Origin of the sequence: Promicromonospora sp. NPDC052451, from assembly GCF_044547525.1 — a bacterium.
Taxonomy (GTDB): domain Bacteria; phylum Actinomycetota; class Actinomycetes; order Actinomycetales; family Cellulomonadaceae; genus Promicromonospora.
Window position 1 is genome coordinate 1 of the sequence record NZ_JBIUAP010000010.1, and the last position, 54,677, is coordinate 54,677.

The following is a 54,677-nucleotide window of genomic DNA, read 5'->3' on the forward strand; positions in this document are numbered from 1 at the left end:
GCGCGGCCGCCGCGCCCCGCCCGCGCCCCCCCCCCCCCTGCAACCGCTCCCCCATGATCTTCCGCCGCGGCCCCCCCCCCCCCCCCCACCGCGCCCCCCCCCCCCCCCCCCCCCGGTTCTGTCCCCGGTTCTACTTCGGGTCGGTGTCCGCGTCGGTGTCCGGCGGCGGGGCCAGCGACGCCACCGTGGAGAAGAACTGGCTCGCCGTCACCAGGCCGCAGGACACCGTCTGCGCGAGCTGCTCCTCCGTGGCGCCGTGCTCGAAGTCGACCGACACCTCGGCGTACAGCGCGAGCCCGCCGCCCTCCTCGCGGGTGTAGACCTTGGGCCAGATGCGCTCTCGGTTCCAGTCGTTCGCCGCCTGCAGCACGGCCAGTCGCGCGGCGGGCGGCAGGGCGCCGGCCCAGCGGCCGCGCACCTGCAGGATCTCGTCGTGCTCGCCCAGCAGCAGGAACCAGAACCGGTTGCCGTCCCAGGTGCCGGTCACGTCGCCGTCGTCGTCGATGCGGAACCGGTAGCCGCGGCGCGAGAGGTCGTCGCCGACGCGCTGCGTGGTCAGCGGGCGCGGCTTGTCCACCTGGACGCCCGCGAGGGTACGGGTCTGCACGCCCTGGCCGCGCCGGGCGGCCGGGGGACGGGGGTTCAGCAGGCGGGCGAGCCAGCGAGCGGCGCCACCACTGTTGCGGGCCGGGCTCATGGCGCCGACCTCAGCGGGTCGGGGAACGTCTCGTCGAGGTGCTCGAAGAACATCGAACCCGTCGTCAGCCCGCACTGCAGGAGCTGGTCGAGCTGGTCCTCGGTGACACCGTGCTCCAGGTCGACGGTGACCTCGGTGTAGACCAGCACGGCCCCGTTGTCCCGGACCCGCACGTACGTCTTGGGCCAGATGCGCTCGGCGTTCCACTCGTTGCACAGCTCGAGGATCTCCTCGAGCCGCTCGATGGTCAGGTCCCGGTGCCACTGCCCGCGGACCTGGAGCACCTCGGAGCTCTCACCCACCATCAGGAAGTAGAAGAGCCAGCCGTGCCAGAGCCCGCCGACGTCACCCTCCGAGTCCACGAAGTAGCTGAACCCGTTGTCGCCCAGCCACTCCACGACACGGTCGCGCGTCAGGGGGCGGGGGATGGCGGACGGGTCGTCCAACCCTCCCGTCAGCTCGCGCAGCAGCACGCCTTCCACCTGCGCCCGCAGCTCGTCGTCGTCAAGTTCCCTGGGCTCGGGCTGGTGCGGGCCGGTGGCCGCGCGGTCGCCGTCGCCCGCCGTGTTCCGGCGTCGTGACCCGAAGAACCTCACCTGACCACAGTACCCGCCAGAGGCCTCCTCCCGCTGCGGGGTTCGTGGGGAAAGGGGGTGGAATCGGCCGGACCACGTCGCGCACCCGTCCCGCACGGCCGTGGAGGCGGCCCGGTGCTACGTTCACAGGTCGTGCACGCCGTCATCCTGCCTGCGACCCCGCTGCTCGTCGCCGGCCTCGTCCCGGGCCTGAGCCCCAACCCGCTCGCGGCGGTACGCGCCGCTGTGGCCGGGGCACTGGCCGAGCTCACCTCGGACGGCCTGCTGCCGCTCGTCGTGGCGCACGGTCCAGCGCTCCGGCGGGGGCGGATGCGGCCCTCCCTGGCGGGTTCCGGCATCGGCGACCGCTGGCTGCCGCCGGGTCCGGGCGGCGCCTCCCGGGCCGACGACGCGCTCCCGCCGGCGGGTACCGGAGCCTCGGTGGCGCTGCTGGCGCTGCGCGACGTGCTGGGCGCCGACGTCGCCGTGGAGACGCTGGAGGTGCCCGCGGCGGCCGACGCGCCGGACGGCGGGACCGCCGAGGCCCTGCGCACGGCCCCCGGCCTGGTCGTCGCGGGAGGGACGGTGCCCGGCGGCACGGCGGGCCGCGCGGCGCCCGGTGGGGGAGCGCCGGGCGACCCGGCGGCGCTCACCCCCGGGCTGCGTACCGCCCTGCGCCTGGCCGGCGCCGACACGTGGACGCCGGCCGTCCGACGCTTCCCGCAGGCGCACGACCACCTGCCGTCCGCGTACGTGCTGACCACCTTCTCGTGACCGCCGTGTCGACCAGCCTCGCGTGAGCACCCTCGCGTGAGCACCGCCTCGCGACCTCGCTGTCGTGACCGGCCGCTGCCGACCGTAGGGTGGCGCCGTGATAGTCGTCGCCGTCGTGGGTCCCACCGCCACCGGGAAGTCGGACCTCGCCCTCGACCTCGCCGAGGCCCTGAGCACCGACCGGGTACCCGCCGAGATCGTCAACGCGGACGCCTACCAGCTCTACCGCGGCATGGACGTCGGCACGGCAAAGGTGCCCCCGGAACAGCGGCGCGGGATCGCCCACCACCAGCTCGACGTGCTGGACCCGGCGCAGGACGCCTCCGTCGCCCGGTACCAGGAGGCGGCACGCGCCGACCTGGACGCGATCGCCGGACGGGGCGCGCGCGCCGTCGTGGTCGGCGGATCGGGGCTGTACGTGCGGGCGCTGCTCGACACGATGGACTTCCCAGGCACCGACGCCGAGGTGCGGGCGCGCCTGGAGGCGCGCGCGGAGGCGGAGGGCCGCCGCACCCTGCATGCCGAGCTGGCCCGGCTGGACCCGCAGGCCGCCGAGAGCATCGGGCCGCACAACACCCGCCGCATCGTGCGGGCGCTGGAGGTCATCGAGATCACCGGCCGCCCCTACACCGCGAACCTGCCGCGGCAGGAGTACGTGCGACCCGCGGTGCAGATCGGGCTGGACTGCTCGCGCGAGGTCCTCGACGCCCGGGTCGCGAGCCGTGTGGAGCGCATGTGGGACGCCGGCCTGGTGGACGAGGTACGCGCCCTGGCCGGCCCGGAGCAGGGCGGCACCGGGCCCGGCCTCGGCGTCACGGCCGCACGCGCCGTCGGGTACGCCGAGGTCCTGGCCTGGTGGCGCGGCGAGTCCACCGAGGCCGAGGCCCGCGAGGCGGTCACCGCCAACACCCGGCGGCTGGCCCGCAAGCAGATGGGCTGGTTCGGGCGCGACCCGCGCGTGCACTGGCTGGACGCCGCCTCGCCCCGCCTCCTGGACGAGGCGCTCGCGATCGTGGCCGACGCCGACGCCGGCACCCTGCCGGGGCCGGTTACGGGCAGCGAGCCCGTGCGCCGTAGCCTGGGCTCATGACGCAGCCCGCGACCAGCCCCGCGCCCTCTGCCCCGACGCCCGGCACGCTCGCCTTCACCAAGGGTCACGGCACCCGGAACGACTTCGTGCTGATCGCGGACGTCGAGGGATCGACCGACCTGAGCCCGGACGACGTCCGGCGCCTGGCCGACCGGCGCGGCGGCATCGGCGGCGACGGCGTCATCCGCCTGGCCCCGACGTCGGCCCTGGCCCGTGCGGGCGAGGAGGCCGCCCAGGCCGCCCTCGCGCAGGACCCGACGGCCGAGTGGTTCATGGACTACCGCAACGCCGACGGCTCCGTGGCCGAGATGTGCGGCAACGGCGTGCGCGTCTTCGCGGCGTTCGCCGAGCAGCAGGGCGTCGCGGACCTGACGGCCGGCCCCCTCAGCGTCGGGACGCGCGCGGGCGTCAAGCGCGTGACCAAGGAGGCGAACGGCTGGTACGCCGTCGACATGGGCCCCTGGTTCCTGCCCGGCGGCGAGTCCGCGGCGGCCGACGGGTACGACGCCGCCGTGGCGGTGCGCGGCTGGAGCGCCCCGCGCCCCGCCCTGAGCGTCGACCTCGGCAACCCGCACACCGTGGTCGCCCTCGCGAGCGTGGACGAGCTCGCCGCGCTCGAGCTCTTCCTCGCGCCCGAGGTGGCGCCCGTGCCGCCGCACGGCACCAACGTCGAGCTCGTGGTGCCGCTCGGCGAGGAGGAGGGGCCGGACGGCGTCGTCGGGCGCCTGCGCATGCGGGTGCATGAGCGCGGGGTGGGCGAGACGCCGTCGTGCGGCACGGGTGCCTGCGCCGCGGCGCTCGCGGTGCGGACCTGGCAGGGCGGGTCCTCGGGTGCCGGTGCGCCCGACACGTGGATCGTCGAGGTGCCGGGCGGTGAGGTGCGGGTGCGGCTGCTGCCGGGGGGCAACGTCGAGCTCGCGGGGCCCGCCGAGCTGGTCTACTCGGGGCGGGTCTCGCTCTGACGTCGGGCGCTGGTGGATAGCTGAGAGGGCTGCTTCACCAGTACGGTCACCCTCCGAGCAGCCTCAGCCCGTCACCCGCAGCACCCGGAAGCCCTTGGACGACGCCGTCCGCTCCACCGGGAGCCCCAGCGTCTCCGTGATCCAGCGGGCCAGGGAGTCCGAGCCCAGGTTCTTCTGCACCACGAGCCACGCCGCCGCGCCCGGGCCGAGCCGGGGCAGCCAGCGCGTCATGAGCTCGTGCAGCACCTGCTTGCCCACGCGGATGGGTGGGTTGGACCAGCAGGCGGCGAACCGCACGTCGTCGGGGACGTCGTCGGGCAGGACGGCCCGCACGTTGGTCAGCCCGAGTCGCTGTGCGTTGCGCCGCACCAGGTCGAGCGCGCGCTCGTTGACGTCGACGGCCCACACCGTGGCCCCAGGTGCCTCCAGCGCCAGCGTGATCGTGATCGGGCCCCAGCCGCAGCCGAGGTCGAGCAGGTCGCCTGCGGCCGGGGGCGCGGGCACGTGCTCCAGCAGCACGGCCGTGCCCTTGTCCACGCCGCCGGGGGAGAAGACACCGGACGCCACCTCGACCTCCAGCTCGCGCCCGGCGAGGCGGACGGTGCGGGTGCGGCGCTCGTCGTCCGAGGCGGGCTGTGCGGTGAAGTAGTGGTCGCTGGACACCGCGCAATCGTAGGCGCTTGCCGGTGGGCGCGAGCGGTGCCAGCCTGCGGGCATGGAGATCGCCGAGGCCACCGTCGACCGGTGGGACGACGTGCAGGCGGTGTTCGGCACGCGCGGCGGGGCGCACCACTGCCAGTGCCAGCGCATCCGGCTGGGCGACCGCGCCTGGTGGTACATGCCCGTCGAGGAACGCACCCACCAGCTCCGCGAGCAGCTCGACGGAGGCCCGGACGCCCCGACGTCCGGCGCCCTGCTCGGATACGTCGACGGCGAGCCGGCGGGCTGGGTCGCGGTGGCGCCCCGCACCCAGTTCGTCCGCTACCGCGGCAGCCAGGTCCCGTGGGCGGGACGGCACGAGGACAAGGACGACGCCGGGGTCTGGGCGGTCACGTGCTTCGCCGTCCGCGCCGGTATGCGCGGGCGGGGCCTGATGTACCCGCTGGCGGCCGCCGCCGTCGAGCACGCGCGCGAGCGCGGCGCCCGGGCCGTGGAGGGGTACCCGATCGTGCCGCAGCCCGGGCAGCAGGTCTCCTGGGGTGAGGTCAACGTCGGGACGCCGGGTCCGTTCGCGAGGGCCGGGCTGGCCGAGGTGAGCCGGCCGACGAAGCGCCGCCGGGTGATGCGGCTCGACCTCTGACCGGCCCTGTTCGCGCAGAGCGGTGCACGAGGCCCGGAAAGACATGGCCGCGGGACTTTCGGGCGTGGGATCCTTGTTGTACGAGTGCAAGAACCATCGAGAGTTAGGTAGTACATGACCCACACCCCGACAGAGCCCGAGCTCCCCGCAGAGGAGACGCCCGAACTCCGCGAGTCCCAGGCAGACGCCCAGGCGATCGCGAACGATGTCGTGGCACGGGTTCTCGCTCGGGCGGGGACCGCACGTGCCGACGGCGACACGGTGCACACCGTGGCCGACGGCGACCAGCTGGACCTCGAGGAGCGCACCGCGCTGCGCCGCGTGGCCGGCCTGTCGACCGAGCTCGAGGACGTCACCGAGGTCGAGTACCGGCAGCTGCGCCTGGAGAAGGTGGTGCTCGTCGGCCTGTTCTCGGGTGGCGAGCACGCGGCCCGAGACGCGGAGATCTCGCTGCGCGAGCTCGCGGCGCTGGCCGAGACGGCCGGCTCCCAGGTGCTGGACGGCCTGCTGCAGCGCCGGCAGAAGCCCGACCCCGGCACGTACCTCGGTTCCGGCAAGGCCCTGGAGCTGGCGCAGGTCGTCCTCGCGACCGGCGCGGACACCGTGATCGTCGACAGCGAGCTCGCCCCGTCCCAACGCCGTGCGCTGGAGGACGTGGTCAAGGTCAAGGTCGTCGACCGCACCGCGCTGATCCTGGACATCTTCGCCCAGCACGCCAAGTCCCGAGAGGGCAAGGCCCAGGTCGAGCTCGCGCAGCTCGAGTACCTCCTGCCGCGCCTGCGCGGCTGGGGCGAGTCGATGTCCCGCCAGGCCGGTGGCCAGGTGGGCGGCGCGGGCGCCGGCATGGGCTCGCGTGGTCCCGGTGAGACCAAGATCGAGCTGGACCGGCGGCGCATCCGTGACCGGATGGCCAAGCTGCGGCGCGAGATCGCCGCGATGAAGCCGGCCCGCGAGACCAAGCGGCTGAGCCGCAAGCGCAACGCGATCCCCGCGGTGGCGATCGCCGGCTACACCAACGCCGGCAAGTCGTCCCTGCTGAACGCGCTGACCGGTGCCGGTGTGCTGGTGCAGAACGCGCTGTTCGCGACGCTGGACCCGACAGTCCGGCGCACCCGGACCGAGGACGGCCGCGTCTACACGTTCACCGACACCGTCGGGTTCGTGCGGCACCTGCCGCACCAGCTGGTGGAGGCGTTCCGGTCCACGCTGGAGGAGGTCGGCGACGCCGACATCCTGCTGCACGTGGTCGACGCGTCCCACCCGGACCCCGAGGGGCAGATCGCGGCCGTCCGCGAGGTGCTGTCCGAGATCCCGGCGTTCGAGGACGTCCACGAGATCGTGGTGCTGAACAAGGCGGACGTCGCCGACCCGACGGTCGTCGGCCGCATCCAGCGCCGCGAGCGGCACACCGCCGTCGTCTCCGCGCACTCCGGTGAGGGCATCGCCGAGCTGCGCGCGCGGATCGCGGCCGAGCTGCCGCGCCCGGGCGTCCAGGTCGACCTGGTGGTCCCGTACGACCGGGGCGACCTGGTGCACCGCGTGCACGAGCACGGTGACATCGAGCTCACCGAGCACGTGGCGGCGGGGACGCACCTGCGCGGCCGTGTGGACGAGCAGCTCGCCACGGAGCTGCGGCAGGTCGCCGTCCTGTCCTGACCCGCCCCACGTCTCGGACGCCCAGGTCGCCCACGGTGACCTGGGCGTCCGACGTCTTCGACGACATGGTCACGCAAGTCGCTTGCGCAGTTCTGCAAGTCACGCAAGCGGTTTGCGTTGATCGCGGCTAGGATCGACGCATGTCGAGACGGTTGTCGGATGTGGCGAAGAAGGTCGGCGTGAGCGAGGCGACGGTCAGTCGCGTGCTCAACGGCAAGCCCGGGGTGTCCCAGGGCACCCGGGACGCCGTGCTCACGGCGCTGGACGTGCTGGGGTACGAACGGCCCACCAAGCTGCGGGGGAGCCGCGGCAAGCTGGTGGGGCTGGTGCTGCCCGAGCTCGTGAACCCGATCTTCCCCGCGTTCGCCGAGGTGATCGGCGGTGCGCTGGCCCAGCAGGGGTACACCCCCGTGCTGTGCACCCGTACCGCGGGCGGCATCACGGAGGCCGAGTACATCGACCTGCTCCTGGCGCAGCAGGTCTCGGGCGTCATCTTCGCGGGCGGGTTCTACGCCGAGCGACAGGCCGACCACGCCCACTACCGCCGCCTGGAGGAGCTCGGCCTGCCCGTGGTGCTCATCAACGCGGCCATCGAGGACCTCGCGTTCCCGAGCGTGGCGTGCGACGACCTGGTCGCCGTCGAGCAGGCGCTGGGCCACGTGGTCTCGCTGGGGCACGAGCGGATCGCGCTGCTCCTGGGCCCTGCGGACCACGTGCCGTCGGAGCGCAAGCTGGCGGCGGCCCGGCGGTTCGCGCAGCGCCACGGCCTGGAGCTGGACCCGGACCTGGTGGCCCACTCGCAGTACTCCCTGGAGAGCGGCCAGGCCGCGGCGAACCGGCTCGTGGAGCGGGGCGCCACCGCCATCGTCTGCGCGAGCGACCCGCTGGCGCTGGGTGCCATCCGGGCGGTGCGCCGCGTGGGGCTGTCCTGCCCGGCGGACGTCTCCGTGGTCGGCTTCGACGACTCCGCGCTGATGAACTCCACCGACCCTGCGCTGACCACGGTGCGGCAGCCGATCGAGCCCATGGGCCGGGCCGCTGTCGACCTGCTGGCGGCGTTGGTGGACGGCAGCGACGTGCCGCGGGACGAGCTGCTCTTCGAGCCGGAGCTCGTCGTCCGGGCGTCGACGGCGGCCGCGCACGAGCGGGCGAAGTCTGTCGCAAAACGATAAACCTTCTGTCGAGTTCTTGCGCGGTCGTTGTCACGTGATTTACGGTTCACGGCATGACGACGACGTCCGGCGCGCCCGAACCGCGCGCAGCAGCAGGCGACTGGTGGCGCAGCGCCGTGATCTACCAGATCTACCCCCGCAGCTTCGCCGACGGGAACGGTGACGGCACCGGGGACCTCGCCGGTGTCCGCTCCCGGCTCGGGTACCTGCGCGACCTGGGCGTGGACGCCGTCTGGTACACGCCCTGGTACGCCTCCCCGCTGGCCGACGGCGGGTACGACGTGCGCGACTACCGGACGATCGACCCGGCCTTCGGCACGCTCCAGGACGCCGAGGCGCTGATCGCCGAGGCCCGCGAGCTGGGCATCCGGACCATCGTCGACGTGGTGCCCAACCACGTCTCCGCCGAGCACGAGTGGTTCCGTGCGGCGCTGGCGGCGGCCCCCGGCTCGCCGGAGCGCGAGAGGTTCTGGTTCCACGACGGCAAGGGACCCGGCGGGGACCAGATGCCGACCCGCTGGGTCTCGAGCTTCCAGGGCGACACCTGGACCCGCACGACCAACCCCGACGGCACGCCCGGCCAGTGGTACCTGCACCTGTTCACCCCCGAGCAGCCCGACGTGAACTGGAACCACCCCGACGTGCGGCAGGAGCACGAGGACGTGCTGCGGTTCTGGTTCGACCGCGGCGCGGCCGGCATCCGCATCGACTCGGCGGCGCTCATCGTCAAGGACCCGGCACTGCCCGAGGTGCCCGCCACGCCCGGCCCGGGGGAGCACCCGCACCTGGACCGCGACGAGATCCACGACGTCTACCGCGGCTGGCGCCGCGTCGCCGACGAGTACGCGGAGCCTCGCGTGCTGGTGGGCGAGGTGTGGCTCGCGGACCACGAGCGCTTCGCGCAGTACCTGCGCCCGGACGAGATGCACACGGCGTTCAACTTCGACTTCATGGCCCGCCCCTGGGACGCGAAGGAGCTGCGGGAGTCGATCCGGACCACCCTGGAGGCGCACGCGCCCGTCGGGGCGCCCGCCACGTGGGTGCTGTCCAACCACGACGTCACCCGGCCCGTGACCCGGTACGGCCGCGAGGACTCGTCCTTCGACTTCGCCGCCAAGCGCTTCGGCACGCCGTCCGACCTGGACCTCGGTACCCGCCGGGCACGGGCGGCCGCGCTGCTGGTCGCCGCGCTGCCGGGCGCCCTGTACGTCTACCAGGGCGACGAGCTCGGGCTGCCCGAGGCGGACGTGCCGCGCGAGCTGATCCAGGACCCGATGCACTTCCGGTCCGAGGGCGTGGACCCGGGCCGGGACGGCTGCCGCGTACCGCTGCCGTGGACCCGCACGGGCCCCAGCCTCGGGTTCGGCCCCGACGGCGGAGCCGCGCCGTGGCTGCCCCAGCCCGGCGACTGGGCCGGCCGGTCCGTCGAGGCGCAGGCCGGCGACCCCGGCTCGATGCTCTCCCTCTACCGCCGGGCGCTGCACCTGCGGCGCGACCTCCCGGCGCTGCACACCGAGCCTCTCGCCTGGCTCGACCTCGGCGACGACGTGCTCGCCTTCACGCGCGGCGCCGGCTTCGCCTGCGTCGTCAACCTCGGGGCGGATCCCGTCCCGCTGCCCGACGGCGCGACGGTGCTGCTGTCGAGCGGCCCGGCGGACGGCGTCGTCGGGCCGGACGTCGCCGTCTGGCTGCGCCCGGCGCCCTGAACCCGTTCCTTCCCCAGACCCCCCTTCCCCGACGTGCCGCGTCCCCTGCGGCACCAGACCAAGGAGTGACAATGAAGTCAGCACGAAAGCGCGCGGCGTTCGCCCTCGGCGTCCTGTCCGTGGCCGGCACCCTCACGGCCTGCGGGTCGCAGTCCGAGGCATCGGACGACCCGACGGGCCCGGTGACCATCGAGGTCTCCATCGACGCCGGCCTGGAGCAGGCGGCCATCGACGCGTTCGACGAGCGCATCGCCCAGTTCGAGGAGGCCAACCCGGACATCCAGGTGGAGACCAAGGAGTTCACCTGGTCGGGCACCACGTTCGCGGCCGAGCTCGCGGGCGGCACCCTGCCGGACGTCTTCCCGATCCCGTTCACCGACGGTCGAGCCCTCATCGAGGCGGGTCAGATCGCCGACGTCAGCGACCTGGTGGCCGAGCTGCCGTACGCGGACCAGTTCAACCCCACCATCGCCGCGGCCGGCCAGGACGCCGACGGCGGCATGTGGGCGGTGCCGATCGCCGCCTACAACCAGGGCCTGCACTACAACCGCCGGCTCTTCGAGGAGGCCGGGCTCGACCCCGACAACCCGCCCACCACGTGGGACGAGGTGCGGGAGGCCGCCAAGAAGATCGCGGACGAGACCGGCCAGGCCGGCTACGCCCACATGACGCAGAGCAACACCGGCGGCTGGATCCTCACCACCGAGACGTACGCGCTCGGCGGCCGCGTGGTCGAGGGGGAGGGCGACGAGGCCACGGCCACCGTGGACAACGACGCCACCGTCGCGGCCCTGGAGATGCTGCGGGACATGCGCTGGGAGGACAACTCCATGGGGTCGTCGTTCCTGTACGACTGGAGCACCATCAACCAGGACTTCGCCGCGGGCAAGATCGGCATGTACGTCTCGGGCGGCGCCAACTACCCCAACCTGTTCACGCAGAACCAGATGGACCCCGAGGAGTACGGCGTCACCGTGCTGCCCCTGGAGGGCGACGATGCCGGCACGCTCGGCGGCGGCACGCTCGCCGCGGTGAGCTCCGCGGCGTCCGAGGCCGAGCAGGCCGCGGCCGTGAAGTGGATCGACTTCTACTACATCTCCAAGCTGACCGACCAGGACGCCGCCGTGGCCGAGGCCGAGGTGGCCGCCGAGACCGACCAGCCCGTCGGTGCCCCCGCCCTGCCGATCTTCGACCGCGAGACCTACGAGGAGCAGCAGAGCTGGATCAAGGACCTGGTCAACGTGCCCCTGGAGAACTTCGCGCCCATGACGGAGCAGATGTTCGACCAGCCGGTCATCCCGGAGCCCGCCGTCGCGACCCAGGAGGTCTACGCGGCGCTCGACCCGGTGGTCCAGGCGGTGCTCACCGACGAGAACGCGGACATCGACGCGCTGCTCGCCGACGCCCAGGTGCAGGTCCAGAACCTGCTCGACCGCGCCTGAGACTGCGACGACCCAGATGACCACCCTGTCCAGCCCTCTGCGGGCGACGACGGCGGACACCCCGCCGTCGTCGCCCCGGCCCGGCCGGCGCGTCCGCCGCACGCCCCGGGACTGGCTGCGCGACGGCGGCCTGAGCACCCTGGTCATCGCCCTGCCGATGATCCTCGTGTTCGGCGTCTTCTCCTGGTTCCCGATCGGCCGCGCGCTGGTCATGAGCTTCCAGCAGACCAACCTCGTCACCGCGCCCGAGTTCGTGGGCCTGGAGAACTTCGTGTTCGTGCTCTCCGACCCGCTGCTGGGCAAGGCCGTGGCCAACACGCTCTGGTTCGCGCTGCTCGCGCTCGTGTTCGGCTACCCGGTGCCCCTGGCCGCCGCGGTGCTGATGAGCGAGGTCCGGCGGATGCGCGGCCTGTACTCGGCGCTGGCCTACCTGCCCGTGGTGGTGCCGCCCGTGGTGGCCGTGCTGCTGTGGAAGTTCTTCTACGACGCCTCGCCCACCGGGGTGTTCAACACCGTCGCGGGCTGGTTCGGCCTCGGGCCCTACCCGTGGCTGCAGGACGCCGGGACGGCCATGCCGTCGCTGGTCCTGGAGGCCACCTGGGCGGCCGCCGGAGGCACCGTCATCATCTACCTCGCCGCGCTGGTCGGCGTGCGCACCGAGCTCTACGAGGCGGCCGAGGTGGACGGCGCCGGCGTGTGGCGCAAGGTCTGGCACGTCACGCTGCCGCAGCTGCGCGGCGTCCTGTTCATCACGCTGATCCTCCAGGTGATCGGCACGTCCCAGGTGTTCCTGGAGCCGTTCCTGTTCACCGGCGGCGGTCCCAACAACGCCACCCTCACCGTCCTCATGCTGATCTACGACTACGCGTTCGGCAGCAGCCTCGGCGGCAACTACGGCGCTGCGACCGCCCTGAGCCTCATGCTCGCGGCCGTCCTGGCCGTGCTGTCGGCGGTCTACTTCCGCGTGACCCGACCCTGGAGCTCCTGAGATGGCAGTCGAGACCGAACGCGGCATCATCTCCGCCCACGACCGGCGACGGCCGAGCGTGCGGGCCACCCTCGGCGTGCTGCAGGGCGGCCTGCTGGCAGCGCTGCTGGTCGTGGGGCTCGGACCCATCCTGTGGCTCGCCAAGGCTGCCGTCACCCCCACGCAGGACACGCTGCGCGACCCGCTCGGGCTCTTCCCGAACGGGATCGACTGGGCCAACCTCGCCACCGCGTGGACCCGGGCCGAGATCGACCACTACTTCGCCAACACGCTGATCCTGGCGGTGGGGGCCTGGTTCTTCCAGCTCCTGGTGGCCACCACGGGTGGCTACGTCCTGTCGGTGCTGCGCCCGCGCTACGGCAACGTCATCCTGGGGCTCGTCCTGGCCACCCTGTTCGTGCCGTCCGTGGTGCTGCTCGTGCCGCTGTACCTGACCATCCTCGACGTGCCGCTCGTGCACGTCAGCCTGCTCAACACGTTCTGGGCGGTCTGGCTGCCCATGGGGGCCAGCGCGTTCAACGTGCTGCTGGTCAAACGGTTCTTCGACGGCCTGCCGCGTGAGGTCTTCGAGGCCGCCCGCGTGGACGGCGCCGGGCCGTTCCGGCTGCTGTGGAGCATCGTGCTGCCGATGTCGCGGCCCATCCTCGGCGTGGTCTCGGTGTTCGCCGTCATCGCGGCGTGGAAGGACTACCTCTGGCCCCTGCTCGTGCTGCCCGACCCGGGCAACCAGCCGCTGTCCGTGCGGCTGCCCGCCATCGCGCCCTACCTGGAGCTCGACGTGTTCCTGGCGGCGCTCGCGATCTCGACGGTGCTGCCCGTCGCGCTGTTCCTGGCGTTCCAGCGGCTGTTCCTCAGCGGTGCCGGGCTGGGGGGCGCCGTGAAGGGGTGAGCCTGTGGACGAGGCGGGGTGGATGTCACCGCCCCCGCCTAGGATCGAGTGCGTGACCAGCCTTCCCGACGCACCCGCCGACAGTACCGCCACGCAGGACGTGCCCGACGTCGAGGAGCTCCTCGATCTCGCGGTCGGGGAGCTCGGCGGCGGGCGCAGAGAAGGGCAGCACCGCATGGCGGTCGCGGTCGGCGAGGCGATCGAGAAGGGTGAGCACCTGCTGGTCCAGGCGGGTACCGGAACGGGCAAGTCGCTCGGCTACCTGGTGCCCGCCGTACGGCACGCCGTGGCGGCGCAGAGCAAGGTCATCGTCTCCACGGCCACCCTCGCGCTCCAGCGGCAGGTCATCACGCGTGACCTGCCGCTCGTGGCGAAAGCGGTGGCACCGCTGCTGCCGCGCGAGCCGCGCATCGCGCTGCTCAAGGGGTGGCACAACTACCTGTGCGTGCACAAGGTGGGCGGCGGCTACCCCGCCGACGAGCCGACGCTGTTCGACCTGCCGGGCGGGGAGGAGCATCCCCGGGCGGAGGACGCACCGGGCGGTCAGGCACCCCGTGGCCGGCGCCGGGACGACGGCGCCACGCTCGCCGACCACGTGCGGCGCCTGCACGAGTGGGCGGGCGAGACCGACACCGGCGACCGCGACGACCTCGTGCCCGGCGTGCCGGACCGGGCCTGGCGCCAGGTGTCCGTCACGGCCATGGAGTGCCTGGGCGGCAAGTGCCCCATGCTCGCCGAGTGCTTTCCCGACAAGGCGCGCGCCGCGGCCCGGGAGGCGGACGTGGTGGTCACCAACCACGCGATGCTCGGCATCGCGGCCACCGGCAGCCCGGGAGTGCTCCCGGAGCACGACGTGGTCGTGGTCGACGAGGCGCACGAGCTCACCGACCGCGTCACCTCGTCCGCCACGGTGGACCTGTCCATGGCGTCGGTCGAGAACGCGGCGCGGCTCGCCCGCCGCAACGCCGGGACCAGCACCGAGGCCCTGGACAAGGCCGCACAGGATCTCGGCACGCTCCTGGTGACGGCACCCGCCGAACGCTTCCCCCAGGGTCTGCCGGACGACCTGCGCACGGCGGTGGCCGCGGTGCGCGACGCCGCGCGCGAGGTGCTGAGCGCCCTCAAACCGGACGCCGCGGGCGCCAAGGGCAAGGACGCCGGCCAGCCCGATCCCGGCCTGAAGATGGCGCAGGGCGCCATGCTCCAGCTGTTCGAGACGGCCGAGCGGATGGCCGCCCAGGACACGACGTCCGACGTCCTGTGGTGCTCGCGCCCGGACAACGGCTGGGGCGGCTTCGGCGACAACGTGACCCGCCTGCACGCTGCCCCGCTGCACGTGGCGGGCCTGATCCGTACCCACCTGCTGGGGGAGTCGACCGGCGTGTTCACGTCGGCCACCCTGGCCCTGGGCGGCACGTTCGACGCGGTGGCCGGCACGCTCGGGCTCAAGGGCGAGGACGCGCCGCCGTGGCACGGGTTCGATGCGGGCAGCCCGTTCGACTACCCGCGGCAGGGCATCCTGTACATCGCCCGGCACCTGCCGGCGCCGGGCCGGGAACCCACCACGGAGGCGCAGCTCGACGAGATCGCGGAGCTCATCACGGCGGCGGGGGGTCGCACGCTCGGTCTGTTCTCGTCGCGGCGCGCGGCGAACGCGGCGGCGGAGGCGATGCGGGAGCGGCTCGACGTGCCGATCCTGGCGCAGGGGGACGACCAGCTGCCCACGCTGGTGCGCGAGTTCGCGCAGGACCCGGCGACGTGCCTGTTCGGCACGCTGTCCCTGTGGCAGGGCGTCGACGTGCCGGGCCCGTCGTGCCAGCTCGTGCTCATCGACCGCATCCCGTTCCCGCGCCCCGACGACCCGGTCAAGGCGGCCCGCGCCCGCGCCGTGGAGCAGGCGGGCGGCAACGGGTTCATGGCGGTCTCGGCCCAGCATGCGGCGCTGCTGCTCGCGCAGGGTGCGGGGCGCCTCGTACGGAGCACGGAGGACCGGGGCGTGGTGGCGGTGCTCGACCCGCGGCTCGCCACCGCGCGCTACGCGTCGTTCCTCACCCGGTCGATGCCCGGGTTCTGGCCCACGACCGATCCGGCGCTCGTCCGCGCCGCGCTGGCCAGGCTGGACACCTAACCTAGGCGCATGGCAGCCATCTCGGACGTCCCAGCCGACCGAACCCCCGCAGCCCGGACCACGAAGCTCGCGATCGTCGGGGCGGGGGCGGTCGGCTCCACACTGGCCTTCGCCGCGCTCACCCGTGGCTCGGCGCGCACCATCGCGCTGCACGACGTGAACCGGGCCAAGGTCGAGGCCGAGGTGCTCGACCTGCGGCACGGGCTCATGTTCACCTCCCAGGCCCACGTGATCGGCTCGGACGACGTGGCCGTCTGCGCGGACGCGGACGTCGTGGTCGTCACGGCCGGGGCGAAGCAGAAGCCGGGGCAGACCCGGCTCGACCTCGCCGAGGGAACGATCGGCCTGATGCGCCAGATCCTGCCGCCACTGGTGGAGGTCGCGCCCGACGCGACCTACCTGATGGTGACCAACCCCGTGGACGTGGTCACGTACGCGGCACTCCAGATCTCGGGACTGCCCCGCGAGCAGATGTTCGGCAGCGGCACCGTGCTCGACTCGTCGCGGCTGCGGGCGGGGCTCGCCGAACGCTGCGGGGTGGCGGTCGCCAACGTGCACGCGTACATCGCGGGGGAGCACGGAGACTCGGAGATCGCGCTGTGGAGCTCCGCCTCGATCGGCGGGGTACCGCTGCTGGAGTGGGAGCCCCTGGCCGGCCACCCGCCGCTGGACGCCGCGGTGCGGGCCGAGGTGCACCGTGAGGTCGTGGACTCGGCCTACCGGATCATCGCGGGCAAGGGTGCCACCAACTACGCCGTCGGCCTCGCAGCCACCCGGATCATCGAGGCGGTGCTCAAGGACGAGGGCCGGATCATGCCGGTGTCGTCCCTGCTGGACGACTACCACGGGATCGGCGACGTGTGCCTGTCGGTTCCCTCGCTCGTGGACCGCCGCGGGGTCGCGGGCACGGTGCGCGTGCCGCTGTCGGACGAGGAGCTGACGGGACTGCGGGCGTCCGCCGAGAGCGTGCGCGGGGTGCTGCGGCGCTTCGGGTTCTGAGCCTGGCCGCGCACCGCCGGTGATGGCGGAGCGCCCGCCCGCGACCCGGTGGCTTCGACCGCGGGGGTCGAACCGGTCGGATCGCGGACGGGCGCTCTGCGCTCCGCCGCGGGCGCCTAGAGGCTGCGCAGCACCGCGACGACGCGGCCCAGGATCTGCGCCTCGTCACCCGGGATGGGCTCGTAGGCCGGGTTCTGCGGCAGCAGGAACACGTGGCCGCCGGCCTGCTTGAACGTCTTGACCGTGGCCTCACCGTCGATCATGGCGGCGACGATCTCGCCCTGCTCGGCCACGTTCTGCCGACGCACCACGACCCAGTCCCCGTCGCAGATCGCGGCGTCGACCATCGAGTCGCCCGCGACCTTGAGGAGGAACAGCTCACCGTCGCCCACGAGCTGGCGGGGGAGCGGGAAGACGTCCTCGACGACCTGCTCGGCGAGGATCGGGCCACCGGCCGCGATGCGGCCGACGAGCGGCACGTACGACGGCGGCGGGGTGCCGGCGTCGTCCGGCACCGAGCTGCCCCAGTGGATCTGGCCGCTGCGCCGCGGCTCGGGCCAGTGGATCTCCCCGCGCGAGGGCTTGTCCACCTGCTCGGCGAGCGGCTCGACGAGCTCCATGGCGCGCGGCCGGTTGGGGTCGCGGCGCAGGAAGCCCTTCTTCTCCAGCATCTGGAGCTGGTGCTTGACGCTGGACGGGCTCGCGAGGCCGACGGCCTCACCGATCTCACGCATCGACGGCGGGTAGCCGCGCGTCTCGAAGGACTGCCGGATCGTGTCGAGCACGAGGCGCTGGCGCTCGGTGAGGCGGTCTGTCGGCGAGATCGCGTGCACGTCGGCGACCGCCTCGTCGCCCGGCGCGTCCAGCGTGGCGACGCCGGAGAGCGCCGTGTCGACGGCTCTCGTGTCGCTGGTCTCGTCCCGTCCCGTCATACCCGTGCCCCTCCCGTTCCGACAAATGTTCTCCTCTGCGGGACCCACTCTAGGTCACAAAGCGGCTCGGCTCAAACGAATGTTCGAGCGTGTCTCGACACGGCCGGTGTCTCGTGCTACACAATGGTACGTGCGTTCGACGAACGCGTGTATGGCGGACAGAGGTTCGACTCGCTCTTCGAGGAGGGGCCATGGGGGACGTGATCCCGTTGCGGCAGTACACCCCGGCGTACACCGAGACCTACGCGCCGGTGCGGCCGATCGGGCCGGTCGTGGTCCGGCCCCACGCGCAGGCGCCGTCGCGCACGGTCGCGGAGCGGCTCGGCCTGGCCGGGCTGCGGATCACGCGGCGCGGCCGCGTGGTGCTCGTGCTGCTGGCCATGCTGCTCGTGGCGCCGATGGCCACCTGGGGTGCCACGGCGGTGGCCAGCGCGCCGGGTGAACCCGTCGAGGTGCGGGTGCACGCGGTCCAGCCGGGGGAGACCCTCTGGGGATACGCGCAGGAGGTGGTCCGGCCGGGCGAGGACGTCCGGGACGCGGTGGCTCGGCTCCAGGAGCTGAACGAGATGTCGTCCGGTAGCGTCCGGGTGGGTCAGCTCCTTCTTCTTCCCGAGGAGTGACCCGGGGACACGGTTCGCCGTCAAATGTTGCGGCGATGTTGCATGGCGGTGGTTTGCCCGCTTACGGTCGGGGCGCGACCGGAGGTCTCCGGTCCGTGGTCGACCACGCAGGAGTGAGCATGCACTGCCCGTTCTGTCGCCACGCTGACTCGCGCGTGGTGGACTCACGGACCGCCGACGACGGCCTGTCGATCAGGCGCCGGCGGCAGTGCCCGAACTGCAACCGGCGGTTCACGACGGTCGAGACCGCCAGCCTGTCGGTGGTGAAGCGGTCGGGGGCCACCGAGCCCTTCAGCCGCGACAAGGTGGCGGCGGGCGTGCGCAAGGCCTGCCAGGGCCGTCCCGTCAGCGACGACGACCTCGCGATCCTGGCCCAGCGCGTCGAGGAGACCCTGCGGAGCAACGGCAGCGCGGAGATCGACGCCTACGAGGTGGGCCTCGCCATCCTCGGGCCGCTGCGCGAGCTCGACGAGGTGGCGTACCTCCGGTTCGCGAGCGTCTACCAGTCCTTCGACTCGCTGGAGGACTTCGAGAGCGCCATCACGTCGCTGCGCGCCGAGCGCGCGGAACGGACGGCCGCGCAGGCCTGAGCCGGCTGCGGCCTGCGTCGTGAAATGCGCTGGCACCTGGGCTGGGTGTGGTGCAGGCTGGGGCCGGACGACGGACCCGATCGAGGGACCCCCGAAACTCAAGGAGGTGATCGGTGTGACGGACGAGAAGCCCACTGCCGACCAGGCGCAGGAGCCCACGACCCCGACCGCGCCGAGCTCGGACGCGAAGGCGCGCTTCAAGGAAGCGCTCGACCGCAAGAACGCGGCCCGGCAGCGTACGTCGGCGGGTGACGTGAACACAGGCGCGGTGCACGGGTCGGAGACGACCGGTCCCGTGCAGAAGATGTTCCGGCGCAAGAGCGGCTGAGACGAGGTGGCGGGGGCCGCTGATCTGGTCAACGACCAGGTCGGCGGCCTTTGTCGTACCCGGGCAGGACCGCGCGGACGACGATGCAACGGAGACGTCACGGAAGCCGTCGCGTGGGGGCTGACGGCTGTCCACGAGTGCCGGCCGAGGCGTGGTCGGTGCCGCCGCCGGACCCGGCCGCCGACGTGCCGGGCGCACCTCGGTCGCCAGGCTCTCGCCCGGCCTCCCGGGCAGCCTCGTGCGTCGTGCCGGGAACGAAGAGCGACCCTGCGACGCCTGCGGTGAGCGACGCGAAGGTGACGGCCATCAGCACCCCGGCCAGCACGTAGAGGGCAGCGACCACCGCGACCGGGCTGTGTTCGTCGATGAACGGAGACGGGGCAAAGGTCCAGAGGATCGCGACCGACCATGCGCCGGCATTCACGGGAACCCAGCGGAGTGTGCCTGGTCGTGCCGGCACCAGCCACTGCGCGGCAGGGATGGCGACGAGCAGCACGACCCCGCCGAACCCGAGAGCGATCAACGTGACCGGTTCGCCGAGGTCGACGCCGACCGTGCTCGGCGTCATCCCGAGCAACCACGCGAGTGCCGCCGCAAGTGCCGTGGCGCCGATCCATCGCCCTGCGGCAGGGCGCCGCGCGCGCATCCCGAGGTACTGCCCGCTCGCGAGCGCTGCACCCTCCAGGGCCCCACCGACCATCGCGAGAGCCAGCCTGCCCGCACCGTCGATCCCGGCGACGGTGCCGAGGATCGCCAGGGATGCGGCGAGCGTGAAACCGACGCCTTCGCCCACGGAGACCGCCAGGATCCACCGGTGGCGATAGTGTCGATCCGGCCGGCGTCGGTTCGCGCCGACGGCATTGCGCGCGCTGCCGTGCATGACCACCCTCCTACTGCCCGGCACCAGCACACCAGCCGGCCGGCCCCGGGTGGCAGAGCCGATCGTCCGGCCGATCCACTGCCTTGGTCCGTCCTGTTCGGGACGAAGGTCGGGCGAGCCAGGGTCGCCCACCCTGCCCGCACGGGCCGGCCTGGCCGAGAGGCTGCGGAACGTGCGCAGCCCGACCCCACGGCCGCCGGCGTGACGACGGTCGAGCTGCCCGCGCCGGCGCTCGCTACCCTCCTGTCGGTGGCACCCGTGCCGCTGATCTTCCTGTTCCCACGACGATTCCCGGTGGCGGGCGTGACCGCCGCCGGGACGAAGGAGTGACCGCCGAGATGGCTGTGGAGAGACACGGGCTCGTCGTCGACGTCGTCCCGGAGAAGCGCGAGGAGTACCTGCGCCTGCACGCCGCCGTGTGGCCGCAGGTCGAGGCGACGCTCCAGGCCTGCAACGTGCACAACTACACGATCTTCGTGCTGGAGAACACGCTGTTCGCCTACTACGAGTACACCGGTGAGGACCACGAGGCGGACATGGCCCGGATCGCGCAGGACCCGGTGACCCAGGAGTGGTGGACGCACACCGACCCGTGCCAGACGCCGTTCGGCACCGGTGCGGCCCCCGGCGACCGGTGGCGGGAGATGCAGGAGGTGTGGCACCTGCCATGACGCGCCACCTCGTCGGTGCCCACCTGCACCTGTGGCCCTCTGGCGGGACCTGGCGGCGCGGGGTCTCGCCGACGAGCGGGCCCTCGGCGCCCGAGCCGGCGGTGCGCCGGCCGGGAGCTCAGCCCGTGAGGCCGTGCCGGTGGGCGTAGGCGACGGCGTGCACCCGGTCGCGCAGGCCGAGCTTGGTCAGGATGCGTGAGACGTGCGTCTTGACGGTCTCCTCGCCGACGTAGAGCCGGGCAGCGATCTCCGCGTTGCTGTGCGCGGCGGCCACCAGGTGCAGCACCTCGCGCTCGCGCGGCGTCAGCCGTGCCACCTCGGGTGGCACCTGCGCCGGAGCGATGCCGGCGGCGAACCGGGCGATGAGGCGCTGGGTGACGGACGGGTCGATCAGGGCGTCCCCGCGGGAGGCGACACGGATCGCGGAGATCAGCTCCTCCGGGGGGAGGCTCTTGAGCAGGAAGCCGCTCGCGCCGGCGGTCAGCGCCCGGTACACGTACTCGTCGCTGTCATGAGTGGTCAGCACCAGCACCTTGGTGCGGTTCGCGGGGTCGGCCACGATCAGCCTCGTGGCGTCCAGCCCGTCCAGCTTCGGCATCCGGATGTCCAGCACGGCGACGTCGGGCCGGATGCGGGCGATCTCGGCGACCGCCGCCCGGCCGTCGGCGGCCTCGCCCACGCACTCCAGGTCGGGCTGGGTCTCGATGATGGCCCGCATGCCCGAGCGCAGCATGGCGTGGTCGTCGGCGAGGAACACTCGCAGGGCGGCGGCAGTCACGTCCGTCCCGCCTCCAGGCCGGCGCCGGCCCGGGGCTGCGGCCCCGGGTCCTCGGTCAGGGGGAAGACCGCCGTGGTGCGCCAGGTCGTGCCGTCGGGCCGCAGCCCGTGCTCGGCGCGGCCGCCGAACACGCCGACGCGCTGGCGGATCCCGGCCAGGCCCCGTCCGGAACCGGAGCCCGCAGGGCGGGCGTCGGCCCCCACCCGGTTGTCGGCGACGACCGCGAGCCCGGCGTCACCGTAGGTCAGGGTCACCTCGACCCCGGAGGCGTCGCCGTGCCGGAGCGCGTTCGTCAGCATCTCCTGCACCACCCGGTACAGGGCCACGTCGAGCGACTGCGGGATCTCGCGGGGCGACCCCAGGACGTGCAGCGCGGCCGGCATCCCGGCCTTGCGGACCCCGTCGAACAGCTCCTCCAGGTTGTCCAGGCCCGGCTGGCGGGCGCCGTCGGGCAGCGTGCCGTGCAGCACGTCCAGCAGGTGGCGCAGGTCGACCATCGCCGCCCTGCTCGAGGTCTCCACGGACCGCAGCCCCTCCAGCGCCGTCGGGACCGCGCCCGACGCGCCGGCCGTCGCCGCGCTCAACCGCAGACGTACCGCCCCGGCGTGCATCGAGATCGCGGACACGTGGTGCACGATCACGTCGTGCAGGTCGCGGGCGATCGCGCTGCGCTCCTCCGCGACCGCCGCCCGCACCGCCTCCTGGGCGTCCCGACGCTCGCGCTCCTCCTGCTGCTCCAGCGTGGCCAGGTAGGCACGCCGGGCCGAGGTGTAGCGGCCGACGAGCCACGGCAGCACGGCCACCTTGATCAGCTCGACGACGGACGCCGCGTCCACGGAGCTCCCGGTGAGCAGCCCCGTGGCGACGGTGCAGGAGGCCAGCGCCAGCAGCGCCCCGACGGCGGGCAGGCCACGCAGCCAGGCACCGGCCCGGTAGCCGGCGACCAGCATGCCGCCGTCGTCCCCGGGGTTCACGCCCGAGGCCATGGTCGCGACCACCCAGAACACCGAGTGCAGGGCCGCGACCCACCCCGAGTACCGGGCGGGCGTCGCGAGGGTCGCGTCCACGAGGAGCACGGCGACGATCAGCACGACGCCACCGCCGCCGCCCAGGCCGCCGTTCAGCAGCGTGTCCGCGCCGTCGACGACCATGCACAGGCCCGCGACGACCCAGGTCTGCCACTGCAGCGACTCACGTGTGGTGCGCATGGTCCTCCCTCCCCGGCAGCGATCATCCCCCATGGCGGCGCGCGTGACGTCCCCCCGTCCGGTGGCCCCGGGTCCCTCCTGCGGGGGACGAGAACTACCGGCCGGGGGGACGAACGGGCGCCCCGGTGATCCCTAGGTTCCACCTCGTGAAGAAGACCGCGAAGAAGGCTCTGCGGACGCTCGCCAGGATGTTGTCGGCGGCCCTGCCGGTGACGGTGCTCGCGACCGTCCTCGTGACGGGGACCGGTACCGCCCCGGCACAGGCGGACGGCGGGAACGTCGGGTCCGACCTCCAGGTCGCCCAGTCCCTGGGCGAGCGCGACCTGACGGTGATCGTCCGGCGTGCGGCGGCCCCGCCGGCTCCGCTGCGCGTCGACGTCGTCACCCACGCAGGTTCGCCCGCGGGCGTGCTGGACCTCGCCGTGACCATCGCGGGCGAGACCCCGAGCACGGCACGGGTCGAGCTGGGCCCGGAACCCGGGGTGTACGGCGGGACGCTGCGCGTCGATCGGGCAGGGCCGTGGGAGCTGAGCATCGACGACGGTGAGCAGGTCGCCACCATCCCGTTCGTGGTCCCGGCGGTGGTCGCGCCACCGTGGGAGGACGCCGTCTACGGCGGCTTCATCGCAGCCGGCGCCCTGCTCCTGGCGGCGCTCGTGCTGGCGCTGGCCGGCCGCCCCGGTGCCGCCCTGGTCCCGGCCGGCGGCATGGTGGCGGCGCTCGCGGTCGGCGTCACCGGCGCGCTGCTCGCGCCGACGATTCCCCTGCCGCCCGCGGTGGGCACCCACCTGGACCCGACCGCCGAGAACGTCGCCGACCCGTACGCGCCGGTACGCGTCACGGACCTCTCCCGCCCACCGGTGAACGTGGTGCCCGGCATCGACGGGGACGACCTGGTGCTCCACGTGACCGACGGGTCCACCGGCCGCCCCGTGGACGACCTGCTGGTGCACGACAGCGCGTTCATCCACCTCGTGCTGGTCTCGCCGTCTGGCGACCTGCGGCACGTGCACCCGGTCCGGGTCGCACCCGGGGAGTACCGCGTCAGGTACGACGACGCGGAGGCGGGGGTGCACGCGGTCGCCGCGGAGCTGGCCCGGCGCGGCGGGGGAGTACAGCTCGCCCGCGGGTCGGTCACCGTCGAGGGCGACGGGCCGGACACGGAGGCACCGGTCCGGCACCGTGGCGACGGGCGTACCGGACCGGCTGCCGGCCTCGCGCAGGACGTCGCGGCGGCCGGTGAACCGAGCACGTTCACCGCGGACTTCGGCACGGCGACGCTCCAGCCGTGGCTGGGGATGGTCGGGCACATGATCGTCGTGGGCCCGCTCGGCGACGGACCCGCCGGTACGAACCCCGCGGTCGCCGCCCCGGTCTGGGCGCACGTGCACGCGATGGTCCCGCCCACGCCCGGGGTCCCGGTCATGCCGGACGAGAGCGTGGCCGCCTACGGCCCCGAGGTCCGGTTCACCTATACCTTCCCGCAGCCCGGCCGCTACCGGGTGTGGGTCCAGGCCGAGCAGGACTACTCGGTCCTCACCGTCCCGGCGGTCGTCGACGTGCCGGCAACGAATGGAGCGCAGCGATGAGAAGAGCAGCCGTCTGGACCGCGCTGGTGGCCGTCGTGGCAGGAACCGCGCTGCTGCTGTGGCCGCACGCGCCACGGGTGGAGACCTACTCCGTGAGCACCGGCCGGCACACCGTCGAGCTGACGGTGGACGACCCCCGCACCGGGACGAACACGCTCGAGCTGACCGCAGCCCGCAGCGACGGCAGCCCCGTCACCGCCGACACCCTCACGGTCGACCTGGTCATGCCCACCATGGGCCACGCCGCACCGCCGGTGACCGCGTCCAGTACCGGACCCGGCCGCTTCAGCGCGTCGGACGCGACCTTCTCCATGGGCGGCAGCTGGGAGATCACGGTCCGCCTGCCCGGCCAGGACCGCGCCGTCTTCTCCGTCCCCGTGCGCTGAACCCGTCCCGCCCGGGTCGCCGGGCGGGCCTGAAATCGCTCGACCAACCCCTACGACCAAGCCCTACGACCAACGGAAAGGCTGATCACGATGGACCTGACAGCACCCTCGGCGGTGGCCCCCCGCGCGGGGACCGTCCCACGCGGCCTCGCCCCCGCGGGCGTCGTCCTGACCGGGACGCTGCTCTCCCTGTTCGGCGCGAGCTGGGACCTGGAGTGGCACAACGACGTCGGACCCGACACCTTCTTCACCCTGTCCCACCTGCTCATGTACGCCGGCAGCGCCGTGGCCGGCCTCGGCAGCCTGGTCGTGGTGCTGCGCACCACGGCGCGGCAGCGCGCCGGCCTGCCGATCGACCCGGTCGTCGGCGGTGGCGCGGTCGGCGTGTTCGGCAGGACGTTCTCCGCACCGGCCGGATACCTGGTCGCCGGCTGCGGCGCGGCCTCGTTCCTGCTGTACGGGCTGTGGGACCAGTGGTGGCACGGCATCTACGGGTTCGACGCCGAGATCGGCTCCCCGCCGCACGTCGGCCTCCTGCTGTCCATCAGCGTGACCCTCACCGGGGCGCTGATGATCTTCGCCTCCGCCCGCCGGCAGACCTGGGGCGTGGTGGGGACGATCCTGGCCGCGGGCGCGCTGTTCGCGTTCAGCATGATCACCGCCTACGCCACCAAGGAGCTGCCGACCGGTGCGGTCAACGCGTTCGACGTGGTCACCGCGTTCCTGGCCGTGGTGGTCGTCATGACCGGCTCGTTCGTCCTGGACCGCCGGGGCGCCGCGTTCGCCGTCACGGCGGTGGTCGCCGTCCTCCAGGCGATCCTGTGGCCGTACTCCGAGTCGGCCACCGTCTGGTACGCCCGGGTCGAGGGCCTGCCGATGCGCGACTACCTCGACCCCTCGCCCCTGCACGCGTCGATGATCCCGTTCGTGCTGCTCGCCGTGGGCGCGATCATCGAGGCCGCGCGCGGACGTGCACCGGCCTGGCTCGCCGGCCTGGTGGGCGGGGCGATCATCGGGGCCTGCGCTCCCGTGCAGAGCGCCTGGCTGGCTCACCAGCCCCTGCCCGGTCTCACCGTGGTCGCGGCGACAGCCGTGGCCGCGGCCGCCGCGGGCGCCGTCGGCGGCTTTCTGAGCCTCCGCTTCGGCACAATGCTGTCGCGCCTGGCCCCCGGTGCCGGGCACCCCGTGAGCGGATCGGCGAACGGCTCCACCACCCCGGAGGTCAACCATGCGTAAGGTCACTGCGACACTGCTGAGCGCGCTCGCGATGCTGCCGGCCCTGGCCGTGCCGGCCGCGGCCTACCCGCCCGTCGACATCGTCCACACCGAGCAGGTGGAGGCAGGACCGTACGACCTCACGGTCGGCTTCAGCACCTGGCCCCTGCGTGCCATGCAGTCCCTGGACTTCTCCTTCGCGCCCGCCGGCGGCCTGCAGGGCATGTCCGGTGAGCTCACCGTGATCGACCCGGACGGTGCGGCCGAGACCGAGCCGCTCGCCCGGCACCCGCGCGACCAGGACCTGTGGGGACTGGACGTCGAGTCCCTGAACGCGCCGGGCGACTGGACCTTCCGGTTCACCGTGGACGGCCCGCAGGGGCCGGCCACGGGCGAGCTCACCGGCCTGGAGGTGCTGGAACAGCCCGGCCCGCCGCTCGGCCTGAGCTGGTCGGTCAGCACGCTCCCGCTGCTCGGGCTCGTCGCGCTGGTCGTGGTCGCCTGGCGCCGGACCCGGCCGGGCGCACGGCAGGGGGACACCCCGGCGACGGAGGCGGCGTCCGCGAGGGACGCGCAGCCGTAGGACCGGTTCGACGGGGCCGGTGGTGCAGGACGCCGCACCACCGGCCCCCGTCCGTCGACGAGGGCCGCGGGCCGGACCGCCTCAGACCCGCGGAGCGAGTCCCCGCACGGCCAGCGTGAACAACCGTCCGGCGGCCGCTTCCTGGTCGGCACGGTGCTCCGTGGCCAGGACCACGCCCACGGCCAACGTGATCAGGTCCGCGACGTGGACCCCGGCGTCGACCGCGCCGTCGCGCACCGCACGCTGCAGCAGGGGGCCGCCCGCGTTCTCCAGTGCCGCGGTGCAGCTGTTCTCGGTGAGCGAGCGGGGCTCGTCCTCCTCGTAGGTCAGCGCGGCCGCCAGGCCACGGGCGGACACGCAGTAGGCCACGACGTCGGCCAGCCAGTCCAGCAGGGCCTGCCCGCCGTCCTCCCGGTCGGCGAGGTCGTGCGCACGGGCCACCAGAGCCTCGACGCGCTCCCGGGAGACGGCCTCAACGAGGGCCTGGCGGGTCGGGAAGTGCCGACGCACGGTGGCCGAGCCCACGCCTGCGATGCGCGCGATCTGCTCCAGCGAGGCGCCGGCACCATGGGCCGCGACCTCCTGCTCGGCCACGGCCAGGATCCGTGCGTGGTTACGCCGCGCATCGGCGCGCCGGCGCTCGGGCATCGGGGCATCTCCTTGCTCAAGTGGCGGGGGACGCCATATCGTAGCGCCGCATAAGTGGCGGGCCCCGCCACTTACGACGAGCACACGAGGAGCACCCATGCCCACGACACCCCGGCCCACCGTCCCCACGCCCCAGGACGCCGCACCGGTCCTGGTCACCGGTGCCACCGGCAAGCAGGGCGGCGCGACCGCTCGCGCGCTCCTGTCCGCCGGGGTCCCGGTGCGTGCCCTGGTCCGGGACGCGACCACGGACCGGGCCAGGGCCGTCCAGGCCCTGGGGGCGGAGCTGGTCACCGGCGACCTGGCCGACCGTGATTCCGTGGTCCGTGCCGCCACGGGCGCCCGCGCCGTCTTCTCCGTGCAGATGCCCCCCTCCACCCCGGACGGGTTTGACTTCGCCGCCGAGGTCGCCCAGGGCACCCACCTCGTCGAGGGCGCGCTGGCCGCCGGGGTGCAGCAGTTCGTGCACACCTCCGTCGCCGGCGCGGGCGTGCACACGCAGGTTCCCGGCTGGGCGCCCGGCCGCTGGGCGGTGGAACCCTCCCTGAACGCCAAGGCCGCGGTCCAGGACCGGGTGCGCTCGGCCGGTTTCGCGCACTGGACCCTGCTCAAGCCAGGCACCTTCATGGACAACTTCCACCCCTCGGCCGCCTATATGTTCCCGCGCGGCATCGACGGCGGTCTGATCGGTGTCCTGAAGCCGGCCACCCGGCTCTCCCTGGTCGCCGTCCAGGACATCGGAGCGGCCGCAGCGGCGGCCGTCCTCGCACCGGACCGGTTCGACGGCGTGGAGCTGGAGCTGGCCAGCGACTACCTGTCCATGACGCAGGTCGCCGAGACGCTCTCGCGCGTGCTGGGCACACCGCTGTCCGCCCCGGACATGACGGAGGAGGAGGCCCTCGCGGCGGGGATGCCCGCCATGGGCGCGTCGCTGGAGTGGCTGAACGTGGCCGGGCAGCCGGGCCGCCCCGAGTACGCGCGCGACCTCGGCATCCCGCTCACCAGCTTCGAGCAGTGGGCGCACGAGCACCTGCGTGGCTGACCTGGCCGTCGCTCGGGCGTGCGGCCAGGCGTCCGCGACGGCCGGCACGCTCGAGGCCCTTGACCGTGTCCCTGGCACATGGTCTGTACTGCCGCCATGGTGATCGACTGGCCGGCCTTCCTGCCGGTCTCGCTGAGCAGCTCCGTGATCCCCGGAGCCAACCGTCATGACCGCGCTCACCCGTGCTCACCCGCGGTCACCCCGAGGGTGACAAGGGGTGCATGGTGACGAGCACCGGACGGGCCGACGGCGACGGATCTCTGGCGGGAGCCTCGCGGCGTTCCCCCTGGTTCTGGGTCCCCCTCGTGCTCCTGGTCGCGGCGGCGGTGGTGCTCGGCTGGTTGAACAAGACGCCGTGGTGGGGCTGGGGTCTGGTCGCGATGCTTCTGACCGCCCTGGTGCTGACCGCCGCCTGGTGGTTGCGGCGTGGCGCTCTGCTGCGGGTAGGGGCGTGGTTGGTGGCGGCCGCTCTGGTGTGCGGCACGGCCGTGCTCGCGCACCCCGGGCCGCAGTACCGGGCTGCCGGTGGCGCGGAGCGCGAGGCGACGGGGCCTGTTGCGACGCGTGAGGGTCCGGTGACGGGTGTGCGCAACGACGTCGGCTCGGTCGAGATCTTCGCGGGCGTGCCGTACGCGCGGCCTCCGGTCGGGGATCTGCGGTGGCGGGCGCCGCAGCCGGCCGAGCCGCGGACGGGCGTGCTGGTCGCCGACCGGTTCCCGGCGGCGCCGGTCCAGGCCACCACGACGTTCGCCTCCAGGGCGCTGTCCCAGGTCCTCGACATCCCCCTGGAGGACACGTTCCTCAACCCGTTCCCGGTCAGCGAGGACAGTCTCTACCTGAACGTCTGGCGTCCCACGCGGCCGGCCTCGGCCCAGCTGCCCGTGCTCGTCTACGTCCCGGGCGGGGGCTTCGCCACCGGGTCGGGTGCCCTGCCCCTGTACGACGGCGAGGCGCTGGCCTCCAGCGGCGAGGCGATCGTGATCACGATCAACTACCGCCTGGGCGTCCTCGGCTTCCTCTCGCACCCGGACCTGGCCGCCGAGTCGGGCTACGGGGCGTCGGGCAACTACGGCATCCTGGACCAGGTCGCCGCCCTGGACTGGGTGCGGCAGAACATCGCGGCCTTCGGTGGTGACCCGGACCGGGTCACGGTCGCCGGGGAGTCGGCGGGCGGGGAGAGCGTGTGCATCCTCGGGGCCACGCCCCTGGCCGAGGGCCTCGTCGACGGCATCATCGGCAGCAGCGGTGCGTGCATGGGCACCGAGGGTGACACCGAGGACGGCGACCAGAGCGACTCCCGGGCGGTCGCGGAGGACGCTGGTGAGCAGCTGCTCCAGGAGCTCGGCGTGGAGACGGTCGGTGAGCTGCGCGACCTGCCCGTCGACCGGGTCGTCGAGGCCGCCGCGGCCGTGGGCCCGCACTGGCGGCCGTCGGTCGACGGGCACGTGCTCGACCGCAGCCCCGCGGAGATCTATGCGGCAGGGGACCAGCTCGACGTGCCGACCATGGTGGGCAGCAACGCCGACGAGGACTCGTTGATCGGGGCCTTCCCTCCGGAACCCATGACTCCCGGGGAGTACCGGGCGTCGGCACGGGAGGACCACGGCGAGGAGGCGGAGGCCTTCCTGGACCTGTATCCCGGGCAGACCGAGGAGCAGGTGCTCGACTCGCTGCTGCAGGCTCAGGCCGACCGGGTCTTCACCCGTGCGATGTATCGCTGGGCGCGGTTGCAGACCCTGACGGGTCGGGCGCCCGCCTACCTGTACTTCTTCACGCACACCCCGCCGGACGAGGGCCTCCAGGAGTACGGGGCCTACCACGGCGCGGAGGTGATGTACGCCTTCGACAACCTGGGCGCGGACGGTGACGCCGACTACGGCACGGCCGACCGCGTGCTGCGCGACCAGCTCAGCGGCTACTGGCTCAACTTCGTCCGGACCGGGGATCCCAACGGGCCGGGCCTGCCCGCGTGGTCCACGGTCGGCCAGAGGCCGGGACAGGTCATGGAGATCGGCGTGCCCACCGGTATGACCGCTCGCCCACGGCCCGAGGCGGTCGACTACTGGATGCGCTACGAAGGGCCGATCGCATGACCAGCACGCAGGTGCCTCCCGCCCTGAAGCCGGCCGTCTTCGAGCGGGTGGTGGTCTACCCGGTCTTCGCCGCCTGCGGCGTCACCGGCGCAGCCTTGCCGACCGGCTCCCGCGACCGCACGGGCACCCCGGCGCCGGCCTCCGGGGGCCTTCCCGGCGGCGTCGGTCCGCGGTGACCTCCCGGGCTGCCGGCGTCGGTAGTCGGTAGCCGGCGGACGAGACCTACGTAGCCGGATCGGTGGCAGCACGGATGTGCGCCCGGGCGTGCCCCGGCAGGATCCCGTGAGCGTGCTGGTCCCGGAGCCCAGCGGCGTACGTGCTTCTCCGGGTTCCGCTACGGACATCGCGCGCAGGCGGGCTTCGAGCCGGACGGTGACCCGTCCGTCCGGGTCGTGGCCTCCTCGGGCAAGCGGTCCTACGAGATCCAGCTCTGGGCGGACGGCCCGTACGACGACGTCGCGGTCACCTACGGCCCCGACGGCACGGTCATCGACATGAGCGGCGGTGCCAAGGGGTCCCAGGCGGCCGCCTGGGAGACCACGCACGGCTGACCGGCCCCTGAGCCCCCTCGAACCCGGCTCCGGCCCGCCCCGGCGGTCCGGAGCCGACGCATGCCTGTTGACAGACGACGACGCACCCGCGTACAACTGATAAATCGATTGTTCACTGGCAATGTCGCCGCGAGGCGACCAGAACGGCTGGCCCATGACCTCTTTTCCCTCCGGGTTCTTCGACCCGCTCCCACGGATCCTCGTGGCCGACGACTTCGACCACGGCATGAGCGGGTGGCTCGACCTGCGCCCGAACTTCGTGGCCCCCGGGTTCCGCGAGCACTCGCACGACATCGACCTGATCCACTGGGGCCCGACGATGCTCAGCTCCGCCACCTTCGCCTTCGGCGGCACGCACGGCTCCGCGAGCGGCACCTACTCCCTGAAGATCTCCAGCCGCGCCGCCGCGGCCCCGGTCGACCAGCCCCCGGCCGCCGGGTCGATGGGCCTGGCGATCAAGCGCCTCGCCGTTCCGGGTGACGCCCGCAGGCTCCGGATCGAGGCCCTGCTCGCGTACAAGGTGGAGCAGGACCGTCCCGGCCTGGGCGTGAACGACCTGCGCGCATTCGGCATGTTCGTGGACCTGCAGGACGACGAGCACCGCTACATGCCCGGCGTCCGCTACGTGAACGCCGTCGGGGGCGAGCCGGTGCGCCGCTGGCAGTTCTACAGCCCCACCGACGTCACCGACGAGGAGTGGAGCTACGGCGCCGACGGCTGGCACAAGGCGGGCGTCGACCCGCAGTGGTTCGGGGAGCGCGGTCCTGACGGGTCCACGGTCGCTACGACCTGGTTCGAGGACGGCGAGCAGCACCTCATCTACAACGAGTCGGACGACAAGCTGAACTGGACCCCGTTCTCGCTGACCGTCGACCTCGTGAACCGCTCCTACGAGGAGTTCCGGGTGGGCGGGCGGAGCTTCCGCTTCCCGGACGGCGCCCACCCCACGCTGGCCCCCGCGTACAACGACATCGAGGGCCTGCTCAACCCGGTGTTCTTCGTCGAGGCCGACACCGACCGGCGCGTCTCGCTGTTCCTCGACTCCGTGCTCGTCTCGGTCGAGCGGGGGGAGTCGGCGTGAAGACCTTCTACACCTCCGTGGTCGAGCTGCGGCAGCCCTTCGACCACCTGATCGAGACCCACCCGTACGAGTGCGGCTGGGCCGACGAGGCCATCTTCTTCGTCGAGCTGCACGACCCCGAGCCGGGAACCTTCGTCGAGCTGCGCGTGCAGATCAGCCCCGACGGCATCCGCTGGGTCGACGAGGGCACCGTCCTCGCGACCACCAGCACCACGTTCGCCCGCGTCAGCCACTTCGGAGGGTTCCTCCGCCTGGCCGGGACCGCGCGGCAGGCCGACGGCGGGGCGGCGTCCGCCACCGTGTCGGTGCGCCTCGCCCTGAAAGGTTAGAAAGGAAACGATGACGTTCCGGATCAACAAGGCCACCGTCGGTGCCACCGTGGGCACCGCACTGGAGTGGTACGACTTCTCCCTCTACGGCACCGCCAGCGCGCTGGTGTTCCCCGCCGTGTTCTTCCCGTCCCAGGACCCGGTGCTCGCGACCCTCGCGTCGTTCGCCACGTTCGCGGTCGGGTTCTTCGCCCGGCCCGTCGGTGGGCTCATCATCGGCCACCTCGGCGACCGGTACGGCCGCCGCCAGATGCTCTTCGTCACCCTCGTGCTCATGGGCGTCTCCTCGACCCTGATCGGCCTGGTCCCCAGCCACGCGAGCATCGGCGTGGCCGCGCCCGTGCTGCTCGTCGTGCTCCGCGTGGTGCAGGGCTTCGGCGCGGGCGGCGAGTACGCCGGCGCGACGCTGCTCGCCGCCGAGCACTCCCACGACGGCGCCCGCGGGCTCAACGCCGCGATCCCCGGCGCGGGCAACGCCGTCGGCGCGCTGCTGGCGACCGGGGTGCTGACCCTGCTCAGCACCACGCTCTCCGAGGCCGCCTTCCTGTCCTGGGGCTGGCGCGTCGCGTTCCTGCTCAGCATCGCCGTGAGCGTCACCGGCATCGTCATCCGGCTGCGGGTCGCCGAGAGCCCGGAGTACGTGCGCACCAAGGAGCAGGGCCACGTGCCCCGGGTGGCCCTCGGCGAGCTGTTCCGCACGGCCGGGCGCAAGATCCCGTTCGCGATGCTCGCGAGCATCGGCCCCAACGTCGCCAGCTACCTGCCGTCCGTCTACGCACTGACGTACCTGACCGCCACCGTGGGCGCACCCGCGTGGATCGGCCTGACGGGCATCCTGATCGGCAACCTGCTCAAGCTCGTGACCATCCCGTTGGCCGGGTGGATCTCCGACCGGGTCGGCCGGCGACCGGTGTTCCTCGCCGGCGCGCTCGGCGCGGTGGTGCTCGTCTACCCGTTCTTCTTCCTGCTCGACACGGGCACCCCGGTGCTGGTCTGGATCGCCCTGGTGCTGCTCTTCACGTTCTGCAACGACGCGATGCTGGCGGCTCAGTCCGGATTCATGTCGGAGCTGTTCGACGTGCGGCACCGCTACACCGGCGTGACGTTCAGCCGTGAGATCACCGGCGCGCTCGTGGGCGGCACCCTGCCGTTCGTCGCCGCCTGGCTCACGGCGGCGGCCGGCGGCGGCTCGTGGCTGGTGGCGCTGTACTGCGCCGTGCTGTGCGCGCTCGCGGCGCTCGGCATGTTCCTGCTGCCCGAGACGCGCGTCGCCGCGGGCCGGGGCGACGGCGCGCGGTCCGTGCGCGCCTGATCACGCCTGACCGGCGGGGGAGCGGCGGCCGGTTGGCCGCCGCTCCGTCCCGCCCGGCACACTGGGCACATGGACACCCCGGTGCAGCGGACGACGGCAGGACCACGCAGCGGCCCCGTCCGGCTGGCCGACGTCGCCGAGGCCGCGCGGGTGTCCCGCGCGCTGGCGTCGCGCGTGCTCAACGGCGACCCTGCCGCGCGGGCCGCCCCCGAGACCAAGGCCCGCATCGTCGAGGCCGCGGCGCGTCTGGGCTACGTCCCCAACGTGGCGGCGAGGAGCCTGCGCGGCAACCGCACCGGGCTCCTCGGCCTGGTCGTCCACGACCTGTCCAGCCCCATCTACCTGGAGCTGATGCGCGGGGCACGCGAGGAGGCCGCCCGCCACAGCTACTTCCTGGTGCTGGGCGACGTCGACGAGCTCCTCGCGGACGACGACGCCTACCGCATCCTCATCAGCGGACGCCGCGTCGACGGCATCGTCATGCAGGGTGGCCACGGCGAGCTCGACCGGCGGGTCGGGGACATCGCGCGGGCGCTGCCCACCGTCGTCGTCAACGCCCCGACGGACGTCGAGCACGAGGGTGCGACGCAGGTCTACCCCGACGAGGTGGCCGCCACCCGCCTGCTCACCGAGCACCTCGTCGGGCTGGGCCACCGGCGCATCGGCCTTGTCTCGGGCCCCCGGCAGTCCATGACCAACCGGCTGCGCGAGGAGGGCATCGTCACGGCGCTGGCCGCGGCGGGCCTGGAGCTCCGCGAGGAGGACCGGGCCCACGGCGAGTGGTCGGCCGACGGTGGCCGCGCCGGCGTCGGCGAGCTCGTGGCGCGCTGGGGCACGGCGGCCGACCGGCCGTCGGCCCTGATCGCCGGGAACTCGCTGGTGGGCATCGGCATGCTCGGCGCGCTCGCGGGGCACGGCCTGGTGGTGCCCCGCGACCTGTCGGTCGCGGCCGTGCACGACACGTGGATCAACGAGCACCTCGCGCCGTCGCTCACCGCCGTCAGCCTGCCGCTGCACGAGGTGGGGACCGTCGCGGTGCGGACCCTGCTCGCCGGGTCGCACGGCGGCCGGCACGTCCTGTCGGACCCGCCGCCCGTGCTGCACGCGCGTGCGTCGACGGGGCCGCCGGGGTGAATTTAGCAGTTGCTGAATCCGCGCGGCTGCGCGGAGGGGACCGGTCACCCGGCCCGCGACCGCCCTGCGGTCAGCGCCAGTCCTCGTCGATCGACAGGACGCTGAAGATGTCGCGGCTCGGCTCGCGCCGGATGGGCGGGGCGCCGTCGAGCCAGCGCCGGACCGCTGCCTGGGCGATCGTCTCGTCGGTCGTGATGCCCGTCTCGCCGAAGTGGCCGTCGACCCAGGGCGTCCAGGACCAGAGCTGGACCAGGTCGTCACCGAGGTCCTCCATCATGAGGCGGTGGCTGTCGTCGGCGACGAGCATGGCGCCGACGAACCGGTCGAAGTTGTCGACCGTGACCAGGTCGACCAGGCCGGAGTCGATCTGCTCGGCCGCGGCGGTGCGCAGGATCTCCTTGGCGGATGGCATGGGCACTCCTTGGTTCTGGTAGGTGCGTGATACCGGTGGCGGGAGCGTCATACGGCGATCCCGCGGGAGACGTAGCCGTCGATGAAGGTGCGTTGCATCATCAGGAAGAGCACGACGACGGGCAGCGCCATGAGCAGCCCTGCCGCGCTGACCAGGGACCAGTCGGTGGTGAATCCCTGCTGGAACGAGTAGAGGGACAGCGCGACCGGCTGGAGGTCGCGGTCCTGGATGAACGTCACGGCGAGCATGAACTCGTTGTAGGCCTGCAGCCCCGCCACGAGAGCCGCGGTCAGCACCGCGGGCCGGATCGTCGGCAGCACGATGCGGGCGAAGACGCCCACCTCCCCGGCGCCGTCCAGCCGCGCCGCCTCCTCGTACTCGCGGGGCATGCCCACGAGGAACGCCCGCACCAGGAGGGTGGCGAACGGGCTGTACACGGCCCAGTAGATGATGATCAGGCCGATGGGCTGGTTGTAGAGCCCCAGCATGGACCACCAGCTCACCAGGGGGACCAGGAAGAGTTGGATGGGCAGCGACGAGGACACCAGCAGCCAGAGGATCCAGGCCCCGCCGCCGGGCAGGTCCAGCCGGGTCATCGCGTAGGCCGCGGTGGTGGCGATGACCGCGACGCCGGCCGCGGTGGCGACCGCGATGACCAGGCTGTTCAGGAGCGCGCCGCCCATGTGCGCCTGCTCCCAGGCGACGGCGAAGTTGCTCCAGCTCCAGGTCTGCGGCGGTCCGAGCGGGTTGCTGTCGATCTCGCGCGAGGACTTGAGCGCGTTGGACGCCAGCACGAGCAGCGGGCCCAGCGCGTACACGCCGAGCAGGCCCAGGATGAGCCAGGTGACCGGCTGGGCAGGACGCCGCCGGGCCGCCGGGACGCGGCCGTCGAGGGTGGGAGCGGTGTGCACTAGATGTCCCATCGCAGTCGTCGGCGCAGGGCGAGGTAGCCCAGCACGGTCGCGGCGCTGATGACCGACAGCAGCATGGCGACGGCGGAGGCGTACCCGTGGCGCTGGTTCTCGAACGCCTCGCGGTACAGCACCGTGCTGAGCACGTCCGTCGAGCCGGCGGGGCCGCCCTGGGTCAGGACGTAGACGTAGTCGAAGACCAGGAACGACCAGATGATCGTCATGAGGCCGAGGAAGACCAGGGTGGGGCGGATCATGGGCAGCGTGATGTGCCAGAACTCGCGCACCGGCCCGGCGCCGTCGAGCCGCACGGCCTCGTAGAGGGCCGGGTCCACGGACTGCATCGAGGCCAGGAAGATCACCAGCAGGAAGCCCCACCACTGCCAGGTGTTGACGAACGCGACCGAGCCGAGCGCGAGCGACGGGTTGCCCAGGAAGTTCACGTCGGCCAGCAGGTCGGAGACGAACGGGATGCCCAGCGTCGACAGGGCCGCACCGACGCCGCCGTCCGGGTCCAGGAGCTGGCGCCAGACGGCCGCGGAGACCACCGTCGCCAGCACGTAGGGGATGAAGTACAGGACCCGGAAGAAGGCCTGGTTGCGCCGCAGCCGCGACAGCAGGAACGCGCCGACGAGGCCCATCGACATCGGGACCACGAGGAAGAAGAGGGTCCACAGGAGGTTGTGCACCAGCGCGTCACGGACGACTCCGGAGCCGAGCATCTCGGCGTAGTTGGCCAGGCCCACGAACCCGGGGGTGCTCAGCCCGTCCCAGTCGGTGAACGAGTAGTAGACCGACGCCAGTCCCGGTCCGGTGATGACCAGGAGGTTGACGATCAGCAGCGGTGCGACGAACACCCAGGCCAGGAGCCGGCGCTGCCGCCTGGCCCCGAGCGGCCGGCCCCGGAGGGCCGGCCGCGCACCACGACGCACCGGGTCCGCCGCCAGCGCGGTCCCGGTGGTCGCGGTCCTGGGGGTCACCGGTCAGCCTCGGCTCTGGGGGGTGAAGGGCACGAGGGTGGTACCGGCGTCGAACTCCTGGTCGAAGACGTCCTGCATGCCGGCCAGGTACTCCTGGGCCGTGCTGTCCCCGGTCACCACCTTGTCGAACTCGGTGATGAGGTAGGAGTCGGTCTTGGGCGGGAAGAAGGTCCAGGTGGCGTAGCCGACGTTCGTCGACTCGGGGATCTGGCTGTAGAGGTCCACGGTCCGCTCGTCGACCTCGTCGGGGAACTGGTCGGCGGTCATCGCCAGCGGCGGCGGATTCTCGCCCGTGCGTGCCGTGTACTCCAGCGCCCGGTCGACGTCGCCCGCCACGTAGTCGAGGAAGGCGGCCGCGGCGTCGGGGTCGGCCGCGTCGGCGCTGACCGAGAGCTGCGTGCCGATCGCCAGCGGGAACACGCCCGGCTCGACGTCGTCGCTCAGCGACGGCAGCGGGGCCCAGGCCCACTGCGACGGGTCCTCGAACACCTCGGTCAGCGAGTTGAACGACCACGTGCCGCTCAGGTACATGGCGGTGGTGCCGTTGGCCAGCCCGGTCACGTTCGCCGTGTCGTCGGTCGTGAAGTAGGACTCCGCGCCGCCGGCGAGCCAGCCCTTGTCGATCCACTCCTGGATCAGCTCGATCGCCGCGACGAACTCCGGGTCGGTGAACGAGGCCTCACCGGTGAGCACGTCGTGGATCTTCTCGGGGCCGACGGCGGCGTTGAGGACGGCCGTGACCAGCCACTCGCTCATGCCCTGGTAGCCGGCGTTGCCGCCGCCGAGCGGCACCATCCCCGCCTCGTCGGCCTCCTGGGCGATCTGCTCGAACTCGGCCAGGGTGGTCGGCGGGGTCCAGCCGTGCTCCTCGAACACGGCCGCGTTGTAGTACAGCACCATGGAGCCGTAGCTGGCCGGGACCGACGTCACCGCGTCGTCGACCGTGCTGAGCTCGTACGCCCAGGGCAGGAACGCGTCCTGCCAGCCGTACTCCTGCGCGTACTCGTCGAGGTCGATGGTCCGGTCCGCCCGGGCGAAGTCCGAGGCGGCCGACGGGCCGTCCGCGTAGACGATGTCGGGCGCCTCGCCGGCCGCCACGGCGGTGTCGGTGAGCTTGCCGAGGGTGGTCAGCTCCTTGACCTCCATGTCGACCTGGGCGTCGCCCTCGGCGTTGAACCCGTCGACGAAGATCTCCTGGAAGGCCTCCTCCGTGCTGGGCGCGTAGAACGCGCCCCAGTAGGAGACCGTTCCGCCGGCGGCGTCACCGCCGCCGCTCACGCAGCCGGCCAGGGCGACCGAGACCGCGGCGGCGAGGCCGACGGGAACCAGTGCGTGCTTCGTGATTCTCACAGTGATGTTCTCTCTCGCGAGGAGGGATGGTGCCGGGCGGGAGGTGCGGGGCGTCAGGTCGAGTCGCGGACGACGAGGCGGTTGGACAGGGCCACGGCGCGCGTCACGTCCGTGACGTCGCCGTCGAGCCGCTCCAGCAGCAGGCGCGCGCAGGCGCGCCCGATCTCCCGGGCGGGGTTCTCGATCGTGGTCAGGGGCGGGTCGACCAGGGACGCCGCCTCGATGTCGTCGTACCCGGTCAGGGCGAGGTCCTCGGGGACCCGGAGCTTCATGGAGCGGGTCACGTCCAGGACCCCGAGCGCGATCAGGTCGTTGGCCGCCACGATCGCGTCCGGGCGGTCCGCGCGGTCTGCGCGGTCAAGGAGCGCCGTGGCGCCGTCGCGGCCGCCCTGGCGCGTGTAACGGGTGCACACCACGTCGGCGCCCAGCACCGGGAAGCCGGCCGCGCGCAGCGCCTCCTGGTATCCCTGGAGGCGTTGCCGGGTCGGGGTCACGCCCTCGTCACCGCCGAGGAAGGCGATCCGGGTGCGGCCCCGGGAGATGAGGTGCTCGGTGACCTTCCGGGCGCCCTCGACGTCGTCGGTGTGCACGTAGTCGCCGCCGCCCGGAGGGGCCTGGCCGAGGGTGACGAACGGGATGCCGGCGTCGTGCACCTCGGCCAGCCCGGCCGAGGGCAGGCCGAACGGCGCGGCGACCATCGCGTCCACGCGGCGGGTCAGGAGCCGGTGGATGGTCGTGGCCGAGCGGTCCAGGCCGCTGGCGTCGGTGATGGTGAGCAGGAGGTCGCGGGGCACGAGCACGTCCTGCATGCCTGCCGCGACCAGGGGGTAGAACGGGTTCTCCAGGGTCGGCACGATCAGCGCGACCGTCCCGGTGCGCCCGCCGCGCAGCTGCGCGGCGCCGGGGTGGGCGCGGTAGCCGAGGCGTGTGATCGCCGCCTCCACCCGGGCCCTCGTCGCCGCGGAGACCGGGCGGTTGCCGGTGACGACCTGCGAGACCGTGGACATGCTGACGCCCGCGGCCTCCGCCACCTCACGTATCCCGACCATGCCCGCTCCTCGCCCGCCTCTCGTTCTCCCGAGAACGCAAAAGGTTTTGGAGTAGCATGCTCCAGGTTCACCCTGTGAGGCAAGACACAAGCGCAAAAAGATGCGCAAACATAGCGATGCCACGCATGCTCTGCGTGCTGGTTCCACGCAAAACGTTACGTTTCCAGGCGTCGCAGCCGGGGAGCGGGAGCCGAAAGACGGAGGAGCATGAACGACGATCGTGCGCGCGGAGCGCTGCTCGGCCTGGCGATCGGCGACGCGATGGGCGCGCCGACCGAGGGCATGACCCTCACCGCGATCCGCGAGCGGTGGGGACGGGTGCGCGGCTTCGTCGACCCCGAGGCCGCCGGGACCGACGACACGGAGTACGCCGTGCTGTGCGCCCGCGGCGTGCTGCGGGCGGGCGCCGGGCTGACCTCCCGGGACGTGGCCGACACCTGGCTGGAGGCCCTGCGCGAGCAGCGCACCGGGTTCAACCGGGCGGGCTTCAGCGAGATGATCGCCCTCGCCAACCTCCACGCGGGCATGGAGCCGCCCGCCAGCGGGCAGCGCAACGCCGAGACCTGGAGCGACGGCGCCGCCATGCGGGTCGCCCCGATCGGCGTCTTCGCCGCGGGCGATCCCGTGCTCGCCGCACGCATGGCGCGGGCCGACGCCGAGGTCAGCCACTCGCGCGACGGCGTCTACTGCGCGCAGGCGATCGCCGCGGGCGTCGCCGTGGCGATGGTCGCGGACAGCGTGGACCCCGTGCTGGACGCCATGCTCGCCGCGCTGCCCGCCGACTCCTGGTCGGCCCGCACGGCCCGCCGCGCCCTGGACATCGCCGGGCGCGCCGGCGCGCCGGAGCAGGCCGAGGAGGACCTGTTCGAGGCGATCCCGCTGCGGCACTACATGTGGGCCGACGTCGCGCCCGAGGCCGTCGCGCTGTGCATCGGCCTGCTGCGGGCCACCGACGGGACGCCGGCCGTCATCGAGTCCGGCGTCAACATCGGCCGCGACTCGGACACCATCGCCGCGATGGCCGGCGCGGTGGCCGGCGCCCTGCACGGGGCGAGCGCGTTCGACCCCGGGCACGTCGCCCAGGTGCGGACCGTGACCGGCCAGTGCATCCAGGCCACGGCCGGCACCGACCTCGTCGACCTCGCGGACGCGCTCGTCGCCCGCGCGACCACGGAGGAGCGAGCATGACCGACCGCCTCGACCGCGCCGTCGGCGCCGTGCACGGCCTCGCGCTGGGCGACGCCCTCGGCGCGCCCGCCGGCGAGCACCGCACCGTCCGCGACCCCTGGGTGCGGCAGATGCTGCGCAAGGGCGCCCTGGAGCTGGACGAGTCCCGCGTGCTGCGCCCCGTGGTGCCGTTCGTGCTCTCCGCGATCGGGGCGCCCGCCCTCGTGGCCACCGACGACGCCGAGACGTTCGCGGTGGCCGCCCGGGTGCTCCTGGAGGCGCCCGGCCGGGACGTGGGCAGCCTCTTCGACACGTGGCGCGGCCTGCTCGACACGCCGGACACGTGGACGTCCGCCGCGCAGCGCTCGGCCCTGATCAACGCCGCCACCGGGCTGCGCCCGCCGCACACCGGCTCCGACAACCCGGCCTTCTACGACGACAGCGCCCTGCCCGGCGCGCTGGCCGTGGCGATCGCGGCACCAGACCCCGCCGCCGCGGCGGAGCTCGCGCGCACCTACGCCACCATCACCCACGACGGCACGAGCGTGCACGCCGCTGCCGCGTACGCCCGGATCCTCGGGCACCTGCTCGACGGAACGCCGCTGCGCCCGGCCCTGGAGGCCGGCACCGAGGACCTCGCGGCCGACGGCTGGCTGGCCGACGGCGTGCGCGACGCGCTGCGGATCGCCGACGAGGCGCGCTCGCCGTTCGCGGCCGTGCCCGTCCTGGTGGCCCGGTTCGCGCCGCGCACCTACAGCCACCCCGGCACGGTCGCGGAGACGCTGCCGCTGGCCCTGGCCGTCACCGTGCTGGCCGCGGGCGACCACGAGACGGCGCTGCCGCTGGCCCTGTCGGTCACGCGGCACCAGGACAGCCTGCCCGCCCTGGTCGGCGCGCTGTGCGGGGCCGCGGGCAGCGCACCGGCCGCGGACGACGTCGACGTGCTGCAGGGGGTCACCGTGCCCGCCGTCGCCGGGCGGTCCCTGGCGGAGCTGGCGGGGGCCCTGGTCGCGAGCCGGGCGTAGCGGGGCGGGGCCGGGCGTTGCAGGGCTGGACGTTGCAGGGCCGGGCGTAGCGGGGCCCGGGTGGCGAGCGCGTCGCCACCCGGGCCCGCGCCGCTCAGCGGGCGGCCGTCCCGTGCGCGTGCACCACCAGCACCGGGCAGGGCGCGGCCCGGAGCACCGCGTCCGGCACGCTGCGCAGCACGCGGCCCAGGAAGGGCTGGTGCCGCCGGCCGCCGACGACCACCAGGTCGTCGGGTGCCACGTCGTGGAGCAGCGCGTCCACGACATCCCCGCGCCGGACGACGATCGAGCACGAGACCCGCGGGTACTTCTGCGACCAGGTGTCCACCCGGTCGGCCAGGTCGGCCTGCGCGGCCTCGTGCCACGAGGCCGCCACGGGGTCCATGTCGAGCAGCGCCGAGCCGAGCGGGTCGGTGCCCGTCACGTGCAGCACCTCGAGCGGGCAGCCGCGGGCGTCGGCCTCGGCGAACGCGGTGCCCAGGACGTCGGGCTCGTCGTCGCGTGCCACGCCCACGCGGATCCGCCGCGGGGTGTCCGCCGTCGCGCCGGCGGGCACCACGGCGACCACGCCGGGCGCCGTCGCCGCCAGCGCGGAGGACGTGGAACCCAGCAGCACCCGGTCGAACGTACCGAGCCCGCGGCGTCCCACCACGACGAGGTCGCAGGTCTCGGACCGCTCGCTCAGCACACCGGCGGCGTTGCCGGGCAGGACGACCAGCTCGACGTCCCGACCGCCGGGGCGGCGGTCGCCGAGCCGCGCACGGGCGGCCTCTGCGGCCCGGTGGGCCTCGTCGCGGATCTCGCCGATCAGGTCGCCGATCCCCGGGTCGGGCGTGATCGGCAGGGAGTAGGTGGCCACGACGGTCAGCCGGGCGGCGTGCAGGTCGGCGGCGCGGGCCGCCCAGTCCAGGGCCGTCAGGCTCTCCTTCGACCCGTCCACCCCGACGACGACACCCCGGTACCAGGTGGTGCTCATGATCGTCCTCCTTCGCTCCTCACCAGGACACCAGCGCGCCGGTGGCGCTCGGCAGAGCCGCGCGACCCGGGACGGCGGGACGAAGGTCCTCCGTACACGCCGGCACCCCTGACGCGCCGGGGCGTGCCAGGGGTGCCGGGGGTGCCCGGGGTACCGCGCCTCACGGCTGCCGGTGGTGCTCCTGCTCGAGCTGGGTGGCGAGGACGGCGGCCTGCGCCCGGCGTTCCAGGCCCAGCTTGGCGAAGATGCTGGAGACGTAGTTCTTGATCGTCTTCTCGGCGAGGAAGAGCTCGGCACCGATCTGCCGGTTGGTCAGCCCGTGCCCGATCAGGGTCAGGATGCGCCGCTCCTGCTCGGTCAGGCCGGCGAGCGGGTCCGGCTCGTGCCGGGCGTCCGTGCGGATCCGCTCCATGACCTGCGCCGCGGCGCGCGGGTCCAGCGTCGACCCGCCCGCGGCGACCGTGCGGATCGCGTCCACCAGCTCGGTACCGCGCACCTGCTTGAGCACGTACCCGGCCGCGCCGGCGAGGATCGCGTCGTAGAGCGCCTCGTCGTCCGAGAACGACGTGAGCATGAGGCAGGCCAGCGACGGCATCCGGGACCGCAGCTCGCGGCACACGGTGACGCCGTCGCCGTCGGGCAGCCGCACGTCCAGGACCACGACGTCGGGGTCGAGCGCGGGGACGCGGGCGAGCGCCTCGCGGGCGGTCCCGGCCTCGCCGACCACCGTCAGCCCCGGCTCGGCCTCCAGGAGGTCGGCCACGCCGCGGCGCACCACCTCGTGGTCGTCGACGAGGAACACCCGAACGTCCATGCGTCCTACCGTAGCCGTGGTGCCCGTCCGGGTCACGACCGGGACGGGCACCACGGGGTGCGACGTCATCGCAGGGCGGGGAATCGCTTGACCAGCGACCGCTCGGACCACCAGCGGCCGAGGCCTGCGGTGTCGCCGGCCAGGAACGCGGCCAGCCCGATGAGCAGCACCGCGTCGAGCAGGTGGTAGTCCACGAAGGGGTTGACGTCGATCGGCAGCGACGCCATCCACATCAGCAGCATGAGCACCGCGCCGGTGCCGGCGGCGATCCGCATGCCGATGCCGAGGGCGAGAGCCAGGCCGATGCCCAGCAGCCCCAGCATGAACAGCCAGTCGACGACCGGGTTGCCGGCCATCGGGTTGAAGAAGCCGGCGAACGTCCCCTCGATGCTGCCGAGGAAGCCCTCGGTGGGGGAGCCGCCGTTGATCCAGGCCCGGTCGGTCGGGGTCGACAGACCCCAGCCGAAGAGCTTGTCGCCGAAAGCCCAGAGGAACTCGAACGCGAGCAGCAGCCGGACGCCCGCGAAGGCGTATCGGGCGACCGACTCGCCGGTGACGTGCGTGGCGGCGGCCTGCTCGCGTGCGACCGGTCCGTGCGCCGACGATGCGGGATGGCTGATGGAGCTCATGACATCCTCCTGGAGGGTGCGCCGGACCTGTTCCGGCGTCCTGGCACCACGATCCCGCCGCGGCGAGCCCGCCCGGCAGGGTCCCCTGCCCCCGGCGTGCGGGACCTTGGTCCCGAGGTGGTGATGCCCTCTGACCTGGGGTGGGGGCTCTGCCCGCGGCGTGCGGGGTGCCGGGTCAGCCCGCCGGGGCGGCCGGCGCCGGGCCCGCCGGGACGGGCTCCTCGAACACCAGCAGCGTGTGGGTGTTCAGGATGCCGTCCATGCCCTGGATCTGGTCGAGGATCAGGTGCCGCAGGTCGGCGTTGTCGCGGGCGCGCACGAGCAGGATGAGGTCGAACTCGCCGCCGACCAGGCCGATGTGCTCGATGCCGCGCAGGGCCCGCAGCCCCTCGCGGACCGAGCGCCACTCGGCCTGCTTGAGGTTGACCGTCACGTACGCCGAGGTGCCCAGCCCGGACAGCACCGGGTCGATGTCCGCGCGGTACCCGCGGATCACCCCGGTGGTCTCCAGCCGCTGCACCCGGGCATAGGCGTTGGCGCGCGAGATGTGCAGGCGCTCGGCCAGCGCGCGCATCGACATGCGGCCGTCCTGGCGCAGCTCGTCCACGATGCGCCGGTCGACGTCGTCGAGGCCCGTTGCCACTTGTCTCGTGGTCACGCTCCACGTCCTTCCTGTGCTGGACGTTTGGATCGCATTACCGGCTGGACGCCGGACACTCTCTCGGATCTCCGCCGTTGGTAGATTCCAGATAGAGGCTTGACCAGTATATCTACATGACGAGTGACGTAGATCGCATGCTGCCGTCGACGGTGCCGGTCATGCTCATCGACCCGGACGGCCGGCCGACGTCGGCCGGGCCGCTGCCGCCCGCCGAGGACCTGCTACGCGGGTACGCGAGCATGGTCACCGCCCGCCGCTTCAACGAGCAGGCCTCGGCGCTCGTGCGCCAGGGGCGGCTGGCCGTCTACCCCTCCTCCTTCGGGCAGGAGGCCTGCCAGGTCGCCGCGGCCCAGGTGCTCACCGACGCCGACTGGCTCTTCCCCACCTACCGGGACACCGCGGCCGTCACCGTCCGCGGCGTCGACCCCGTCGAGGCGCTGGTGCTGCTCAAGGGGGACTGGCACTCGGGGTACGACCCGTACGAGCGCCACGTCGCCCCGCTCACGACGCCCCTGGCCACCCAGCTCCCGCACGCCGTGGGCGTGGCGCACGCCGCGCGGCTGCGCGGGGAGCCGACGGTCGTCCTGGCGCTGTGCGGCGACGGCGCGACCAGCGAGGGCGACTTCCACGAGGCGCTGAACTTCGCCGCGGTGTTCCGCGCCCCGGTCGTCTTCCTGGTGCAGAACAACCGGTACGCGATCTCGGTGCCGCTGTCCCGGCAGACGGCCGCGCCGTCGCTCGCGCACAAGGGCGTGGGCTACGGCGTGCCGGGCGAGCAGGTGGACGGCAACGACCTGGCCGCCCTCCTGGACGTGCTGTCCGGTGCGGTGGCGCGGGCGCGCTCCGGCGGCGGCCCGCAGCTCGTCGAGGCGCACACCTATCGCATGCAGGCCCACACCAACGCCGACGACGCGACGCGCTACCGCAGCGACGACGAGGTCGCCGGCTGGGTGGCCAGGGACCCGCTCACGAGGCTGGAGACCTACCTGCGTGCCCAGGGCGTGCTGGACGACGGTCGCGCCGCCGGGATCGCCGCGGACGCCGAGGAGGTCGCCCGCCGCACGCGGGACGGGATCAACCAGGACGTCGAGCCCGACCCCGAGGACCTGTTCCGCCACGTCTACTCCCGGCCCACCCCGCAGCTCGTCGAGCAGCTCGCGATGGTCCGGGACGAGCTGGCGCGCGACGAGCCCGCCGGCACCCCGGACCGGCAGGAGGCAGCCCGATGACCACCACGACCGTGGCGCCCGGGACGCTCAGCACGGCGCAGGCGATCAACCGCGCCCTGCACGACGCCCTGGCCGAGGACCCGTCGGTGCTCGTGCTCGGCGAGGACGTCGGCCCGCTCGGCGGCGTCTTCCGCGTGACCGACGGGCTCACCGCCGCGTTCGGCGAGGACCGGTGCTTCGACACCCCGCTGGCCGAGGCGGGGATCGCGGGGTTCGCCGTCGGCCTCGCGATGAACGGCATGCGCCCCGTGATCGAGATGCAGTTCGACGCGTTCGCCTACCCGGCCTTCGAGCAGGTCGTCAGCCACATCGCGAAGATGCGGAACCGGACCCGGGGCCGGGTCGAGCTGCCGCTCGTGATGCGGGTCCCGTACGCGGGCGGCATCGGCGGCGTCGAGCACCACTGCGACTCCTCGGAGGCCTACTACGCGCACACGCCAGGGCTGCACGTGGTCGCGCCGTCGACCCCGGGCGACGCCTACGCGCTGCTGCGCGAGGCGATCGCCTCGCGCGACCCGGTGGTCTTCCTCGAACCGAAGAAGCTCTACTGGGCCAAGGGCGAGGTGGGCGGGGAGCACGTGCCGGGCATCGGCACGGCGGTGGTGCGGCGCGCGGGCACGGACGCCACGCTCATCGCCTACGGGCCGGCGGTCCCCGTCGCGCTCGCGGCCGCCGAGGCGGCCGCGCAGGACGGCCGCAGCCTCCAGGTCGTCGACCTGCGCTCCCTCGTCCCGTACGACGACGCGACCGTGTGCGCCGCCGTGGAGTCGACCGGGCGTGCGGTCGTCGTCGCCGAGGCCGCCGGGTTCGCCGGGTTCGCCGCCGAGGTGGCCGCCCGGGTGAGCGAGCGCTGCTTCCACTCGCTGGCCGCGCCGGTGCGCCGCGTCACCGGTCTGGACATCCCATTCCCGCCGCCGAAGCTGGAGCACCTCCAGCTCCCGTCGGTCGACCGGGTCCTGGACGCCGTGGACGACCTCCAGTGGGAGGACGCATGACCACCGCCGCGACGGAGCAGACGTTCCTGCTGCCCGACCTCGGCGAGGGGCTGACCGAGGCGTCGGTGGTGCAGTGGCTCGTGGCCGAGGGCGACGACGTCGCCGTCGACCAGCCCGTGGCCGAGGTCGAGACCGCGAAGTCTGTGGTCGAGGTGCCCAGCCCGTACGCCGGCCGGGTGGGCCGGCTGCACGCCGCGGAGGGCGAGACGGTGGACGTGGGGCGGCCGCTGATCACGATCGTGGCGGGCGGCGGGTCCGGGGCCCGGGCAGGGGCGGCCGGCGAGCGGGAGGGGGAGGCGTACCGCGAGGAGGAGCGGGCCGGGTCCGGCAACGTGCTCATCGGGTACGGCACCTCGGTCCCCGCCGGGCCGGGGCGGCGGCGCCGTCCGCGCGGTGCTGCGCCGTCCGTCGCCGAGCGCCCCGTGAAGGTGATCTCGCCGATCGTCCGGCGCCTCGCCCGGGAGGCGGGCCTGGACCTGAGGAGCGTCCGGCCCACGGGGGCGGGCGGTGTGGTCACCCGGTCCGACGTGCGCGCCGCGGTCGCCGGTGCGCAGCCGGCGTCTGCTGTGGCCTCGGGTGTGGCCGCGGGCGCGACCACGGGCAGTGCGGTCGTGGTGGGTGCGGGTGCGGCCTCGGGTGTGGTCGGTGTCGGTGTCGGTGTCGGTGTCGGTGTCGGTGTCGGTGTCGGTGCGGGTGGGGGTGCGGGTGCCGGTGTCGGTGCGGGTGCGGGTGCGGATGCGAGTGGGGGCACGGGTCTGGTCGGTGCGAGTGTGAGTGCGAGCGCGGGTGCGGGCACGCGTGGCGCGCGGCGGGTCCCGCTCAGCGGGTTCCAGAAGGCGGCGTCGGCGGTGCTGTCGCGCAGCCGGGCGGAGATCCCGGAGGCGACCGTCTGGGTCGACGTCGACGCCACCGCGCTCTGCGAGCTGCGCGAGGCTGCCCGCACGCCCGACGACCCGGGGCCGGGGCTGCTCGCCTACCTCGCGCGGTTCGTCGTCGCCGGGCTCCAGGAGTACCCCGTGCTCAACGCGCGGCTCGACGTCGAACGCGCCGAGCTGGTGGTCCCGGACACGGTCAACCTCGGTATCGCCGTCCAGGGTGAGCACGGGCTCGTGGCCCCGGCGGTGCTCGGCGCCGACCGGATGACGACCGCCGGGCTGGATGCGGCCGTCCGCGACCTGGTGGAACGTGCCCGCGCGGGGCGGGCGACGGCCGAGGAGCTGACGGCCGGCACGTTCACGCTGAACAACTACGGGAGTCTCGGCGTCGACGGCAGCGCGGCGATCATCAACCACCCCCAGGTGGCGATCCTCGGCTTCGGGCGGGTCATGGACCGGCCGTGGGTGGTCGACGGGCAGGTCGTGCCGCGCAAGATCACCCAGATGTCCTTCGTCTTCGACCACCGCGTGTGCGACGGCGCGACGGCGGCGGGCTTCATGCGATCCGTCGCCGGGGCGATCGAGAACCCGGTGCCGGCGATCGTGCGGCTCTGAGAGCGGGCCCGGCGGCGTCTCCGACGGGACGAGGGAGGTTGTCCACAGATCCTCCGATGCCCGAGCGGATCGTACGAACGTTCCATAGGATGGTGTGTGTAGGAGGGTATGGAGGCGGAACGGTGGGGTGGGGTGACGGTCCATGGGGCAGGCGGCGAACGGCATGGCTTCTGGTGACCTGCCGCCCGTGCGGTCGATCGAGGAGGCGCTGACCCGGATCGAGGCGGTGATGGATGACCTGGCCGAGCTGGTCGGCCCGGACCACCTGGACGGGTGGAACGCTCCGGGCGTCGCCCGGCTGGTGGAGGCGCACGCCCGGATCCGTCGCGCGGCGGGCCGCCTGGACGGTGTGCGGTACACCCTGTTGCCGCGGATCGAGGACGAGGGGTCGTGGCGCTCCGGCGGGACGGCCCGGACGTTCACGTCCTGGTTGCGGGTGCGGGAGGGAGTCTCCGCGTCCACGGCGCGCAAGGACGTGACGATGGCGCGCCGGCTGGCGACCGCGCTGCCTGCGACGCGTGAGCGGCTGGTCGCCGGGACCCTGGGGGCCGACCATGCCCGGGTGATGGCCGAGGTCGCACCGACGAGCGAGTCCCGCACGGACGCGCTCGGCTGGCTGGTCGACACCCGGACCGGCCGGACCACGACACCCGAGCAGTTCGTGCAGACGGTGCCCGTGGACTTCCCTGACCCGGCCCAGGACTCGGACGGGACCCGGACCCGTGACCTGGTCACGGCGGTGCTGGAGCGCGCGGTCGCGGAGGGGACGCTGGTGACCGGCGAGGGGCTGGTGCTCCGGGAGGCGGCAGCGCTCAACGCTGACCAGTTCCGGGTCGTGGCGCGCCGGTTCGCCACGGTGACGGACCCGGACGCCGACGACGCCGATGACGACAAGGCGGCGCAGGGCGAGTTCCTGGACCTGTCCAAGACCTTCGGCGGGTACCACGTGGCGGGGTTCCTGACGGACGAGCACGGCCTGCTCGTCTCGACCGTGGTGAACGCGATGATCGGGGCGCCCGCCGCGGAGGACTCTCGTACGCCCTCGCAGCGGCGTGCGCAGGGGCTGGCGGACGCGGCTCGACTCGTGCTGGACGCCGACCAGGCGTCGCCCGGGGCCGCGATCCCACCGCACCTGAACGTCACGGTCTCCTGGACCGAGCTGCTCACCCAGGTCGGCCGGACCCGTGACGGGCTGTGCCTGACCTGCGGGCAGGGCATCCCCGCACGCGGAACCCGAGCAGGCACGATGCCGACCGTGCCCGGGCTGCTGTCGGCGGGCGGTGCGGTGTTCACCGAGACCGGCGGTCGTGCGCCACGGGCGCTGCTGCGGCGGCTGGCCTGCGACAGCGCGATCACCAGGATCGTGTTCGGGCCGGACGGGGCGGTGCTGGACGTCGGGCGTGCCCGGCGCACCGTGACCGGGCAGATGCGGCGCGCCGTCATCGCCAGGGACCGGCACTGCGTGTATCCGGGATGCGATCAACCGCCGTCGCGGTGCGAGGTCCACCATGCGGTGCGGCACTGGGCAGACGGCGGCGACACCGCCGTGGCCAACAGCGCCTTGCTGTGCTGGTTCCACCATCAGCTCGTCGACGCGCGGGGCATCACGATGCACTGGACGGGCAGACCCGCTGCGGATGCCGGAACAGGAGGCCTGGTCGAGACCGGATGGGACTTCGTCGACGCCCGCGGGCACCGCATCCGTCTGCCCGAAGCGGTCGAAGCCTTCCCACCACCGCGGGCCGACTCGACAGCCGACCCGCCGACCGCGGAAGCCGCGTGATCGACGGGTGACGGCGGGCCGGTCACGGAAGCCTGCTCGATGTGCTGCTGCTCGATGTGCCGCTGCGTGGTGTGGTGTCGTGGGATGCCTCGTCGTGGGGTGCCTCGTCGTGCGGTGCCTCGTCGTGCAGGCGCGGCCCGAGGCCGTCGAAGAGCACGCTGGAGACCGTGGCGGCGAGGGCGCTCGCGGGCAGCGGGCCGTCGGGGCGGTACCAGTCGACGAGGGAGTTGACCGTGCCGAAGACGAGCCGGCTGATCACCTCGGGTTCGACGTCGGCGCGCAGGTCGCCCTCGGCGGCTGCCTGCCGGACGAGCGCGGCGAGGCGCTCGTCGATGTGCCGGCGCCGCGCGATCGCCGACCGCTCCAGGTCGCTGTTGCCCCGCACGCGCAGCAGCAGCGTCACGGCAGGCAGGTGGTCGGCGAGGATGCGGACGGCCGCCTCGACGGTGGCCCGCAGGCGTACGGAGCTGCGTTCGCCGTCGGTCGCGGTCGCTGCTGCCTCGACGGCGGCGGCGAGCTCCTCCAGGGCCTCGTCCAGTGCCGCCGCGAGCAGCGCCTCCTTGCTCGCGTAGTGGTGGTACACGGCCGACTTGGTGACGCCGAGCTCGGCGGCCAGGTCGCTGATCGAGGTGGCGTCGTACCCGCGCTGGTTGAAGAGCTCGATCGCCGTGCGCAGCACCGTCGCCCGGTCGTGGCCCGGGCGTCCCCGCGGGCGGCGGGCGGGGGCGTCCGTCGGCGTGGCGTCCGTGGTCATCGGGTCATCGTCCCAGACGGAGCGGATCGTCGGCCCGGCGTCCCTGTCCCCGCCACACCCACGTGGGGAGGAACGGCGGGACGGCCGGGCGAACGGTCCGATCAGGCGCCGGTCGTGTCCTGGCCGGTCGTGTTCTTGCCGGTCTTCGCGACGAGCGTCAGCACGTCGTACGCCGCGACCTGCTCGCCGTCCTGGTTGGTCACGTCGGCCTCCCAGCGCACCTCGCCGTAGTCGGCCGACGTGCGGGGGGTGATCTGCTTGACCGTGAGGGCCACCCGGATGGTGTCGCCCACGTGCACCGGCGTGAGGAAGCGCAGGTTGTCGACGCCGAAGTTGGCCAGCACCGGCCCCGGGGCCGGGTCCACGAAGAGACCCGCGGCCAGCGACACCACGAGGTAGCCGTGCGCGACGATGCCGCCGAAGAAGGGGTTCGCGGCGGCGGCCGCGGGGTCGGTGTGCGCGTAGAAGGTGTCGCCCGTGAACTCCGCGAAGTGGTCGATGTCGTCCTGCGTGACCGTCCGGGTCGCCGTCTCGATCGTGTCGCCGACGCGCAGCTCGGCCAGCGACTTGCGGAACGGGTGCACGCTGCCGACCACCCGCCGGGAGCCGGTGGTCCAGCGGCCGGTGGCCGCGGTGAGCATGTCGGGGGAGCCCTGCACGGCCGTGCGCTGCATGTGGTGCAGCACGCCGCGCACCCCGCCCAGCTCCTCGCCGCCGCCGGCGCGTCCGGGGCCGCCGTGCACGAGCATCGGCAGCGGGCTGCCGTGGCCGGTCGACTCGGCGGCGTCGTCCCGGTCCAGGAGCAGCAGGCGGCCGTGCCAGGGCGCGAGCCCGCGGGTCACGTCCCGGGCCACCTGCGGGTCGTGCGTGACCAGCGACGCCACCAGGCTGCCCCGGCCGCGCGCCGCCAGGGCCACCGCCTCGTCCACCGAGCCGTAGGTGAGCACCGTGGCCACCGGGCCGAAGGGCTCCACCTCGTGGGGCTCGGCCGCGCCCGGCCGGGCGCGCAGCAGGACGGGGGAGAGGAACGCGCCGCGCTCGGCGTCGGCGCCCACCACCTCGACGTGGTCGGGGTCGCCGTGCACGATGTCGGCGGAGGTGCGCAGCGCCTCGATCGCCTTGCGCACCTCGTCGCGCTGCCGGAGGCTGGCCAGGGCGCCCATCCGGACGCCGTCGTCGGCCGGGTTGCCGACCGTGATCCGGGCCAGGCGGGCGCTGATCGCGCCGATCACGGCGTCCGCCATCGCCTCCGGGACCAGGACGCGCCGGATCGCCGTGCACTTCTGGCCCGCCTTGACGGTCATCTCGGTGACGACGCCCTTGACGAACAGGTCGAGCTCCGGGTCCTCCGGGCGCACGTCCGGCCCCAGGATCGAGCAGTTCAGCGAGTCGGCCTCGACGCCGAGGCGGACCCCGCGGTGCAGCACCGACGGGTGCGAACGCAGGATCTCGGCGGTGTGCGCCGAGCCGGTGAAGGCCACCGAGTCCTGCTCGCCGAGCTCGTCCAGCAGCGTGCCGGCGCTGCCGCAGACGAGCTGGAGGCTGCCCTCGGGCAGGATCCCGGAGGCGATGATGTGCCGCACCACCGCGGCGGTGAGGTACGCCGTCTGGCTGCCCGGCTTGACGATGCCGGGCAGGCCCGCGAGGAACGCGGGCGCGAGCTTCTCGAGCATGCCCCAGACGGGAAAGTTGAAGGCGTTGATCTGCACCGCGACCCCGGGTCGGGAGGTGTACAGATGCTGGCCCACGAAGGTGCCGCCCTTGCCGAGGGGTTCGAGGGCGCCGTCCAGCACGACGGTGTCGTCCGGGAGCTCCCGCTTGCCCTTGCTCGCGTAGCTGAACAGGGTGCCGATGCCGCCGTCGATGTCGACCGCGGAGTCACGCCGGGTGGCGCCCGTGCGCAGCGACAGGGCGTAGAACTCGTCCCTGGCCCCGCCCAGGTGCAGCGCGAGCTCCTTGAGCAGGGTCGCCCGCTCGTGGAACGTGAGCCGGGCCACGGCCGGGCCGCCCACCTCACGGGCGTGCGCGACCACGGCGGCGAAGTCGATCCCGTGGCTCGACACCCGCGTGATCTCCTCGCCGGTCACCGCGTCGAGGACGGGTTCGCCGTCGTCCGTGCCGGCCTGCCAGCGCCCCGCGACGTAGCTCTCCAGTGTGCTCACTCTGCGCTCCTTTGCGATCGGTGTGCCCAGGCCGTTGTGCAACCCCTCGTGGCTGTGCCAATCTATTACAGAACGTTCGGTCAGTAAATAGGTTCAGAAGTGCGTCCAGCGGACGGGCGACGTCGCCCACGGAGGTGGTCATGCCGGCAGACACCGAGCCCGATGCCCTGCCCGACGCCCTGCCCGAGACCCTGCTCGAAGCGCGGTTCGAGGCCACGATCGCCCGCAAGGACCGCATCGAGCCGCGCGACTGGATGCCCGAGGCCTACCGCAGGACCCTGGTGCGCCAGGTCGCGCAGCACGCCCACTCCGAGATCATCGGCATGCAGCCGGAGGGGGCCTGGATCGGCCGCGCGCCGTCGCTGCGGCGCAAGGCGATCCTGCTCGCCAAGGTTCAGGACGAGGCGGGCCACGGCCTCTACCTCTACTCGGCCGCGGAGACCCTCGGCGTCTCGCGGCAGGAGCTCACCGAGATGCTGATCAGCGGCCGGCAGAAGTACTCCTCGATCTTCAACTACCCCACGCTCTCGTACGCCGACACGGGCACCATCGGCTGGCTGGTCGACGGCGCCGCCATCTGCAACCAGGTGCCCCTGTGCCGCACCTCTTTCGGCCCCTACGGCCGGGCCATGATCCGCATCTGCAAGGAGGAGTCCTTCCACCAGCGGCAGGGCTTCGAGCTGCTGGCGACGATGATGCGCGGCACCGACGAGCAGCGAGCCATGGTCCAGGAGTCCGTGGACCGGTTCTGGTGGCCGTCGCTGATGATGTTCGGCCCGCCGGACGACGCGTCGCCCAACACGGCACGCTCCATGGCCTGGGGGGTCAAGACGCACACCAACGACGAGCTGCGCCAGCGCTTCGTCGACATGACCGTGCCCCAGGCCGACGCGCTGGGCGTCACCCTGCCCGACCCGGAGCTCGCCTGGAACGAGGAGCGCGGGTCCTACGACTTCGGGCAGCCCGACTGGGACGAGCTCTGGGCCGTCGTCGCGGGGAACGGCCCCTGCAACGCCCAGCGCGTGGCGCACCGCGCGCAGGCCTGGGACGACGGCGCCTGGGTCCGCGAGGCGGCGCTCGCGTTCGCGAACCGTCACGACCACGGGGACGGCGGCAGCCACGGGGATGACGGCAGCCACGAGGGCCACGAGGACCACGAGGGCGACGAGGAGGTGGCATGACCGGCCAGGTCAGCGGCGAGTGGCCGCTCTACGAGGTGTTCGTCCGCGGCAAGCGGGGCCTCAACCACGTGCACGTCGGGTCGCTGCACGCACCCGACGACCAGATGGCCCTGCGGCACGCCCGTGACGTCTACACGCGGCGCAACGAGGGCGTCAGCATCTGGGTGGTCCGGTCGTCCGCGATCACGGCCTCCAGCCCGGACGAGAAGGACCCGCTCTTCGCGCCCAGCGGGGACAAGGTCTACCGGCACCCCACGTTCTACGACATCCCCGCCGACGTCCCGCACATGTAGGACGTCCCGCACCTGGAGGAGGCCGCATGCCCGACGTCCGCACCCATGAGCCCGGCGAGCACGACAGCGCCTACGCGGGCCTGCTCGTCAACGACGACCGCTGGGCCTTCGGGACCGACTTCGAGGACCCGCTGGCCGGCGTCGAGGCCACCGTGCCCGACGGCGTGGACCCCGCCGCGCTGGCGACCTACTGCCTGATGCTCGGCGACGACGCGCTCGTGCTCTCCCAGCGGCTCACCGAGTGGTGCAGCCGTGCCCCCGACCTGGAGGAGGACATCGCGCTGTCGAACATCGCCCTCGACCTGCTCGGTCAGGCGCGGCTGCTGCTCGCCCGGGCGGCCGCCGCCGACCCCGCCCAGGTGCCCGCCCTGCCGGACGGCTCACCCGTGCCCGACGAGGACCGGCTCGCCTTCTTCCGCGACGGCCTCCGGTTCCGCAACGTGCGCCTCGCGGAGGTGCCGAACGGCG

At 73.4% G+C, this 54,677-nt stretch carries 57 protein-coding genes (1 of these 57 running past the window's edge); 38 read left to right on the forward strand and 19 right to left on the reverse strand.

The genetic code is table 11. The features are described from left to right. Nucleotides 1-130: 130 nt before the first annotated feature. Nucleotides 131-697 (reverse strand): YbjN domain-containing protein, encoded by a 567-nt coding sequence (locus ACIG47_RS17710; protein ID WP_397412905.1) that lies wholly within the window; start codon nt 695-697, stop codon nt 131-133. Further along, nucleotides 694-1,293 carry a YbjN domain-containing protein gene (locus tag ACIG47_RS17715; protein WP_397412904.1) on the reverse strand — a complete coding sequence of 200 codons (600 nt, stop codon included), beginning with the start codon at nt 1,291-1,293 and terminating at the stop codon, nt 694-696. The genes ACIG47_RS17710 and ACIG47_RS17715 overlap by 4 nt, the downstream gene beginning before the upstream one ends. A gap of 114 nt (nt 1,294-1,407) precedes the next feature. Here ACIG47_RS17715 and ACIG47_RS17720 point away from each other — a divergent pair, with 114 nt between their 5' ends. The 3 genes from ACIG47_RS17720 (at nt 1,408) to dapF (ending at nt 4,098) form a co-directional block, all read left to right on the forward strand. Further along, complete coding sequence (locus tag ACIG47_RS17720) at nt 1,408-2,046, forward strand: hypothetical protein (RefSeq protein WP_397432319.1); 639 nt, start codon at nt 1,408-1,410, stop codon at nt 2,044-2,046. A gap of 97 nt (nt 2,047-2,143) precedes the next feature. Next, on the forward strand, nt 2,144-3,136 hold the full coding sequence (gene miaA, locus ACIG47_RS17725; protein WP_397432320.1) for a tRNA (adenosine(37)-N6)-dimethylallyltransferase MiaA: 993 nt from the start codon (nt 2,144-2,146) through the stop codon (nt 3,134-3,136). Continuing rightward, nucleotides 3,133-4,098: a diaminopimelate epimerase gene (gene dapF, locus ACIG47_RS17730; RefSeq protein WP_397432321.1), complete on the forward strand. Its 966-nt coding sequence runs from the start codon at nt 3,133-3,135 to the stop codon at nt 4,096-4,098. The genes miaA and dapF overlap by 4 nt, the downstream gene beginning before the upstream one ends. Before the next feature lie 63 nt (nt 4,099-4,161). On the opposite strand, the gene ACIG47_RS17735 is transcribed toward dapF, so the two are convergent. After that, nucleotides 4,162-4,761, reverse strand: coding sequence for a class I SAM-dependent methyltransferase (locus ACIG47_RS17735; RefSeq protein ID WP_397432322.1), 600 nt, complete (start codon nt 4,759-4,761; stop codon nt 4,162-4,164). 52 nt (nt 4,762-4,813) lie between these two features. Between ACIG47_RS17735 and ACIG47_RS17740 the strand changes: the two genes are divergently transcribed. The 9 genes from ACIG47_RS17740 (at nt 4,814) to ACIG47_RS17780 (ending at nt 16,378) form a co-directional block, all read left to right on the forward strand. After that, entirely contained in the window at nt 4,814-5,398 is a 585-nt protein-coding gene (locus ACIG47_RS17740) for a GNAT family N-acetyltransferase (protein WP_397432323.1), read from the forward strand. 114 nt (nt 5,399-5,512) lie between these two features. Then, entirely contained in the window at nt 5,513-7,054 is a 1,542-nt protein-coding gene (hflX, locus tag ACIG47_RS17745; protein ID WP_397412899.1) for a GTPase HflX, read from the forward strand. 140 nt (nt 7,055-7,194) lie between these two features. Next, a complete protein-coding gene (locus ACIG47_RS17750; protein WP_397412898.1) occupies nt 7,195-8,226 on the forward strand; it encodes a LacI family DNA-binding transcriptional regulator in 1,032 nt (343 codons plus the stop codon). Between the two features lie 53 nt (nt 8,227-8,279). Next, nucleotides 8,280-9,932: a glycoside hydrolase family 13 protein gene (locus tag ACIG47_RS17755; protein WP_397432325.1), complete on the forward strand. Its 1,653-nt coding sequence runs from the start codon at nt 8,280-8,282 to the stop codon at nt 9,930-9,932. Nucleotides 9,933-10,003: 71 nt separating this feature from the next. Next, entirely contained in the window at nt 10,004-11,374 is a 1,371-nt protein-coding gene (locus ACIG47_RS17760) for an ABC transporter substrate-binding protein (protein ID WP_397432327.1), read from the forward strand. 16 nt (nt 11,375-11,390) lie between these two features. Then, nucleotides 11,391-12,362 (forward strand): carbohydrate ABC transporter permease, encoded by a 972-nt coding sequence (locus ACIG47_RS17765; RefSeq protein ID WP_397412895.1) that lies wholly within the window; start codon nt 11,391-11,393, stop codon nt 12,360-12,362. A 1-nt stretch (nt 12,363) separates the two neighbouring features. Continuing rightward, a complete protein-coding gene (locus ACIG47_RS17770; protein WP_397432328.1) occupies nt 12,364-13,251 on the forward strand; it encodes a carbohydrate ABC transporter permease in 888 nt (295 codons plus the stop codon). A gap of 22 nt (nt 13,252-13,273) precedes the next feature. Beyond that, a complete protein-coding gene (locus tag ACIG47_RS17775) occupies nt 13,274-15,379 on the forward strand; it encodes an ATP-dependent DNA helicase (protein ID WP_397412893.1) in 2,106 nt (701 codons plus the stop codon). A gap of 9 nt (nt 15,380-15,388) precedes the next feature. Further along, entirely contained in the window at nt 15,389-16,378 is a 990-nt protein-coding gene (locus tag ACIG47_RS17780; RefSeq protein WP_397432329.1) for an L-lactate dehydrogenase, read from the forward strand. A gap of 116 nt (nt 16,379-16,494) precedes the next feature. Here ACIG47_RS17780 and lexA read toward each other — a convergent pair whose 3' ends face one another. After that, the gene (gene lexA / locus ACIG47_RS17785; RefSeq protein ID WP_397432331.1) at nt 16,495-17,310 is read right to left on the reverse strand and encodes a transcriptional repressor LexA; all 816 of its coding nucleotides are present in this window, start codon (nt 17,308-17,310) and stop codon (nt 16,495-16,497) included. 191 nt (nt 17,311-17,501) lie between these two features. Here lexA and ACIG47_RS17790 point away from each other — a divergent pair, with 191 nt between their 5' ends. From ACIG47_RS17790 to ACIG47_RS17800, 3 genes are all read left to right on the forward strand, one after another. Then, on the forward strand, nt 17,502-17,930 hold the full coding sequence (locus ACIG47_RS17790; protein WP_397432332.1) for a LysM peptidoglycan-binding domain-containing protein: 429 nt from the start codon (nt 17,502-17,504) through the stop codon (nt 17,928-17,930). A 119-nt stretch (nt 17,931-18,049) separates the two neighbouring features. Next, the gene (nrdR, locus tag ACIG47_RS17795) at nt 18,050-18,520 is read left to right on the forward strand and encodes a transcriptional regulator NrdR (RefSeq protein ID WP_397412889.1); all 471 of its coding nucleotides are present in this window, start codon (nt 18,050-18,052) and stop codon (nt 18,518-18,520) included. 115 nt (nt 18,521-18,635) lie between these two features. Continuing rightward, nucleotides 18,636-18,848 (forward strand): DUF5302 domain-containing protein, encoded by a 213-nt coding sequence (locus ACIG47_RS17800; RefSeq protein WP_397432334.1) that lies wholly within the window; start codon nt 18,636-18,638, stop codon nt 18,846-18,848. 97 nt (nt 18,849-18,945) lie between these two features. On the opposite strand, the gene ACIG47_RS17805 is transcribed toward ACIG47_RS17800, so the two are convergent. Continuing rightward, nucleotides 18,946-19,728 (reverse strand): hypothetical protein, encoded by a 783-nt coding sequence (locus ACIG47_RS17805; RefSeq protein WP_397432335.1) that lies wholly within the window; start codon nt 19,726-19,728, stop codon nt 18,946-18,948. A 201-nt stretch (nt 19,729-19,929) separates the two neighbouring features. On the opposite strand from ACIG47_RS17805, the gene ACIG47_RS17810 reads away from it, so the two are divergent. Then, nucleotides 19,930-20,058, forward strand: a complete 129-nt coding sequence (locus ACIG47_RS17810; protein ID WP_397432336.1) for a hypothetical protein — start codon at nt 19,930-19,932, stop codon at nt 20,056-20,058. Nucleotides 20,059-20,066: 8 nt separating this feature from the next. Beyond that, nucleotides 20,067-20,399 (forward strand): L-rhamnose mutarotase, encoded by a 333-nt coding sequence (locus tag ACIG47_RS17815; RefSeq protein ID WP_397432338.1) that lies wholly within the window; start codon nt 20,067-20,069, stop codon nt 20,397-20,399. A 118-nt stretch (nt 20,400-20,517) separates the two neighbouring features. Here ACIG47_RS17815 and ACIG47_RS17820 read toward each other — a convergent pair whose 3' ends face one another. Then, entirely contained in the window at nt 20,518-21,177 is a 660-nt protein-coding gene (locus ACIG47_RS17820) for a response regulator (protein ID WP_397432340.1), read from the reverse strand. Next, nucleotides 21,174-22,385 (reverse strand): sensor histidine kinase, encoded by a 1,212-nt coding sequence (locus ACIG47_RS17825; protein WP_397432341.1) that lies wholly within the window; start codon nt 22,383-22,385, stop codon nt 21,174-21,176. The genes ACIG47_RS17820 and ACIG47_RS17825 overlap by 4 nt, the downstream gene beginning before the upstream one ends. Nucleotides 22,386-22,531: 146 nt before the next feature. On the opposite strand from ACIG47_RS17825, the gene ACIG47_RS17830 reads away from it, so the two are divergent. The 4 genes from ACIG47_RS17830 (at nt 22,532) to ACIG47_RS17845 (ending at nt 26,158) form a co-directional block, all read left to right on the forward strand. Then, entirely contained in the window at nt 22,532-23,974 is a 1,443-nt protein-coding gene (locus tag ACIG47_RS17830; RefSeq protein ID WP_397432343.1) for a hypothetical protein, read from the forward strand. Then, entirely contained in the window at nt 23,971-24,360 is a 390-nt protein-coding gene (locus tag ACIG47_RS17835) for a FixH family protein (protein WP_397432345.1), read from the forward strand. Before ACIG47_RS17830 ends, ACIG47_RS17835 begins: the two co-directional genes overlap by 4 nt. Nucleotides 24,361-24,450: 90 nt before the next feature. Continuing rightward, nucleotides 24,451-25,596 carry a hypothetical protein gene (locus ACIG47_RS17840; RefSeq protein ID WP_397432346.1) on the forward strand — a complete coding sequence of 382 codons (1,146 nt, stop codon included), beginning with the start codon at nt 24,451-24,453 and terminating at the stop codon, nt 25,594-25,596. Continuing rightward, the gene (locus ACIG47_RS17845; RefSeq protein WP_397432347.1) at nt 25,589-26,158 is read left to right on the forward strand and encodes a hypothetical protein; all 570 of its coding nucleotides are present in this window, start codon (nt 25,589-25,591) and stop codon (nt 26,156-26,158) included. Before ACIG47_RS17840 ends, ACIG47_RS17845 begins: the two co-directional genes overlap by 8 nt. Before the next feature lie 81 nt (nt 26,159-26,239). On the opposite strand, the gene ACIG47_RS17850 is transcribed toward ACIG47_RS17845, so the two are convergent. Continuing rightward, a complete protein-coding gene (locus tag ACIG47_RS17850) occupies nt 26,240-26,806 on the reverse strand; it encodes a TetR/AcrR family transcriptional regulator (protein ID WP_397432348.1) in 567 nt (188 codons plus the stop codon). Between the two features lie 97 nt (nt 26,807-26,903). On the opposite strand from ACIG47_RS17850, the gene ACIG47_RS17855 reads away from it, so the two are divergent. From ACIG47_RS17855 to ACIG47_RS17890, 8 genes are all read left to right on the forward strand, one after another. Further along, nucleotides 26,904-27,848: an NmrA family NAD(P)-binding protein gene (locus tag ACIG47_RS17855; RefSeq protein ID WP_397432350.1), complete on the forward strand. Its 945-nt coding sequence runs from the start codon at nt 26,904-26,906 to the stop codon at nt 27,846-27,848. A gap of 224 nt (nt 27,849-28,072) precedes the next feature. Next, on the forward strand, nt 28,073-29,941 hold the full coding sequence (locus ACIG47_RS17860; protein ID WP_397432351.1) for a carboxylesterase/lipase family protein: 1,869 nt from the start codon (nt 28,073-28,075) through the stop codon (nt 29,939-29,941). Further along, nucleotides 29,938-30,117, forward strand: coding sequence for a hypothetical protein (locus tag ACIG47_RS17865; protein ID WP_397432352.1), 180 nt, complete (start codon nt 29,938-29,940; stop codon nt 30,115-30,117). Before ACIG47_RS17860 ends, ACIG47_RS17865 begins: the two co-directional genes overlap by 4 nt. Before the next feature lie 216 nt (nt 30,118-30,333). Beyond that, a complete protein-coding gene (locus ACIG47_RS17870; RefSeq protein WP_397432354.1) occupies nt 30,334-30,492 on the forward strand; it encodes a hypothetical protein in 159 nt (52 codons plus the stop codon). 154 nt (nt 30,493-30,646) lie between these two features. Further along, entirely contained in the window at nt 30,647-31,573 is a 927-nt protein-coding gene (locus tag ACIG47_RS17875; RefSeq protein WP_397432356.1) for a DUF6772 family protein, read from the forward strand. Then, a complete protein-coding gene (locus tag ACIG47_RS17880; protein WP_397432358.1) occupies nt 31,570-31,902 on the forward strand; it encodes a hypothetical protein in 333 nt (110 codons plus the stop codon). The genes ACIG47_RS17875 and ACIG47_RS17880 overlap by 4 nt, the downstream gene beginning before the upstream one ends. A 10-nt stretch (nt 31,903-31,912) precedes the next feature. Then, nucleotides 31,913-33,214, forward strand: a complete 1,302-nt coding sequence (locus ACIG47_RS17885) for an MFS transporter (protein ID WP_397432360.1) — start codon at nt 31,913-31,915, stop codon at nt 33,212-33,214. 69 nt (nt 33,215-33,283) lie between these two features. Continuing rightward, entirely contained in the window at nt 33,284-34,348 is a 1,065-nt protein-coding gene (locus tag ACIG47_RS17890) for a LacI family DNA-binding transcriptional regulator (protein WP_397432361.1), read from the forward strand. Nucleotides 34,349-34,418: 70 nt separating this feature from the next. Here the strand turns inward: ACIG47_RS17890 and ACIG47_RS17895 are convergent, their stop codons facing one another. Genes ACIG47_RS17895 through ACIG47_RS17915 form a run of 5 tightly spaced genes read right to left on the reverse strand, consistent with a single transcriptional unit; the run spans nt 34,419 to nt 39,050 of the window. Next, nucleotides 34,419-34,760, reverse strand: coding sequence for a hypothetical protein (locus tag ACIG47_RS17895; protein ID WP_397412868.1), 342 nt, complete (start codon nt 34,758-34,760; stop codon nt 34,419-34,421). 47 nt (nt 34,761-34,807) lie between these two features. Beyond that, the gene (locus tag ACIG47_RS17900; RefSeq protein WP_397432363.1) at nt 34,808-35,671 is read right to left on the reverse strand and encodes a carbohydrate ABC transporter permease; all 864 of its coding nucleotides are present in this window, start codon (nt 35,669-35,671) and stop codon (nt 34,808-34,810) included. Further along, nucleotides 35,671-36,651, reverse strand: coding sequence for a carbohydrate ABC transporter permease (locus ACIG47_RS17905; RefSeq protein ID WP_397432365.1), 981 nt, complete (start codon nt 36,649-36,651; stop codon nt 35,671-35,673). The genes ACIG47_RS17900 and ACIG47_RS17905 overlap by 1 nt, the downstream gene beginning before the upstream one ends. Before the next feature lie 3 nt (nt 36,652-36,654). After that, a complete protein-coding gene (locus ACIG47_RS17910; protein WP_397432366.1) occupies nt 36,655-38,001 on the reverse strand; it encodes an ABC transporter substrate-binding protein in 1,347 nt (448 codons plus the stop codon). A gap of 53 nt (nt 38,002-38,054) precedes the next feature. Further along, complete coding sequence (locus tag ACIG47_RS17915) at nt 38,055-39,050, reverse strand: LacI family DNA-binding transcriptional regulator (protein ID WP_397432368.1); 996 nt, start codon at nt 39,048-39,050, stop codon at nt 38,055-38,057. Nucleotides 39,051-39,257: 207 nt separating this feature from the next. Here ACIG47_RS17915 and ACIG47_RS17920 point away from each other — a divergent pair, with 207 nt between their 5' ends. Both ACIG47_RS17920 and ACIG47_RS17925 read left to right on the forward strand, forming a co-directional pair. After that, a complete protein-coding gene (locus ACIG47_RS17920) occupies nt 39,258-40,238 on the forward strand; it encodes an ADP-ribosylglycohydrolase family protein (protein ID WP_397432370.1) in 981 nt (326 codons plus the stop codon). Further along, entirely contained in the window at nt 40,235-41,242 is a 1,008-nt protein-coding gene (locus ACIG47_RS17925; RefSeq protein WP_397432372.1) for an ADP-ribosylglycohydrolase family protein, read from the forward strand. Before ACIG47_RS17920 ends, ACIG47_RS17925 begins: the two co-directional genes overlap by 4 nt. 94 nt (nt 41,243-41,336) lie before the next feature. Here ACIG47_RS17925 and ACIG47_RS17930 read toward each other — a convergent pair whose 3' ends face one another. The 4 genes from ACIG47_RS17930 to ACIG47_RS17945 all read right to left on the reverse strand — a co-directional run bounded on the left by ACIG47_RS17930 (nt 41,337) and on the right by ACIG47_RS17945 (nt 44,319). After that, nucleotides 41,337-42,218 carry a universal stress protein gene (locus ACIG47_RS17930; protein ID WP_397432373.1) on the reverse strand — a complete coding sequence of 294 codons (882 nt, stop codon included), beginning with the start codon at nt 42,216-42,218 and terminating at the stop codon, nt 41,337-41,339. Between the two features lie 160 nt (nt 42,219-42,378). Beyond that, on the reverse strand, nt 42,379-43,032 hold the full coding sequence (locus tag ACIG47_RS17935; RefSeq protein WP_397432375.1) for a response regulator: 654 nt from the start codon (nt 43,030-43,032) through the stop codon (nt 42,379-42,381). A gap of 65 nt (nt 43,033-43,097) precedes the next feature. Continuing rightward, nucleotides 43,098-43,661, reverse strand: coding sequence for a hypothetical protein (locus ACIG47_RS17940; RefSeq protein ID WP_397432376.1), 564 nt, complete (start codon nt 43,659-43,661; stop codon nt 43,098-43,100). A gap of 175 nt (nt 43,662-43,836) precedes the next feature. Next, the gene (locus ACIG47_RS17945; RefSeq protein ID WP_397412858.1) at nt 43,837-44,319 is read right to left on the reverse strand and encodes an Lrp/AsnC family transcriptional regulator; all 483 of its coding nucleotides are present in this window, start codon (nt 44,317-44,319) and stop codon (nt 43,837-43,839) included. Between the two features lie 116 nt (nt 44,320-44,435). On the opposite strand from ACIG47_RS17945, the gene pdhA reads away from it, so the two are divergent. The 4 genes from pdhA to ACIG47_RS17965 all read left to right on the forward strand — a co-directional run bounded on the left by pdhA (nt 44,436) and on the right by ACIG47_RS17965 (nt 49,819). Further along, entirely contained in the window at nt 44,436-45,551 is a 1,116-nt protein-coding gene (gene pdhA, locus ACIG47_RS17950) for a pyruvate dehydrogenase (acetyl-transferring) E1 component subunit alpha (RefSeq protein ID WP_397432377.1), read from the forward strand. Further along, nucleotides 45,548-46,546, forward strand: a complete 999-nt coding sequence (locus tag ACIG47_RS17955; RefSeq protein WP_397432378.1) for an alpha-ketoacid dehydrogenase subunit beta — start codon at nt 45,548-45,550, stop codon at nt 46,544-46,546. The genes pdhA and ACIG47_RS17955 overlap by 4 nt, the downstream gene beginning before the upstream one ends. Beyond that, nucleotides 46,543-48,036, forward strand: a complete 1,494-nt coding sequence (locus ACIG47_RS17960) for a dihydrolipoamide acetyltransferase family protein (RefSeq protein WP_397432379.1) — start codon at nt 46,543-46,545, stop codon at nt 48,034-48,036. The genes ACIG47_RS17955 and ACIG47_RS17960 overlap by 4 nt, the downstream gene beginning before the upstream one ends. A gap of 163 nt (nt 48,037-48,199) precedes the next feature. Continuing rightward, on the forward strand, nt 48,200-49,819 hold the full coding sequence (locus tag ACIG47_RS17965) for a DUF222 domain-containing protein (protein WP_397432381.1): 1,620 nt from the start codon (nt 48,200-48,202) through the stop codon (nt 49,817-49,819). A 22-nt stretch (nt 49,820-49,841) separates the two neighbouring features. Here ACIG47_RS17965 and ACIG47_RS17970 read toward each other — a convergent pair whose 3' ends face one another. Both ACIG47_RS17970 and paaZ read right to left on the reverse strand, forming a co-directional pair. Further along, a complete protein-coding gene (locus ACIG47_RS17970; protein ID WP_397432382.1) occupies nt 49,842-50,573 on the reverse strand; it encodes a TetR/AcrR family transcriptional regulator in 732 nt (243 codons plus the stop codon). 101 nt (nt 50,574-50,674) lie between these two features. Beyond that, nucleotides 50,675-52,735 carry a phenylacetic acid degradation bifunctional protein PaaZ gene (gene paaZ / locus ACIG47_RS17975; protein WP_397432384.1) on the reverse strand — a complete coding sequence of 687 codons (2,061 nt, stop codon included), beginning with the start codon at nt 52,733-52,735 and terminating at the stop codon, nt 50,675-50,677. Nucleotides 52,736-52,875: 140 nt separating this feature from the next. Between paaZ and paaA the strand changes: the two genes are divergently transcribed. The 3 genes in view from paaA to paaC are tightly spaced (at most 26 nt apart) and all read left to right on the forward strand, a layout consistent with a single transcriptional unit that may run on beyond the window. Beyond that, on the forward strand, nt 52,876-53,916 hold the full coding sequence (paaA, locus tag ACIG47_RS17980; protein WP_397432385.1) for a 1,2-phenylacetyl-CoA epoxidase subunit PaaA: 1,041 nt from the start codon (nt 52,876-52,878) through the stop codon (nt 53,914-53,916). Further along, complete coding sequence (gene paaB / locus ACIG47_RS17985) at nt 53,913-54,209, forward strand: 1,2-phenylacetyl-CoA epoxidase subunit PaaB (protein WP_397432386.1); 297 nt, start codon at nt 53,913-53,915, stop codon at nt 54,207-54,209. Before paaA ends, paaB begins: the two co-directional genes overlap by 4 nt. Before the next feature lie 26 nt (nt 54,210-54,235). Beyond that, on the forward strand, nt 54,236-54,677 hold the 5' end (the start) of the coding sequence (paaC, locus tag ACIG47_RS17990) for a 1,2-phenylacetyl-CoA epoxidase subunit PaaC (RefSeq protein ID WP_397432387.1). Its footprint extends 494 nt past the window's final position; the window shows 442 of its 936 coding nt (coding positions 1-442); the start codon lies at nt 54,236-54,238; the stop codon falls past the right edge of the window.

Excerpts from the sequence above, each read along its gene's own strand:
- ACIG47_RS17755 (WP_397432325.1), top strand. The coding sequence starts at position 8,280 with ATGACGACGACGTCCGGCGCGCCCGAACCGCGCGCAGCAGCAGGCGAC.
- ACIG47_RS17760 (WP_397432327.1), top strand. The coding sequence starts at position 10,004 with ATGAAGTCAGCACGAAAGCGCGCGGCGTTCGCCCTCGGCGTCCTGTCC.
- ACIG47_RS17840 (WP_397432346.1), top strand. The coding sequence starts at position 24,451 with ATGGACCTGACAGCACCCTCGGCGGTGGCCCCCCGCGCGGGGACCGTC.
- dapF (WP_397432321.1), top strand. The coding sequence starts at position 3,133 with ATGACGCAGCCCGCGACCAGCCCCGCGCCCTCTGCCCCGACGCCCGGC.
- ACIG47_RS17765 (WP_397412895.1), top strand. The coding sequence starts at position 11,391 with ATGACCACCCTGTCCAGCCCTCTGCGGGCGACGACGGCGGACACCCCG.
- ACIG47_RS17740 (WP_397432323.1), top strand. The coding sequence starts at position 4,814 with ATGGAGATCGCCGAGGCCACCGTCGACCGGTGGGACGACGTGCAGGCG.
- ACIG47_RS17710 (WP_397412905.1), bottom strand. The coding sequence starts at position 697 with ATGAGCCCGGCCCGCAACAGTGGTGGCGCCGCTCGCTGGCTCGCCCGC.
- ACIG47_RS17895 (WP_397412868.1), bottom strand. The coding sequence starts at position 34,760 with ATGCCATCCGCCAAGGAGATCCTGCGCACCGCCGCGGCCGAGCAGATC.
- ACIG47_RS17930 (WP_397432373.1), bottom strand. The coding sequence starts at position 42,218 with ATGAGCACCACCTGGTACCGGGGTGTCGTCGTCGGGGTGGACGGGTCG.
- ACIG47_RS17890 (WP_397432361.1), top strand. The coding sequence starts at position 33,284 with ATGGACACCCCGGTGCAGCGGACGACGGCAGGACCACGCAGCGGCCCC.
- ACIG47_RS17920 (WP_397432370.1), top strand. The coding sequence starts at position 39,258 with ATGAACGACGATCGTGCGCGCGGAGCGCTGCTCGGCCTGGCGATCGGC.
- ACIG47_RS17955 (WP_397432378.1), top strand. The coding sequence starts at position 45,548 with ATGACCACCACGACCGTGGCGCCCGGGACGCTCAGCACGGCGCAGGCG.
- ACIG47_RS17770 (WP_397432328.1), top strand. The coding sequence starts at position 12,364 with ATGGCAGTCGAGACCGAACGCGGCATCATCTCCGCCCACGACCGGCGA.
- ACIG47_RS17780 (WP_397432329.1), top strand. The coding sequence starts at position 15,389 with ATGGCAGCCATCTCGGACGTCCCAGCCGACCGAACCCCCGCAGCCCGG.
- ACIG47_RS17915 (WP_397432368.1), bottom strand. The coding sequence starts at position 39,050 with ATGGTCGGGATACGTGAGGTGGCGGAGGCCGCGGGCGTCAGCATGTCC.
- ACIG47_RS17875 (WP_397432356.1), top strand. The coding sequence starts at position 30,647 with ATGACCTCTTTTCCCTCCGGGTTCTTCGACCCGCTCCCACGGATCCTC.
- ACIG47_RS17845 (WP_397432347.1), top strand. The coding sequence starts at position 25,589 with ATGCGTAAGGTCACTGCGACACTGCTGAGCGCGCTCGCGATGCTGCCG.
- nrdR (WP_397412889.1), top strand. The coding sequence starts at position 18,050 with ATGCACTGCCCGTTCTGTCGCCACGCTGACTCGCGCGTGGTGGACTCA.
- ACIG47_RS17775 (WP_397412893.1), top strand. The coding sequence starts at position 13,274 with ATGTCACCGCCCCCGCCTAGGATCGAGTGCGTGACCAGCCTTCCCGAC.
- ACIG47_RS17885 (WP_397432360.1), top strand. The coding sequence starts at position 31,913 with ATGACGTTCCGGATCAACAAGGCCACCGTCGGTGCCACCGTGGGCACC.
- ACIG47_RS17855 (WP_397432350.1), top strand. The coding sequence starts at position 26,904 with ATGCCCACGACACCCCGGCCCACCGTCCCCACGCCCCAGGACGCCGCA.
- ACIG47_RS17790 (WP_397432332.1), top strand. The coding sequence starts at position 17,502 with ATGGGGGACGTGATCCCGTTGCGGCAGTACACCCCGGCGTACACCGAG.
- pdhA (WP_397432377.1), top strand. The coding sequence starts at position 44,436 with ATGACGAGTGACGTAGATCGCATGCTGCCGTCGACGGTGCCGGTCATG.
- ACIG47_RS17940 (WP_397432376.1), bottom strand. The coding sequence starts at position 43,661 with ATGAGCTCCATCAGCCATCCCGCATCGTCGGCGCACGGACCGGTCGCA.
- ACIG47_RS17835 (WP_397432345.1), top strand. The coding sequence starts at position 23,971 with ATGAGAAGAGCAGCCGTCTGGACCGCGCTGGTGGCCGTCGTGGCAGGA.
- paaB (WP_397432386.1), top strand. The coding sequence starts at position 53,913 with ATGACCGGCCAGGTCAGCGGCGAGTGGCCGCTCTACGAGGTGTTCGTC.
- ACIG47_RS17815 (WP_397432338.1), top strand. The coding sequence starts at position 20,067 with ATGGCTGTGGAGAGACACGGGCTCGTCGTCGACGTCGTCCCGGAGAAG.
- ACIG47_RS17805 (WP_397432335.1), bottom strand. The coding sequence starts at position 19,728 with ATGCACGGCAGCGCGCGCAATGCCGTCGGCGCGAACCGACGCCGGCCG.
- ACIG47_RS17865 (WP_397432352.1), top strand. The coding sequence starts at position 29,938 with ATGACCAGCACGCAGGTGCCTCCCGCCCTGAAGCCGGCCGTCTTCGAG.
- ACIG47_RS17750 (WP_397412898.1), top strand. The coding sequence starts at position 7,195 with ATGTCGAGACGGTTGTCGGATGTGGCGAAGAAGGTCGGCGTGAGCGAG.
- paaA (WP_397432385.1), top strand. The coding sequence starts at position 52,876 with ATGCCGGCAGACACCGAGCCCGATGCCCTGCCCGACGCCCTGCCCGAG.
- ACIG47_RS17960 (WP_397432379.1), top strand. The coding sequence starts at position 46,543 with ATGACCACCGCCGCGACGGAGCAGACGTTCCTGCTGCCCGACCTCGGC.
- ACIG47_RS17965 (WP_397432381.1), top strand. The coding sequence starts at position 48,200 with ATGGCTTCTGGTGACCTGCCGCCCGTGCGGTCGATCGAGGAGGCGCTG.
- hflX (WP_397412899.1), top strand. The coding sequence starts at position 5,513 with ATGACCCACACCCCGACAGAGCCCGAGCTCCCCGCAGAGGAGACGCCC.
- ACIG47_RS17970 (WP_397432382.1), bottom strand. The coding sequence starts at position 50,573 with ATGACCACGGACGCCACGCCGACGGACGCCCCCGCCCGCCGCCCGCGG.
- ACIG47_RS17925 (WP_397432372.1), top strand. The coding sequence starts at position 40,235 with ATGACCGACCGCCTCGACCGCGCCGTCGGCGCCGTGCACGGCCTCGCG.
- ACIG47_RS17850 (WP_397432348.1), bottom strand. The coding sequence starts at position 26,806 with ATGCCCGAGCGCCGGCGCGCCGATGCGCGGCGTAACCACGCACGGATC.
- lexA (WP_397432331.1), bottom strand. The coding sequence starts at position 17,310 with ATGACGGGACGGGACGAGACCAGCGACACGAGAGCCGTCGACACGGCG.
- ACIG47_RS17825 (WP_397432341.1), bottom strand. The coding sequence starts at position 22,385 with ATGCGCACCACACGTGAGTCGCTGCAGTGGCAGACCTGGGTCGTCGCG.
- ACIG47_RS17935 (WP_397432375.1), bottom strand. The coding sequence starts at position 43,032 with ATGGACGTTCGGGTGTTCCTCGTCGACGACCACGAGGTGGTGCGCCGC.